General features: G+C 64.9%; 47 protein-coding genes and 3 pseudogenes (1 of these 50 running past the window's edge). 15 read left to right on the top strand and 35 right to left on the bottom strand.

Going from position 1 to position 57671, the window contains the following annotated elements; translation table 11 throughout:
• The 8 genes from ABZS43_RS28190 to ABZS43_RS28155 form a co-directional block, all read right to left on the bottom strand.
• Positions 1-896 carry the 5' portion of a CocE/NonD family hydrolase gene (locus tag ABZS43_RS28190; RefSeq protein WP_355038997.1) on the bottom strand. The gene continues 850 nt to the left of window position 1, outside the view, so 896 of the gene's 1746 nt are visible here — the first part of the coding sequence; it begins with the start codon at positions 894-896; its stop codon lies beyond the left edge, outside the window.
• Between the two features lie 84 nt (positions 897-980).
• Positions 981-1739: an SDR family oxidoreductase gene (locus ABZS43_RS28185; protein ID WP_355038996.1), complete on the bottom strand. Its 759-nt coding sequence runs from the start codon at positions 1737-1739 to the stop codon at positions 981-983.
• A gap of 1018 nt (positions 1740-2757) precedes the next feature.
• Entirely contained in the window at positions 2758-3681 is a 924-nt protein-coding gene (locus ABZS43_RS28180) for an NmrA family NAD(P)-binding protein (RefSeq protein WP_355038995.1), read from the bottom strand.
• Between the two features lie 55 nt (positions 3682-3736).
• Positions 3737-4729 (bottom strand): nitronate monooxygenase, encoded by a 993-nt coding sequence (locus ABZS43_RS28175; protein ID WP_355038994.1) that lies wholly within the window; start codon positions 4727-4729, stop codon positions 3737-3739.
• A gap of 37 nt (positions 4730-4766) precedes the next feature.
• Positions 4767-5531, bottom strand: coding sequence for an enoyl-CoA hydratase/isomerase family protein (locus ABZS43_RS28170; protein ID WP_355038993.1), 765 nt, complete (start codon positions 5529-5531; stop codon positions 4767-4769).
• 3 nt (positions 5532-5534) lie between these two features.
• Positions 5535-6818 carry a cytochrome P450 gene (locus ABZS43_RS28165; RefSeq protein ID WP_355038992.1) on the bottom strand — a complete coding sequence of 428 codons (1284 nt, stop codon included), beginning with the start codon at positions 6816-6818 and terminating at the stop codon, positions 5535-5537.
• Positions 6815-7537 carry an enoyl-CoA hydratase-related protein gene (locus ABZS43_RS28160; protein WP_355038991.1) on the bottom strand — a complete coding sequence of 241 codons (723 nt, stop codon included), beginning with the start codon at positions 7535-7537 and terminating at the stop codon, positions 6815-6817. Before ABZS43_RS28160 ends, ABZS43_RS28165 begins: the two co-directional genes overlap by 4 nt.
• Entirely contained in the window at positions 7534-8373 is an 840-nt protein-coding gene (locus ABZS43_RS28155; protein WP_355038990.1) for an SDR family oxidoreductase, read from the bottom strand. Before ABZS43_RS28155 ends, ABZS43_RS28160 begins: the two co-directional genes overlap by 4 nt.
• 80 nt (positions 8374-8453) lie before the next feature.
• Between ABZS43_RS28155 and ABZS43_RS28150 the strand changes: the two genes are divergently transcribed.
• Positions 8454-9254 (top strand): enoyl-CoA hydratase-related protein, encoded by an 801-nt coding sequence (locus ABZS43_RS28150; RefSeq protein WP_355039040.1) that lies wholly within the window; start codon positions 8454-8456, stop codon positions 9252-9254.
• A 46-nt stretch (positions 9255-9300) separates the two neighbouring features.
• On the opposite strand, the gene ABZS43_RS28145 is transcribed toward ABZS43_RS28150, so the two are convergent.
• The 3 genes from ABZS43_RS28145 to ABZS43_RS28135 all read right to left on the bottom strand — a co-directional run bounded on the left by ABZS43_RS28145 (position 9301) and on the right by ABZS43_RS28135 (position 12959).
• Positions 9301-10566: an ABC transporter substrate-binding protein gene (locus ABZS43_RS28145; protein WP_355038989.1), complete on the bottom strand. Its 1266-nt coding sequence runs from the start codon at positions 10564-10566 to the stop codon at positions 9301-9303.
• 360 nt (positions 10567-10926) lie between these two features.
• The gene (locus ABZS43_RS28140) at positions 10927-11628 is read right to left on the bottom strand and encodes a hypothetical protein (RefSeq protein ID WP_355038988.1); all 702 of its coding nucleotides are present in this window, start codon (positions 11626-11628) and stop codon (positions 10927-10929) included.
• Positions 11625-12959 carry a phenylacetate--CoA ligase family protein gene (locus ABZS43_RS28135; protein WP_355038987.1) on the bottom strand — a complete coding sequence of 445 codons (1335 nt, stop codon included), beginning with the start codon at positions 12957-12959 and terminating at the stop codon, positions 11625-11627. The genes ABZS43_RS28140 and ABZS43_RS28135 overlap by 4 nt, the downstream gene beginning before the upstream one ends.
• Positions 12960-13155: 196 nt before the next feature.
• On the opposite strand from ABZS43_RS28135, the gene ABZS43_RS28130 reads away from it, so the two are divergent.
• Positions 13156-13581 (top strand): SDR family oxidoreductase, encoded by a 426-nt coding sequence (locus tag ABZS43_RS28130; protein ID WP_355038986.1) that lies wholly within the window; start codon positions 13156-13158, stop codon positions 13579-13581.
• Between the two features lie 171 nt (positions 13582-13752).
• Here ABZS43_RS28130 and ABZS43_RS28125 read toward each other — a convergent pair whose 3' ends face one another.
• From ABZS43_RS28125 to ABZS43_RS28110, 4 genes are read right to left on the bottom strand one after another with little or no spacing between them, the layout of a single operon-like run.
• A complete protein-coding gene (locus ABZS43_RS28125; RefSeq protein ID WP_355038985.1) occupies positions 13753-14352 on the bottom strand; it encodes an ATP/GTP-binding protein in 600 nt (199 codons plus the stop codon).
• Positions 14333-14707 (bottom strand): DUF742 domain-containing protein, encoded by a 375-nt coding sequence (locus ABZS43_RS28120; RefSeq protein ID WP_355038984.1) that lies wholly within the window; start codon positions 14705-14707, stop codon positions 14333-14335. Before ABZS43_RS28120 ends, ABZS43_RS28125 begins: the two co-directional genes overlap by 20 nt.
• Positions 14704-15132, bottom strand: coding sequence for a roadblock/LC7 domain-containing protein (locus tag ABZS43_RS28115; RefSeq protein WP_355038983.1), 429 nt, complete (start codon positions 15130-15132; stop codon positions 14704-14706). Before ABZS43_RS28115 ends, ABZS43_RS28120 begins: the two co-directional genes overlap by 4 nt.
• A gap of 12 nt (positions 15133-15144) precedes the next feature.
• On the bottom strand, positions 15145-17409 hold the full coding sequence (locus tag ABZS43_RS28110) for a nitrate- and nitrite sensing domain-containing protein (RefSeq protein WP_355039039.1): 2265 nt from the start codon (positions 17407-17409) through the stop codon (positions 15145-15147).
• Between the two features lie 579 nt (positions 17410-17988).
• Between ABZS43_RS28110 and ABZS43_RS28105 the strand changes: the two genes are divergently transcribed.
• The 3 genes from ABZS43_RS28105 to ABZS43_RS28095 all read left to right on the top strand — a co-directional run bounded on the left by ABZS43_RS28105 (position 17989) and on the right by ABZS43_RS28095 (position 21196).
• The gene (locus ABZS43_RS28105; protein ID WP_355038982.1) at positions 17989-19254 is read left to right on the top strand and encodes a helix-turn-helix domain-containing protein; all 1266 of its coding nucleotides are present in this window, start codon (positions 17989-17991) and stop codon (positions 19252-19254) included.
• Between the two features lie 127 nt (positions 19255-19381).
• On the top strand, positions 19382-20458 hold the full coding sequence (locus ABZS43_RS28100; RefSeq protein WP_355038981.1) for an SDR family oxidoreductase: 1077 nt from the start codon (positions 19382-19384) through the stop codon (positions 20456-20458).
• A gap of 294 nt (positions 20459-20752) precedes the next feature.
• Positions 20753-21196: a TetR/AcrR family transcriptional regulator gene (locus tag ABZS43_RS28095; protein ID WP_355038980.1), complete on the top strand. Its 444-nt coding sequence runs from the start codon at positions 20753-20755 to the stop codon at positions 21194-21196.
• Between the two features lie 404 nt (positions 21197-21600).
• Here the strand turns inward: ABZS43_RS28095 and ABZS43_RS28090 are convergent, their stop codons facing one another.
• The 9 genes from ABZS43_RS28090 to ABZS43_RS28050 all read right to left on the bottom strand — a co-directional run bounded on the left by ABZS43_RS28090 (position 21601) and on the right by ABZS43_RS28050 (position 33285).
• Positions 21601-22626 (bottom strand): hypothetical protein, encoded by a 1026-nt coding sequence (locus tag ABZS43_RS28090; RefSeq protein WP_355038979.1) that lies wholly within the window; start codon positions 22624-22626, stop codon positions 21601-21603.
• A complete protein-coding gene (locus ABZS43_RS28085) occupies positions 22623-23579 on the bottom strand; it encodes a hypothetical protein (RefSeq protein WP_355038978.1) in 957 nt (318 codons plus the stop codon). The genes ABZS43_RS28090 and ABZS43_RS28085 overlap by 4 nt, the downstream gene beginning before the upstream one ends.
• 793 nt (positions 23580-24372) lie before the next feature.
• The gene (locus ABZS43_RS28080) at positions 24373-24699 is read right to left on the bottom strand and encodes a class I adenylate-forming enzyme family protein (protein ID WP_355038977.1); all 327 of its coding nucleotides are present in this window, start codon (positions 24697-24699) and stop codon (positions 24373-24375) included.
• 4 nt (positions 24700-24703) lie between these two features.
• Positions 24704-25357, bottom strand: coding sequence for a TetR-like C-terminal domain-containing protein (locus tag ABZS43_RS28075; RefSeq protein WP_355038976.1), 654 nt, complete (start codon positions 25355-25357; stop codon positions 24704-24706).
• Positions 25358-25422: 65 nt separating this feature from the next.
• On the bottom strand, positions 25423-26862 hold the full coding sequence (locus ABZS43_RS28070; RefSeq protein ID WP_355039038.1) for a class I adenylate-forming enzyme family protein: 1440 nt from the start codon (positions 26860-26862) through the stop codon (positions 25423-25425).
• Positions 26863-26900: 38 nt separating this feature from the next.
• Positions 26901-27935, bottom strand: coding sequence for a hypothetical protein (locus ABZS43_RS28065; protein WP_355038975.1), 1035 nt, complete (start codon positions 27933-27935; stop codon positions 26901-26903).
• A 364-nt stretch (positions 27936-28299) separates the two neighbouring features.
• A complete protein-coding gene (locus tag ABZS43_RS28060) occupies positions 28300-29571 on the bottom strand; it encodes an ABC transporter substrate-binding protein (protein WP_355038974.1) in 1272 nt (423 codons plus the stop codon).
• Between the two features lie 80 nt (positions 29572-29651).
• Entirely contained in the window at positions 29652-30338 is a 687-nt protein-coding gene (locus ABZS43_RS28055) for an ATP-binding cassette domain-containing protein (RefSeq protein ID WP_355038973.1), read from the bottom strand.
• Between the two features lie 55 nt (positions 30339-30393).
• A complete protein-coding gene (locus ABZS43_RS28050) occupies positions 30394-33285 on the bottom strand; it encodes a branched-chain amino acid ABC transporter permease/ATP-binding protein (protein ID WP_355038972.1) in 2892 nt (963 codons plus the stop codon).
• Between the two features lie 657 nt (positions 33286-33942).
• Between ABZS43_RS28050 and ABZS43_RS28045 the strand changes: the two genes are divergently transcribed.
• Positions 33943-34230: a hypothetical protein gene (locus ABZS43_RS28045; protein WP_355038971.1), complete on the top strand. Its 288-nt coding sequence runs from the start codon at positions 33943-33945 to the stop codon at positions 34228-34230.
• Between the two features lie 96 nt (positions 34231-34326).
• Here ABZS43_RS28045 and ABZS43_RS28040 read toward each other — a convergent pair whose 3' ends face one another.
• The 5 genes from ABZS43_RS28040 to ABZS43_RS28020 form a co-directional block, all read right to left on the bottom strand.
• Entirely contained in the window at positions 34327-35601 is a 1275-nt protein-coding gene (locus ABZS43_RS28040) for a sensor domain-containing diguanylate cyclase (RefSeq protein ID WP_355038970.1), read from the bottom strand.
• 454 nt (positions 35602-36055) lie between these two features.
• On the bottom strand, positions 36056-36559 hold the full coding sequence (locus ABZS43_RS28035) for a TetR family transcriptional regulator (protein WP_355038969.1): 504 nt from the start codon (positions 36557-36559) through the stop codon (positions 36056-36058).
• 225 nt (positions 36560-36784) lie between these two features.
• On the bottom strand, positions 36785-37963 hold the full coding sequence (locus ABZS43_RS28030) for an acyl-CoA dehydrogenase family protein (RefSeq protein WP_355038968.1): 1179 nt from the start codon (positions 37961-37963) through the stop codon (positions 36785-36787).
• A gap of 48 nt (positions 37964-38011) precedes the next feature.
• Positions 38012-38740 (bottom strand): TetR/AcrR family transcriptional regulator, encoded by a 729-nt coding sequence (locus ABZS43_RS28025; protein WP_355038967.1) that lies wholly within the window; start codon positions 38738-38740, stop codon positions 38012-38014.
• Between the two features lie 606 nt (positions 38741-39346).
• Positions 39347-39859, bottom strand: a complete 513-nt coding sequence (locus ABZS43_RS28020) for a transposase (protein WP_355038966.1) — start codon at positions 39857-39859, stop codon at positions 39347-39349.
• Positions 39860-40162: 303 nt separating this feature from the next.
• Here ABZS43_RS28020 and ABZS43_RS28015 point away from each other — a divergent pair, with 303 nt between their 5' ends.
• Together ABZS43_RS28015 and ABZS43_RS28010 are read left to right on the top strand one after the other, a co-directional pair.
• Positions 40163-40867 carry a hypothetical protein gene (locus ABZS43_RS28015; protein WP_355038965.1) on the top strand — a complete coding sequence of 235 codons (705 nt, stop codon included), beginning with the start codon at positions 40163-40165 and terminating at the stop codon, positions 40865-40867.
• Between the two features lie 206 nt (positions 40868-41073).
• Positions 41074-42078, top strand: a complete 1005-nt coding sequence (locus tag ABZS43_RS28010; RefSeq protein WP_355038964.1) for a hypothetical protein — start codon at positions 41074-41076, stop codon at positions 42076-42078.
• Between the two features lie 235 nt (positions 42079-42313).
• Here the strand turns inward: ABZS43_RS28010 and ABZS43_RS28005 are convergent, their stop codons facing one another.
• Complete coding sequence (locus tag ABZS43_RS28005) at positions 42314-42922, bottom strand: TetR/AcrR family transcriptional regulator (RefSeq protein ID WP_355038963.1); 609 nt, start codon at positions 42920-42922, stop codon at positions 42314-42316.
• 94 nt (positions 42923-43016) lie between these two features.
• Here ABZS43_RS28005 and ABZS43_RS28000 point away from each other — a divergent pair, with 94 nt between their 5' ends.
• Positions 43017-44228: a cytochrome P450 gene (locus tag ABZS43_RS28000; RefSeq protein WP_355038962.1), complete on the top strand. Its 1212-nt coding sequence runs from the start codon at positions 43017-43019 to the stop codon at positions 44226-44228.
• Positions 44229-44564: 336 nt separating this feature from the next.
• On the opposite strand, the pseudogene ABZS43_RS27995 reads toward ABZS43_RS28000, so the two are convergent.
• Positions 44565-45835, bottom strand: a pseudogene (locus ABZS43_RS27995) (IS256 family transposase).
• A gap of 158 nt (positions 45836-45993) precedes the next feature.
• Entirely contained in the window at positions 45994-46188 is a 195-nt protein-coding gene (locus tag ABZS43_RS27990) for a hypothetical protein (protein WP_355038961.1), read from the bottom strand.
• Between the two features lie 187 nt (positions 46189-46375).
• On the opposite strand from ABZS43_RS27990, the gene ABZS43_RS27985 reads away from it, so the two are divergent.
• Positions 46376-49672, top strand: coding sequence for a hypothetical protein (locus ABZS43_RS27985; RefSeq protein ID WP_355038960.1), 3297 nt, complete (start codon positions 46376-46378; stop codon positions 49670-49672).
• Between the two features lie 281 nt (positions 49673-49953).
• On the opposite strand, the pseudogene ABZS43_RS27980 reads toward ABZS43_RS27985, so the two are convergent.
• Positions 49954-50253 (bottom strand): annotated as a pseudogene (locus tag ABZS43_RS27980) (transposase); the annotation flags it as partial.
• Between the two features lie 627 nt (positions 50254-50880).
• Here ABZS43_RS27980 and ABZS43_RS27975 point away from each other — a divergent pair.
• On the top strand, positions 50881-51096 hold the full coding sequence (locus tag ABZS43_RS27975; RefSeq protein WP_355038959.1) for a hypothetical protein: 216 nt from the start codon (positions 50881-50883) through the stop codon (positions 51094-51096).
• A 128-nt stretch (positions 51097-51224) separates the two neighbouring features.
• On the opposite strand, the gene ABZS43_RS27970 is transcribed toward ABZS43_RS27975, so the two are convergent.
• Positions 51225-51902, bottom strand: a complete 678-nt coding sequence (locus ABZS43_RS27970) for a hemerythrin domain-containing protein (RefSeq protein WP_355038958.1) — start codon at positions 51900-51902, stop codon at positions 51225-51227.
• 105 nt (positions 51903-52007) lie between these two features.
• Here ABZS43_RS27970 and ABZS43_RS27965 point away from each other — a divergent pair, with 105 nt between their 5' ends.
• From ABZS43_RS27965 to ABZS43_RS27955, 3 genes are all read left to right on the top strand, one after another.
• Positions 52008-55295 carry a BTAD domain-containing putative transcriptional regulator gene (locus ABZS43_RS27965; RefSeq protein WP_355038957.1) on the top strand — a complete coding sequence of 1096 codons (3288 nt, stop codon included), beginning with the start codon at positions 52008-52010 and terminating at the stop codon, positions 55293-55295.
• Between the two features lie 73 nt (positions 55296-55368).
• Positions 55369-55824 (top strand): nitroreductase/quinone reductase family protein, encoded by a 456-nt coding sequence (locus ABZS43_RS27960; protein ID WP_355038956.1) that lies wholly within the window; start codon positions 55369-55371, stop codon positions 55822-55824.
• A 28-nt stretch (positions 55825-55852) separates the two neighbouring features.
• Complete coding sequence (locus ABZS43_RS27955; protein WP_355038955.1) at positions 55853-56296, top strand: hypothetical protein; 444 nt, start codon at positions 55853-55855, stop codon at positions 56294-56296.
• 133 nt (positions 56297-56429) lie between these two features.
• On the opposite strand, the gene ABZS43_RS27950 is transcribed toward ABZS43_RS27955, so the two are convergent.
• The gene (locus ABZS43_RS27950) at positions 56430-57212 is read right to left on the bottom strand and encodes an IS5 family transposase (protein WP_355038954.1); all 783 of its coding nucleotides are present in this window, start codon (positions 57210-57212) and stop codon (positions 56430-56432) included.
• A gap of 268 nt (positions 57213-57480) precedes the next feature.
• Here ABZS43_RS27950 and ABZS43_RS27945 point away from each other — a divergent pair.
• A pseudogene (locus ABZS43_RS27945) lies at positions 57481-57671 on the top strand (IS1380 family transposase); the annotation flags it as partial.

Here is a 57671-nt window from a genome sequence, read left to right as displayed (position 1 = left end):
CGGTCCGGATACACACCGCCGGTGGACAGGTGATCCCACGGACCGATGATGAGACGCTGCTCGGCGCGCGCCTGCTCCTTACCCACCTCTTTGCGCGCGGCGACGAAGCCTCGGACGGTCGCTCCTAGAAAAAGGTCGTACCAGCCGCCGATATGCAACGCAGGTACCCCCACTTTCGAGAGCTCGGGGCGAAGGTCGATGGCGTTCCAGAATTCATCATGAGCCGGGTGCGCCATGAGATCGTTCCACCATGTGCCGTAGTTCGCGAGGATCGGCACCTCCGCGGTCGGCAGCACGTCGTAGAGAGGCTCGGGATACAGCACCGCCCTGCCCAGTTCGAGTAGCTGATCGACCGTGCCGATTCCCCGCTCGAGGGCCCGCTTCGCGTCGGCGGCATCCATCATGGCGTTCCACCAGGTCACCGCACTCAGCGAGAGGGCACCACCGGTCGAATACCATGGCGTCCGGTACTTGTCGAGGGAGGCGAAGCACGGTGCGATCGCCTTGAGGGCCGCCGGTGCCCCCACAGCCGCTTCCCACTGGGCCATGCCCATGTAGGACGTCCCGGTCATGCCGACTGCGCCGTCGGACCATGGCTGCTCGGCGATCCAAGCGATGGTGTCCTCACCATCGGTTCTATCGGCCGCGTGGGGACGGAATTCCCCTTCCGAGCGAAAGGTGCCCCGGCATTCCTGGATCACGACCGCGTATCCCGCCTCGAGGACGGTCGTGAGATTGGGGATCGTGTCACCCAGCGGGGACTCCATATCCTTGCCATAAGGAATGCGGAGCAGCAGCGTGGGCGCTGTCCCCTCGGCCGGCCGCCACACATTGGCTGCCAGCAGCGCCCCGTCGCGGACCGGAATCCGGACATCGATCTCATACAGATGACTCACGAGGCTCCTCGGTGAACTTCGGTGAAAATGTGCAGTGAATGGCGATCCGTCGGTCTTTACTCGCGCCCGTGGCGCATCGACGCATCACCGGAAGTGCCCACGACCTCCGTCGGCGAACAAAGTACGTCCTGTCATGTAATCGGACAGGCTGCTGGCGAGAAAAACGACGACCCCACCGATATCGTGGATCGGATCTCCCATGCGCTTGATGAAGGAAGGTTTCAGCGCCGCCGTGACGCCCTTGGGACCGACGGACACCGCCCATTCCTCGTAAGCGGGAGTAATTCCCGTGGGACAGACGACATTCACGTTGATGTTGTGGACACCCCACTCGGCGGCAACCGCTTTCGACAAACCACGCACAGCTTCTTTCGAGGCGGCATATGTCGCCATCCGCGCCTCTCCACCGGTACCCGCGGCAGAACCGAAGTTGACGACCTTTCCGGCAGTCTCCTTCAGATGAGGAAAGCTCGCCATCATGAAGTTGTAGGTGCCGAGCACGCTCGAGCGGTAGGCGTCGTCCAAATCCTCCTCCGTAGAGAGGTCGAACGGCACGAGCCGCTGCGTCATGGCCGCGTTGACCAGGATGTCGAGCCTTCCGAACTGTTCGATCGTGGCAGCGACCGCCGCGTCCACCTGTCGGCGTTCCGCGACATCACATGGAAGAGCGATAGCCTCCCCGCCCTCGGCCACAAGAGCCGCAGCCACCTTCTCGACTCCTTCGGTATTCACGTCGATACAAGCGACGCGGGCGCCCTGGCGAATGAATGCGGTTGCACAGCCCGCACCGAGGCCCTGCGCGCTGCCGGTGATGAGAGCGACCTTGCCCTGCAGAAGTTCCACTGGTGAATTCCTCTCGATACGAGGAAGCTTTGTCACCTTCGCATCCCCATCGGTCTCGTGGTGTTCGGCCACACAGATTGGTCGAACATCCCCGCGCGGTACACAGCGATGGCGCGGAATCACGTTCCCCCGATTGCGGTCCGGTGACCGTCGTGTTGTTCGGATTGTGCTCCTCCGTACACACGGGGCTCAAGAATTTTCGCTAGAACAGTGTTCTCCAGGTCACACCGAACCCACCGGCCTAGCGTCGTGTCACAGATCTCACGGGTTGTGCGTCGCCGTCGAGTCCCAGGAGGAACCCACGACGGACTGTTCCAGATCATCCGGCAATCGAGGCTCGCCGATCGTCTGCGGTTGCGGATCGGCTATGTCGTGCCTCGGATCTGGACGAACTTCGTGACCGGTTGCGCGTCGCGGTCGGCACCCGGGTCGGCGTGGAGCCGGAGAGCGAACTGGTCACCGTGGACAGCCTGCTCGCCCGGAGCTCGAGCATCGCGAAATCTCCGAGGGTGGTGAAGCAATGAGCCGTTCGTCGATGACGGTCGCGATGGCAGGACGCCATCCATCCTCGGCGGTATCGGCCAATTCGACTGTGCAGGTGAGACATTCGGGTTCGAATTCGGGTGGGAAGATGTCGAGCGCGACACCGCCTGTGCGATCTGGCTGCTCGAGCGCTGGGGTATCGGTCGGGTCGACAGTGTGCTGGTGGACCGCGCGCGATGCGGTCGCCGAAGGCCTGCGGTCGGCGCCACCGCTGCCGTACCCGTTGACCGACGGCATCCGATTCCAGTGCGACGGAAAGGCGTTCCCGCTGTCGCCGTGTGCGCCTCCGACATCATCGTGGCCACCGCGGCCAAGAGCGGAACGCTCGGCGGATACCGGATCCTGCATCCGGACACCGCACTGTTCGTGCCGCCAGCAGGGCAACAGAGTGAGACGGCGGTTTCCTCCCCCAAGACGCCATATCGCGGCCTTGCGGGAGTAAACCGACTGTTCTGGTGTCGCGGCAGGATCGGTGTCAGTGATTGCCGATCACGAGTCGCGACCGGTGCTCAGCCGCCCATCCGGTGAACGTCTGGAGCCCGAACCCCCACTGCGCGGCGATCGAGCGATCGACCCGATAGCCTTCGACATTCAGCCACTGCTGGTTCTGGACGACTCCGGCGGGCGAACCGGCCGCCACCGCGTCCGCGGCACTCAGATGCCTCGCTTTCACTGCCGATCCCGTGATGTCGGACAGCACCGCGGCGACTTCGGTCATGGTCAGTGATTCACCGGCCAGCGGTATCTCGCGCCCATCGAAGCGTACGGGGTCAGCGAACACCTCAGCGGCGACCTTGCCGATATCGGCGGCCGCGATCAGATCCAGCCGCGTTTCCGGATCCATCGCCGTGGTGATCTCCCCGTTCGCGAGCGTGGCAAACATCATGGCGACCTTCGGTGGCATGAAGTTGTCCATCATGAACGCGGGTTTGAGGATGATCCGGTGCGGAAGCGAACTCGAGCGAACGAGATCGTTGGCCGCGGCTTTGCTGGTCCAGTACAGCGGCCACCATCGGTTCTCGTTCCATCCGGCGAACTGTTCGTGTTCGTCGGCCCGCGCAACGGAGGTGTGCACGACAGTGCGTACACCGGCGTCGACGGCGGCGGTGATCAGATGGTCTGCGGCACGCCGCTCCCGGTCAGGATCTTTCGGGTGCGGCGGCATCTGCATGGAGAACACTGCTTCGGCGCATGACACCGCCGCGCGCAGCGCGTCCTTGTCGTCGAAATCCCCCCGGTGCAGTCGAACACCGCGCTCGGCAAGCCCGAGCGCGGACTCGGATTCGGGGTCACGGACAAGCGCGTGCACCGGTCGGCCTGCCTCGAGCAGAGCATCGATAACGGCACCGCCCTGAGCCCCGGTTGCGCCCGTGACGAGTACGGCTCCGGACTGTTCCATCATTTCTCCTGATCGACGTAGTGGTCGGGTGTTCCGGATCTGCGCCCTGGCACGATCATGAGGCAGCCGGTGACATGCTGGACGTCGCCGTGACAAGTCGAGAATTGATCAATGTCTCCGCCTCCCGGACGATTTCGGAGACGACGTCCTCCACGGTCGAGATGTCGTGGATCAGGCCTTGCGCCATACCGACTGTCCAGATTCCGTAGTCCAGGTCACCGGTCTCGTAGACCTTCCTGCCCCGGGCACCGGCGACCAGGTCGCGCACGTCCTCGAATGCCGCACCGGCGCGGAGCAAACCGACGACCTGCTTGCTGATCGCGTTGCCGGCCACACGGGAGGTATTGTGGAGCTCTCGGAAGATCAGATCGGTGTCCCGGATATCGGCATCGCGGATGGCATGTTTGACGTTGTCATGGATCTGGGCCTCGACGGTGCACATGAACCTGGTGCCCATATTGATGCCCTCGGCCCCCAGTGCCAGCGCGGCGACAAGGCCACGGCCGTCGGCGAAACCTCCCGAGGCGACGACCGGGATCTCCAGGCGATCCACCGCGGCCGGGATCAGCACCAACCCCGGAGTGTCGTCCTCACCAGCGTGACCCGCGCATTCGAAACCGTCGATACTGACCGCGTCGACACCGAGGCGCTGAGCCGACAGCGCGTGGCGAACGCTCGTGCATTTGTGCACGACCTTGATGCCGGCCGCTTTGAACGCCGCCACGTGCTCGCCCGGATTCGAACCCGCGGTCTCGACGACAGTGACCCCGGAGTCGATGATCGCCTGCCGGTATTCCGCGTACGGCGGCGGCGAAATCGACGGCAGGATGGTCAGATTCACTCCGAAAGGCTCGGAGGTCAGGGCCTGGCATCGTTCGATTTCCTCTCGGAGCGCCCTCGGGTCGGGTTGGGTGAGCGCCGACAAGAAGCCGAGTGCGCCAGCGTTGGCGACCGCCGCGACGAGCGGCGCTGTCGCGACCCACTGCATGCCGCCCTGGACGATCGGGTGCCGGATGCCGAACAAGTCGGTGAGCCTGGTGGTGATCATCGTCCATCCGTTCCGCGCCGAATCGAGCGGTTCGTAGTCATCGGCCGACCTGCTGCTGCACGAATTCGTGGTGCTCGCGGGAGGCCATGCTGTAGCGCTCGGTCATCAGCGAATGCCCGACCGGTCCAGCGAGACTCGACTCCAGATACATGTTGAGCGCGCGTTTGGTGTCCTGCAGCGCGCCTGCGGGCTGGGCGGCGAGTCGCTGAGCGATGGCCATAGCTTCGTCGACGACGTCGGTGCGCGGCACAACCCGGTTGACCAGACCCATCGCCTTGGCTTCGTCCGCGCCGATCCGTCCACCCAGCAGCAGCATCTCCTTTGCACGGAGAAGGCCGACGTGCAGCGGCCACGCCACACCGCCGTCACCGCACACGAGTCCGACGGAGATGTGCGGATCAGCGATGAATGCCGAGTCCGCCATCACCACGAAGTCGCTGAAAGCCAGGAAGCTGGCACCCAAGCCGACCGCCGGACCGTTGACAGCCGCGACGATCGGCAGCGGGAAATGGACGAGTTCGACCAGCAGGCGACGCGCTTCGTCGACATTGCGCCAGCGCCCCGCCGGCTCGAGTGACAGCCGCATCATTTCGTAGTCGCCCCCGGCGCTGAATGCCTTCCCCGCCCCTGTCACCACGACGCAGCGCGCGTCGGGATCGGCAGCCAGTTGCGGCCACAGCGACAGGAAAGCGTGGTGCATGGTCACGCTGGTGGCATTGCGGCTCTCCGGCCGGTTCAGAGTAACCAGTCGCACCGGCCCATGGGACTCGACCAGGATTTCCGGTTCGGTTTCCTCACTCATGGCTCACTGTCCGTTCTCTGTGATCTGCGGATCGTCCCATCGGACCGGCAGATGTCGGCGCCCCCACAAATGGTGCTGCGGCACCCGCTCGGACGGACCATCCAGGCGGAGGTGCGGCAACCGCGTCCGCAGGAACTCCAGAGCCCGGTTCCCCTCCGCCCGCGCCAGCTGCGCTCCGAGACAGAAGTGTGCGCCCAAGCCGAAGGCGAGGTGGCGACGCAGATCCTTCTGTGGCCGTTCGAGGGAGAACTCGTCGGGGTTGTCCCATTGACGCGGGTCGCGATTGCCGGATCCGAACAGCAACATGACTTTGGAGTTCGCCGGAATGGGGCACTCCCCCACCGCGATGTCCTCGGTGGTGGTCCGGAAGAGGCCGAGCACCGGCGGATCCAGCCGAAGGCTCTCCTCGATCGCGATCTGGACGAGTTTTCCGTTGCCGACCACCCGCAGCCACAGTTCAGGCTTCTCGAGAAGCCGCTGGACCACGTTCGTGAGCATCGACGTGGTGGTGTCGTTGCCGCCGGTGAGCGCGGTCGCCAGCACATAGCCGATCTCGGCAGGGGTCAGTCGCCGGTCGCCGTGCCGAAGGGCGAGCATGTAGCTGAGAAGATCGTCCGGCAGCACGTCTCCCAGATCGGACTCGTCGGGATCGGTGATCCCCGCCTCGCGCAGCAACGCTCGCCGATGTTCGAGATGCGGCTCGAAATAGGCGTTGAGCCTCCTGACCGCGGGCCCGACACCGCGTGGGTCCGGGATATCGAAGGCGCCGAGGAATTCGTCGGTCATCTCCTTGAGCTCCGGTGCGTCCTGGGGCGGTATTCCGATGAGATGCGCGATCACGCGAATCGGCAGGAGTACGGCGAACTCGGTCGCGAAGTCACCACGGACCCGGCCTCCAGCTGTCATATCGTCGATCAACTCGTTGACAATGGAGTCGATCAACTCGGCGTTGACCGCTCCCGCAGAGGGCGAGAGCCACTTGCGGAAGAGCGTGCGGAACGCCTTGCTCTCGGAGCCGTCCGCGTTGAAACCGATCGGCTGGTTGAACTGCGGACTGCTACCGGCCTGAGCCGACCATATTTCGGCCTCGGCATCGTTGAGCGCCGAGGTGATGTCGGCGAACCGGGTCAAGCTGTAGAAGTCCGGTGAGAATCGGCTCGTGTGGTGAACCGGGCACGCTTCCCGCGCGCGTTCGAATGCCGCGAATGGGTCTTCGGCGACGTCAGCGGACAGCGGATTGAAATCATCGATTCCCGTGGGTGCTTCAGGGTCTTCTACAGTGTTCATTTTCGTGTATTCCATGCTCGCCCGTTCTTCCTGTGATTGCGAAGTGCCGCGGCTTCCAGGTCGAGCCCTTCTTCCGTGGTGGTGCGCTCTATCGCATTGCAGAGTTGTTTCGTCGCCGAGGCGAGCTCGGGGTCCATCGCCGCGATCCGGCCCGCGAGGGCCACGGCACTGTCGAGAAGTTCCGCCGCCGAGACGATCTCGGTGACGAACCCGAGGCGCAAAGCCGTCTCCGCGGACATCGGGTCACCGGCGAGAATCATCCGCCGTGCCCAACCACGTCCGACCGCGCGTGGCAGGTGAACCGTCATCCCGCTGCCGCTCATCGCACCGATCTTCAGGTGGGTGTCACGGAAGATCGCCTCCGGAGCGGCGATCAATATGTCGCAGGCCAAGGCGAGTTCCAAGCCGCCTGTGACCGCGGCACCGTTGACAGCACCGACAACCGGTTTGCCGAACTGCGACAGCTGCCTGATCGCCTCGCCCACCACACCACGCGGAGCGTCCGGCCTACTGAACTCGGCGAGGTCGAGGCCGGCGCAGAAGCCGGGGCCGGCACCGGTGAGCACAACGGCCTTGATCTCGTCCGAACGGTCGGCACGTGCGCACTCGGCACAGATCTGCCGGGCCATGTCGGCGGTCAGCGCATTGCGGGCATTCGGACGGTTCAGGGTCCAGATCTCGACACCGTCGGGACCGGCTGTGATCGACAGATCGCTCATCGGTACGCATCCCACAGCACGGAGTACCCGCCGTCGACATTGATGGTCTGGCCGTTGATGTAGCCACCGGCGTCCGAGGCGAGAAGCAGTGCCAGACCGGCGAATTCGCGGACATCCCCGACCCGCCCCGCCGGACAGCGGTCGAGGTACCGTCCCAGTCGATCACTGTCGGACATCACGGACTCGGCTTGACGGGTGTCGAACAGCGCCGGCGCGATGGCATTGGCGCGAATACCGTGCTGCCCGTACTCGCAAGCCAGGTTCCGTGCCATCTGGATCAGCGCGGCCTTGGTGATGCCGTACGGCCCGTTGTCGGCACTGCCGAACGTCGATCCGATCACCGACGAGGTGAAAATGATTCGACCCCACTGGCGTTCGACCATTCCGGGCAGAACATCACGGCATATCCAGTGTGCCGACATGATGCTGCTCTCGAAGAACTTCGCGAGTGTGCGGTCCTCGAGCGCGGTTGTCTCACCGATCCAGATGTTCATCCCGGCGTGCAGCATCAGCACGTCGATCCCGCCCAGATCACGCTGCGTTCGTTCCACAAGCTCGGCCACCGCGTCCCGATGTCCGATATTGGCCGCGATGGGATGCGCACGCCGGGCACCGACGGCGGTGTCGACCGCGGCGGCGGCTACACGAGCCTCCTCGGCATCGCGCCCGACAATCACGACATCGGCGCCGTGCCGGGCGAGTTCTTCCGCAGCGGCCAGACCCATTCCCCGTGTCGAACCGGTCACCAGCGCGACCCGCCCGGCCATATCGAAGATGTCGCGGTGTCCGACGGCGTTTGCCGCCGCCGAACCCGACCAGCCACTAATTTCGGTCACGACCGTTACTGTAATAGGATGACCTCACAAAACGCAACGATCTGTCCGTGCGCGGCACGGACCTACAGGAAGGTTCCGTGATGGATGTCGACGAGTCTTTGCTCCTGGTCTCGATACCCACCCCACGGGTAGCCCTGGTCACGTTGAATCGTCCGGTCCAGCTCAACGCACTCACCTGGCCGCTGATCGACGAACTCCTCCGCGTGCTGGCCGCACTGCACGAACGGCGCGATCTGCGGACGGTCATCATTACCGGCGCGGGCCGCGCCTTCTGCGCAGGTTCGGATGTGGCTGGCGCCCGTGAGCGCAGCGCGGTCGATATTCCCACCCGATATGAGGCCCAACAACGCACCAGCGGACTGGCAATCGCAATTCGCGAACTCCGGCATCCGGTGATCGCCGCGATCAACGGCCCCGCCGTCGGGGCCGGCCTGGGCCTTGCGCTGGCCGCGGATATTCGCGTCGCCGGAACGTCGGCATCCTTCCGGGACGGCGCGATCCGCATGGGGCTCAGCGCCTGCGAGAGTGGAATCAGCTGGCATCTGCCCAGGTTGATCGGAACATCCAACGCACTCGAACTGATGCTCACCAATCGGCTGGTATCCGCTGCGGAAGCGGAACGCCGGGGCTTGGTATCAGCGATCTATCCAGATGATGAACTACTCGCCCGGTCAGTCGAACTGGCGGCCGGAATCGCCGAGTTCTCGCCGTTCGGACTGACCACGACCAAGGAGGTCTTTTGGGCGAATCAATCCGACGGGTTCCGCGAGGCGGTCGACCGCGAGAATCGCAGTCAGATTCTCGCGGTCAACACCACGGATTCACGTGAGGCTATGGCCGCTTTTCTCGAACACCGCAAACCCGAATTTCACGGCCGGTGAGGCGAGACCGTCGCCGGCCATAACCATGTTCGATACCCGGGCGCCGTCAGCGCGACGGCGGGGTGAACAGCGCGGTGTCGGGGTGCAGGATCCGATATCCGCCGAGCGTTCCACCCTTGTCGGCCGTGGCCACGACGATGTCGGAGGCACACACATTCGGCGAAAGCGGGAAAGCGCGGCCGTTGCACTGGAACTGGATACCGTCGGTCAGCGGGGCCGGCAGCGGCGGCGCCGAGCGCAGCCCTTCTGCCACCGACTGTCTGGTCACCTCACCCTGTCCCGCGTTCAGAGCACGTGCCAGTCCGAGAACCGGCTGCCAGCCACCCGCCGAATTCGCCTCGATTCGCAGGCCGGGCTTGTACTTGTCGATTGCCGCCTGGAACAGCTTCACGTCCTCGGTGGCAGGGTCCAGGTTTACCGTAGTGCCCACTTGCACTCCCTCGAATCCCCCGGGAATGGACGAACTGATGGTCGGGTCGACGCAGCGGTCGTTCACCACGACCTTCGAAGCGCGGTCGATCGTCTTGATGGCCCGGAGCACTCCGCCGCAGAAGTTGGTGTTGCCCAACACCGTCCACAGGCCGGGGTCGTTGCGGTTGGCTGCCGAGATCTGCGAGGTCACATCCGGAGTACCGGGCGGGATCGGGACGATCTCGAGCTGGGCGCCGACGTTGGCGAAGGGTAACTTGCCCAACTGGTTGGCGACTGCGGTCAGACCGGGTATGTCCACCGTCACCATCGCGGCCTTGTCGATCCCGCCTTCTTTCGCCAGCGCTGCCGGCGTACCGAAGATCGCGGAGATGCCGTTCATCAGACTGAAGACATTCGCGGAGGTCAGCGACTTCTGCGAGGTCGAGTAGCTCAGGATGAGCGGGATTCCGGCGGGTGAGAGCACGTCGATGGTCTGATCGACCGTGCCGAGCGCGCCCTCGGCGACGGCGACCACGCCCGCGCCGACCATTTGGTTGGCGCAGTCCGTCGCGATGGCTGGATTGATCTTGGATTCACACGTTTTCAGTTCCAGTCGGTGACCGCGAACGCCACCGAGATGCTCGTTGATGTAGTCCACCGCGACCTGAGCGCCGACGAACTCGGCACTGGTATCCCCGGCGGCGCCTTTGCCTTCGCTGATGAACCCGATGGTCACGGCAGGCCCGGTGGCGGGATTCCGCGGTCCGAGCACCGCGGGGTCGGCAGCGCTCACACCCGACGACGTCTCGTCGCCGGATCCGCATGCGGCACTCGTGGCCGCCAGGACAGCTACGGCGACACCGACGACGGCGCGCCGAGTGTGGTGAAGTCCGAACTTCATATTTCTCCTTGTGATGACATGGACCGCGGAACGGCCCTGATCAAGTCGTGCACCCTCCGACAGGGAAGCCCTCTCCTCCGGATCGGCATTCACCACCCGCGGATGGACCTCGCGCAGCGTTCGGGTCCCGGTCGAGTCGCGCGAGGTTCCGTTCCACTGCGATCCTCGATCGCCACGACGGGGTCGACCAGGCGGTGACGTCGGATGACGCGAATAGTTAGTCGATTTCGATGAGAGTGGGCGCGGTAACAGCGGCTGATCCGGAACGAAAACCGTTGACAGAGAGCAATTCACCGAGCTCGGCGATCGCCATAGATGGGGGTGCCGAGGCGGGCGAAAGTTGAACTCGCCCGCCGGGAGTCATCGATCGATATTGATGCGAGGGCCGGGCAGTCCACAGGCACAGGGCGTTTCATCGACCGAGCCGATGAAACCTACCGCCAGATCTTGTCCTCGATACTCTCGTTCGCCCACCACCGACAAGCGCAACCCCGAAGGGCCCGAGGCGATACTCCATTCGGCAGGATCGAGATGCAAACCCGCCCGCTGCGGGCATTCGACAGCGAGAGCGGGTCCGAGCATCGCCATCCGCGCCGGATTCAGTCCGGCGGCGCGCAGGGGTGCGACCGCGTCGATGCGCGCCCAGATCGCCGGTACGCCGCGCAACAATTCGGTGCCGTGCTCGTCGCCGAGTAGCCCTTCGACCTGTTCCCCCTCGACGCCGATCATCGCCTGTGTCGGTAGAAACCCCAGTAGAGCCCTACTGCGTTTGGCGTCCCAGACATACGGCTCCGCATTGCTGTACACCGCCCCGATCGCTCGGAGCGCCCGCACCACCGGACCGAACCACGGCCCCTCCGAATTGCGGGCGGTCAGCAGGACGTTGTCCCCCTTGCCTATTTCCCAGAGTTCGAAGAGCCGGTGTATCCACGCGGTGTCCCGCTCTACCTCGGCCCACCCGATCTCGAAGCCGACCTTTCCGCCTTCACGGGTGAACTGTCCGATTCCAGCCAGGGAAGGATGGCGTCCCGCCATCGCGACCGCCATCGATTCTCGACTCATTGCTTTACCACCCTCGGAAACTTCGCAACGCTCGAGCTGCGCTCGAGCAAGTCATCGACCGGCACCAATTCGATCTCCGGCTCCACTCCGACCCGTGAGCCGACAGCGCCCCGCAGTCGGTCACGCAGATCATCCAGATCCGGTTCGCCGACGTAGCCGACTCGCAGTCGTAGGCGATCGGTAGCTCTCGATTCCCGGATGATCTGGAACATGCCGTCGTGGGTTTCCTCCTGGGATTCGATGGCCTGCCACACCTCGCCGAGGACAACCTGCACGCCCCGCACCACTGTCTCGTCGCCCAATCGTCCGATCACCCACTGCCGCACGTGGCTGCGACCGCATCCGCACAGATCGCGATCGAACCGGACGAGATCGCCACTTCGATACCTGATCAGCGGTGCTGCCTGATTGTCGAGGTCGGTGGCCACAAGCTCCCCGACTTCTCCGTCGGCAACCGCGCGGACAGCGTCGGGATACAAGAATTCCGCCAACACGAGGTCTTCCCAGAGGTGGTATCCGTCGTGCTGCCGGCATTCCCACGCGGTTCCGGTATCCCCCGCACTGGCGTAGATGAACAGCTCGAGACCCCAGTCCTGACGAACCTTTTCGGCCAGCGCGGCGCCGAGCGGCTGCCCGGCGAACGCCGCGCCCTTGAGCGAAGAGAACACGTCGCGCAGGTCATAGGTATTTTCGAAGCGTTCCAACTCCAGCACCGTCGGCATCATCAACTGCATATAGGCCGGCCGATAGCGTTTTATCGCCTCCAGCACTTCGGCTCCATGACCGATCCAGCTGTCGACATAGACCGGAATCAGTCCCATCTCCTGGTAGAACGTGTCGTAGAATCCCCGGAATGTGCCGGCGGGAACGATGACACGGTCGCCGGGGCGCAGTCCCAGTTCCCACAGGTCACGGGCCGAACACGCCGGTAGCGGTGGCGCGACGTCCCAGATCTCCGGAAGCAGTTCCGGCGTGCCGGTGGTTCCCGAGGTCGACATGATCGATGTCAGATTTTCCACGGGTACCTGCAACAATCCGGCGAACGGATCGCCGGTCCGGTCCCGGTAGGCGCGCAGGTCGTCCTTGGTGAAGGTCGGAATCTTCTCGATGAAATCGTCGAGCGAGCGCACCTGGCTCGGATTCACGCCGGCCGCGGTCCACAATTCTCGATAGAACGGCGATTTCTCGAAAGCGACAGGAACGAGCGCCAGCACACGCTCCTCCTGCAACTCACGCAACCGCTCGCGCGGCATCGTTTCGATGTCGGGTTGGAAGAACTTTCGGTTCGGGTCATCCCCGCTCCGATCGGTTTTGGCCTGGGTCGCTTCCACGTCGCGATTTCCTCCATCGGTGACGCACAACACTTGAGATCTGGACCACACGCTAGGACGGCGGGTATCCCGCCGCCTAGGGAACGCTGTTCCATCCCGCAGGTCGAGCACATCGTGTAAGTAGTAGAATTATCTGTTGAAATGAGGTATGCCGTGACGCCGTTGCGCACCGCGGTATATACCTGCGTCGATATGAATGCGGAAGGTCAAGAAAGTAGCCGCCGGACTGGTGAGCGATGGCGCTGATGTCATCGCTCTGAGATGTGACGTTTCGGAGCGAGGACACGTGGATGCCGCTGTCGTCGCCACTATCGAAAAGTTCGGTCGTATCGACATCCTCGTCGATGCCGCGATGACGCAGCGGCTCGTATCGTTCGAGATGTCCACGGAGCAGGACCTCGACGACGCCTACCGCTCGAGTGTGCTGGGCACCTGCAATCTCATGGCGGCTTGCTTCCCTCATCTGAAGGAAAGCGCCGGAAAAGTGATCAATTTCGGTTCGGCGGCGGGCACCGGTGGCGAACCTTGGATGGCGACCTACGCTGCCGCCGAAGAAACCGTGCGCAGTTTGTCGAAGGTGGTCGCAGCCGAGTGGGCATCCACGACATCGGTGGAGTACTAGTGTTTCTCGCCAGCAACCTCTCCGATCACATGACCGGTCGGACCATGTTCGCCGACGGGGCCGCGCCTACTTCAGGTGAAGCAACGGTTGCTCGGCGAGCGCCTCACGTCGGAATGCCGACCGGGGAGGCAGGTCCGGCGGGAACGAGGACGATGCGATGAGATCTGCGAGTCACACGGCCTGGGCCCGCGACGCCTTCTCCAGGATGTGTTCCATCAAGGTCAACAAGATCTCCTTGATCGATTCGCGGCGGCGCGCATCGCATAGTCCGATCGGGACATCGGCGTCGAGTGCGAGCGCGTCGCGGATCTCCTCGACGGAATAGACGTCGGCGCTGTCGAAACGATTGACCGCGAGGACGAACGGAATTCGTCGGCGTTCGAAGTAGTCGACGGCCGGGAACGCCGCCCCGAGACGGCGGGTATCGACCAGCACCACCGCCCCGAGGGATCCTCGCGACAATTCGTCCCACAGGAACCAGAATCGATCCTGTCCCGGCGTTCCGAACAGGTACAGCAGGAGAGTGTCACTCAAGGTGATGCGGCCGAAATCCAGCGCGACCGTAGTCGTCGTCTTCGACTCCACACCATCCAGATCGTCTGTGCCCGTGCTCAACTCGCTCAGCAGCTCTTCGGTGCGCAACGGCGCCACTTCGCTGATCTCGGAAACGAGAGTCGTCTTTCCCACACCGAATCCCCCGGCTATCAAGATCTTCACGGCAGTGGTGGGGATAGCCTTGTCCGGCCCGGAGCTATAACCTGCGAATACCATCGAGAACCGTCCGAAGTAGATTGATGTCGTTGGCCGCGGCTTCGGAAGGCCGCGGCGACCGATATGCGAGATACCCGTCGTCGATCAGGTCACCGAGCAGAATCTTCGTCACCGCCAGCGGCCGATGCAGCTCCGCGGAAACCTCCGCGACCGACTTCGGCAGGCTGCACAACTGCAAGATCTCGCGGTACTCGGGCTCCAGCCTCGTCAGACCTATCCCGGTGGACATCGCGATCACGAGCGTGATCAAATCCAACTCGTTTCGCGAGCTGCTGGTGCGGCCGCGAGTGACGGCGTAGGCGGGTACCAGCGGACCTGCGTCGTCGTCGAACCACGGAGAGCGAGGGTCGGTCACGGAACTCTTTGCCCTATGTCGTCGGCCGGCAACGGTCGAGGCGATGCGGAGAGGAACGCGCCGACACGACTGACGGTCTGATTCATCTCATAGGCCACCATGCCCATGTTCGTGTCAGAGCCCGCGAGCAGGGCCAAGCACGCGTTGCTGCCCGCCGAGGTCACGAACAGCAGGCCACGGTCGAGTTCGATGACAGTCTGTCGCACACCACCTTTGCCGAAGTGACCGCCCGCACTGCGAGCGAGCCCTTGCATCGCCGACGACATCGCGCAGAAGTGCTCGGCCTTTTCCCGGATCAGACTGCTGGACTTGCTGATCAGCATGCCGTCGGTGGACAGGACGACCGCGCACTCCGAGCCGGGTAGGCGACCGAGGAGGTCGTCGAGCAGCCAGTCGAGATTCTTCGGGGTGTCGGAACTTGTCACAATATCTCTCACTCAGTGTCGGTTGTCGTTGAAGCCGTCTCGCATCATCGCCTCACGGCCTTGACGTGTGCCGTTCTCGATGGCCGAGAACAGATTTCGTGCCTCGTCGGCGGTACGATGCTGCGCCGGATGTTCTTGTATGCCCACTTCCGGCGACTCGTCGGAGGCCAGCTGTGGAGCGAGGTGTTTCTGTCGCTCGCGACGCGGCAGCGGCGGACGGTCGTCGGGCTTTCGATGATCCGGCGGTCGACGGTGAATTCCCGTGGATTCGTGGCCGTGCACGCTCTCACGATCGAGCGGCCTGCGGCGCAGTTCCCGGTCGGGCGCGGCATAGGGCTGGTGTCTGTCCCGCGGTTCGATATCCCGCGGTCGATCCGGCGCCTCGGGGATGGAGGTGATCGAAGGGACCGAAAGCTCGTCCATCGACGACGGGCGCAGCGCGGCCATGCCATGCACAGCGCTCACAGGTCCCGGGTCGGCGGACTCGGTCAGCAGGGCCGATGGGATGAGCACAACCGCCTTGATGCCACCGTACTCGGAATTCGCCAGTCGTACGGTGACGTTGATCCTGGCCGAGAGCCTCGCGATGACGAACATGCCGAGGCGATTGTCGTCGGACAGTGCGGCGATCGCGAAATCAGGTGCTTTGGACAAGGTTTCGTTGAGCTCGGCCATGCGCTCGGGCAGCATGCCAAGGCCTTGGTCGACGATCTCGATGACCACGCCCTTTCCGACGGCATTACCCGACACCTCGACCTTGGAATCCGGGGGCGAGAACGATGTCGCGTTGTCGACGAGTTCGGCGAGCAGGTGGATCAAGTCCGCGATCACTCCACCGACCACTTTCACGGCGGGGACCCGCAGGACGCGGACTCGGTGGTAGTCCTGACTCTCGGCCACAGCGCCGCGCACCAGTTCATCGAGTTCAACCGGATTACGCCACTGACGTCGTGGCTGCTCGCCGCCCAAGATGATCAGATTCTCGGCGTTGCGTCGCTCACGGGTCGCCAGGTGGTGCAGCTGGAACAACACTTCCAGCACCTTGGGGTCCTCCTGCTCGTACTCGGCATCATTCAAGATCTTCAAGTGCCGATGCAGCATCGTCTGACTGCGATGGGCGATATTGAGGAACACCGAGTTGGCCCCGTCGCGAGTCCGCGCCTCCTTGGCGGCAGCCCGCACCGCCGCCAACTGCGCGCGATTGAACGCCTCGGCCACCTGCCCGATCTCGTCTGCACCGAAGTCGAGGCGAGTCATCTCCGCGTCCAGGTCGACCGGTTCGCCGCTTTCGAGTCGCTGGATGATCGTCGGCAACTGCTGATCGGTCAACGCGATCGTTCCCGCCCGCAGGCGAATCAAACGTCGCACCATCCGTGCCGACAAGCGCGCGGCCACCAGGAACGCGCCGACCGTGATCAACAGGATCAGCGCTCCACCGTAGAGGGAATTCCGTGCCGCGGACGCTCCGATGTCCAGTGAGTACGCGGAGGTTGTCGTCGCATGGCCGGTCCAGAGACCGAGCAGAGATTCCGACACCGCGGTGATCGAGTCCTGCCATGCCTCGTCGGACACTGGAAGCGGCATCGGAGCGGCGTTCGCCCGCCCTGCCCTGTCGCTACCGCGAGTCGAGGCCCCACTCTCGGGGATCGAGCGATCCGAACCGCCCCGTGCTACCAGCGCGTTCTCGACGTCGCTCAGGATTCTCCACTCGGTCGACTCCGAAAGCGCTTTCCAACTTGACTGCTCGGCGCCGACGAGGAGAGGCGTCACAGCTTCCAGGTGCGTGCGGTAGAAGCCGGCCTGCCGAGCGACCTCGATGAGCTGCGAGTCGGACAAACCCCCGCCGAACTCGCCCGCCGATGCCAGAACCTGGGCTCGCGACATCGCTTCCGCGATACGGAACAGGTCGTATACCGTCCTCAGCCGCAGAGCGATCTCGGTTCGGGGCGCGTCGTCGGCGAACGTCGACATCGCCTTACTCACCGTATCCAGGATCTGACCGTAGAAGGCGTACGTCTCATCGACCGATGTCCCGCCGGTATCGACCTTGGCGCGCATAATGGACAGACCTTGCGACAGGCGCTCGAATACCGCGACCGCCCCCGCAGCCGAGCCGGGGTTCAACTCCTCGAAGGTACGTGCGACTCCGGTCATCACCTTCACCGATGCGTCCACTGTCGGCCGAACTTCTTGCAAGCGTGGGGAATAAGAGTGGTCGCCGACTACTTGCATAAGGCTGAACCGACGCTCCTGTTGCACGGCTCGCGCGAAGTCCATGGCGGGCGCGGCGTTCTCAGCCGCTTCCCCGGCCCAGTTCTTCAGGTCTTGTCCCTGATCGACGAAATACACTGCTCCGCCACCGCCGATGACGAGTAGGGCGAGACTGGGAGCCAGAACGATCGCGACTACACGCGCTCGAAGTGTGCTGAGTGCCTTGAACACCGACCCAACCTAGCCCACCGTCCCGGCGAAGCGAAGGCAATACAGACAATTATTTAGTTCTTTATTCTGATAACGCCGTTCTCCGATCGCGCACTCACCGTTTCCATACCCCGGAATGTCGCACACAACGTCTCGGACCGTGCCGTGAACACCAAGGCGAACCGAAACCTTCTGCGTAAGAACAGATTTCGATTCCACCTTCACAGAATGCGGCCACCCCAACCCATCGAGCCGCGATCACCACTCCTCCGGCCCGACAACCGGGCCCGAGGAGAATATGGCCCCAAGCCCGTCCATTAGAGTTATTATTTAACTTATTAAAGGTGAAGGCCGTCGCGTCTCGAGCCGTGTGGCCGACCGGACTTGGCAGAGGTCCTGACCACGGCGCGATCCGACCGCGCAGGAGGGGACAGCGTGCGAAATACAGCTTCGCGCAAAGTGATCGACGAAGGCGAGGGTGCGAGCGCAGACCAGGGTGTCGCGACCGAATTCGCCGCCGCGGAGGCGTCCGCCGTGCGCACCCTACATCCTGGCGCGATTCGCGAACTACGCGATCGCACGATACGAGCAGTGACATCGTCCTTCGATGAGGCTGGAACTCCGGCATCGGCACGTCCGGACGGCACGAGACTGGCCCACGCTTGTTCCGATTTCGCCCTCGGACTCCTCACCGACCGAACCGAGCGCGCACCTCGAACCGAACTGGCGCGAGCCTGCACGGCTCTTGCTCGCCGCGGGGTGCTCCTCGATACTGTCCTGCGGGTGGCGAGCACCTGCGTACGAGAGGTCTACGATCTACTCCCCTCGGGAAAGATCAACCAACTCTCCAGTGACCTGAGGTCGCTCGTCGACATGCTCGAGACCATGACGACCATAGTCACCACGGCCTACGTCGAGGACGCGCGGGCGAAAGCCACCGAGGCAGCTCCCTCCTCGAGCACTGTCGCCTCGGTCCTGCTCCGAGGAGGCGTCGATTCGACGACCGAACGCATGCTCGGGCTCCGGATCGCATCCCGGTATCACGTGGTGGCGATCCATATGTTCGCCAACCGCGACGGAGCGACACATACTCGCCCCACGGGCGCCGAACGGGCGCTGCCGAGGATCAAGACAGAGATCGAACGGCTTGCGGGCGAGAATATCTCAGCTTTGCTGAGCATCGACGGCGGCACCATTCTGCTGCCGCACGACACCGTGACCGACGACGATCTGGAATGCGTCGTCTCCCGACTGGCAGAGGTGGGCGAGGTGGCGCTCGTCGCGGCGTCGACGAGCGCCCCGCCCGAGGAAGTGCCCGCGGCCGCAGATCGAAGTCACCAACTACTCGACGTGATCATCCAACTGGACTACAGGCCGGGGCTGTACCGAGTCGAGCTCATGACGAGGGAGGGGCAGTTGTCATACCCGGGTCCCGGGCGCGACGCCCTTGCCGCGATCCTGGACCCGCTCGACGATCATCCGGAACTGATGACACTGCTTCGGGCTCACCTGCGAAACAACCACAGCCGACTGCGGACCGCGCGGGAATTGGTCATCCACACCAATACGGTCGACTACCGCCTCAAGCAGATCACCAGACACACCGGTTGGGACCTGACGACAGCGGATGGCCAATGGATGCTCCAATCCGCCTTGATCGCAAGGTCTTCGGCGAACGCCCGATCGAGTAGACGCGCGTGACCGTCCGAGCTCGTGTCCACCGATCCCGATCATCGGACCGGTGGCGATGTTTCGTGATCGCTGCCGGGGGCGGTGTCCGGCGACCAACTTTGATTCGCTCAGCTGACCTTCGCGGTCGCAGTACCCGGTGACACGGCAATTCCGCCCGAATCCTCGTGACGACCTCGAAGCCCGCGGTATCGCCACTGATCGCGGTGACCGTCACCGTCGTGGTGAGTGTGTCACCGGGCCACACCTGGGCGAGGAAACGTACGCCGAACGAGAGCAGGCTCTGCTCCGGATATCCCATCTCACCGGCGTATGGAAGACCATCAAAGCCACTGTGCCGGTCGCGCGCTACAACATCCGCGTCGACACCATCCACCCCAACGGGGTCCGAACCGATATGGGCAAAGCACCCGATCCCGAGGTACTGCGCGCCAGCGGCGTCGACGACTACGAGATGTGGCTCTTCGGCCAGGTCACCGCCACCGCGCTCGCCGAGGGCACGCAAGAACCCGAAGACGTCGCCGCGACCGTGGCATATCTCGCGAGCGAGGAGGCGCGGTTCATGACCGGAACCGCACTACAGATCGGTGCGGGGAATCAACTCATGCGACCCGCTCACGGCGACTCGCGACGCAGAACACGCGACGCGACTGTAGCCGAAAGAGATTATTTATTATACTATATCGGTTCGAGGTTGGACTCAGGGCGGAGTTCGGCCTACACCGAAGGACGATTGCACATGGCCTATGCGATGAGATGCCACGAACCCGATATCGCCGAAGTCAACTCGGTACTACCCACACCGATGGAATTGTTGCGCGCAGTGCGCGGGCATTCGGTCGAGACCGAGGGCGGTCCGCTCGCCCGCGTCGTCGCCAAATGCGCACTAGAACTCGCCGAATTGCATATCGTGGAGCAGCAGAACACCACGTGTGCGGCGGTCGCCCCGATCCGCGCCGTACTCCTCGATCACATCGACGCCATAGTGGCGATCGGCCTGCCCCATGTGGCGGATATCGAACGACGCGAGATCCGCGACACAATCGAACGGATAGCACTGGCCTCGATAGAACTTCATCAGGCGCTGCGGCAGCGAGGGGGCACCGACGAACATGTCCGCGCGCTGTGTAGACGCACGGCTGTACTCGCCGATACCTACTCCGCCCTGGTGACATCCGCCGCTCGCCTGCTCCCCTGGTCGCCACCTCGGATCTGAGGCCGTACACGTTCGAACCCCACCGCCGAGCATGTGCGACTCACTCCGTCGCGGCCTGTCGCCAGGCGGAAAACAGGCTCGACACTTCGCCTCGGCGGTTCGGCGTATCGAGGCGAACAGTACAAGCGCTGCCGCCGACTTCACGCACGCGGATAACTTGTCGGCGTCGCTACGTCGCCGGGCTCGTGATCGTGCACTCTTCAGCCCGTGTCTTTTGCGCGGGGCGATACGCGTGCCTCGGCTCCGGCCTGGCGCCTCGAATTGGAATGCATCACCCCAGTGAAGGCTCGCGGTATGCCTCGGCCCAACTCCGCGCGTCGAATGCTCAACACGCCCCGCAGAAGGAAGGTCGACGAGACTCGCCGCAGCGATCTGCTGGCCAGCGTGGAGGCGATATTTCTCGACGAAGGTTTCACTCACGTGACGATGGGCGAACTGACCGAGCGTCTACACTGCTCGAAGGCGACGCTGTACAGCGTCGCTCCGACCAAGGAACAGCTCGTCATAGCGGCTACGAAGAAGTTCTTCGCCAAGTCGGCCGAGATCATCGAAGACACTGTCGCGGATCTGGACAGCCCCAGCGCGAAGGTGTCGGCTTATCTCGACGGGGTGGCCACCGCGATGCGCCGGAACTCGCGCGACTTCTACGAAGACATGGTGTCCTTTTCCCTCGACAGCCGAAATCTACGGGCGAAATACGGCGCGGGCGGCCCAGCGGGTCGAAGAGCTCATCGATGACGGCATCGCCACCGGCCAATTCCACACGCGGGACGGCAATTTCGCGGCGCAGATCATCACGCTGGCCATCGAAGGCGTTCAGTCGGGCATACTTCTCGATCGCACAGGTCTGTCGGCGGGCGACACGTTCAGCGAGCTGTCCGCGCTACTCATGCACGGCCTACTCCACCCCGGTCCCCCGCCGTCTCGGTCCACGACTCGGGCGAACGTAGGGTCGATTCCGGGCCATGTCCCCAGTGGCACCCAACCATGCCGAAGGCGGCGTCACACCTGCACGCCGCCTTCGATCTCGGACAGAGTCGATCATCGAGCGGTTCGGATATGCGCCCGGCATCACTCGGCGAGGCCCGCGCCACGGGATGTTTCGAGCCACATGGCCGTGGCGCGTCGGCCTCCGACCACGATCAAACAGATACCGAGGCGACCCCCGCGACCACAGCCTCGTCGACCTCGACTTCGGCGAACGCCGCGATGCCGGGTGTACCCGCTCTTTTCCTGGTGGCCGTCAACACGATCACGCTCGCCACGAGCCATACCGCCATGACGACCAGATCTGATCGCGTACCTTCGCTGTCGAAGTAACAGACGCTACGCAACGCCGAGAGCCCCCGCGCCGTGGGCAGCACCTCGTGCAACCAGCTGTACAACGCCGGCGCCATGTCCAACTGCACCGCCAGTCCGGACGCAGTGACTCCGGCCAGAACCAGCACCAGGAGCGACACCATCACCATGGCGGGGCCGATAAGACGCACACCGGCCAACGTCACCGATCCCGCGACCAGCGCGATGCCGGCCAATGTCGCCGCGCCAGCACCGGCATTTCCCGGAAATATGTCGAAAACTACCCATCCATAACAGGTTTCGATTCCCGCGATGACTACCGACATCGCTGCCACCGCGAAGAACTGGGTGCGAGTCCGCAGACCCGGCGCGACCATCGCGACGATCAGGCCGGACAAGAATCCTCCGACGATGGCGCCCACACCGATGTAGAGCGTGCTTGTTCCGAGACGATCGGCGTCCGGCAACGCGACCACATCCCGCACATGCAGCGTCGCTCCACTCGCCTGCGCCACGGCGGCGAACAGCGCGCGAGCGGCTTGGGTGGCCTGCGCACCGCCCGCCGACGCCACGTAGAGATCGCCTGTCGTGGGATCGTAGGCCCCGCGAACTTCGCGGTCCCGCACGGCCGTTCGACCGGAGTCCGCGTCCGAGATCGTGCGGATCTCGAACCCGTGCGCGTGCGCCGTGAGTTGATTCGCCACGGCCTGCGCCTGCGGGCCCGCACCGATGACGGCCACCATCACCTCGTGCGGTGTGGGCGAATGCAGTATGCCCAGGAAAAGTCCCGGCAATGCGATCAAGAAGAACAGCGGCAGCATCAGGACGCCGGTGAGTGTTCGGCGCCGGGCGAGGCGATCGTTTGTCATCGTGAACCTTCCTCCTCGGCGACCGCCGCGGGGGCGTTCGTCGAACGCAGAGTGGACAGCCAGATCGCGCCCGCGCCCAGGGCAATCCACAATCCGATGATCGGCAGGTCCGCGTCGATGCCGCCCCCGCCGAAGTACAACGTCCGCCGCAGTCCGTCCAGCACCGCCGAGGTCGGCAGCCAGGAGTGCAGGTGCGCGAACAGGGACGGGACCATCTCCACCGGCACCGCGATTCCCGAGGCCGGGATTCCGAGGATGACGAGCACCAGCACACCGACGACCGTCATCCCGGGTCCGATCAGTTTTACGCCCCCGGACTGCATCAGCCCAGCGCAGATCGTGCCCGAGGCCACCAGCAGTGCGACTTCGAGAAGGTGCCCGCTCAGCGCTCCGTACGCCGAATAGGCGATGAAAGTGGTGATCACCGCGGCCACGAGCGCGACCAGGCCGAGAATCGCCAGCTCCGTCCGGAGAGACAAGCCCGATACGGCGACGTTCAGCACCGTTGCGGTGACGAAGCCCGCAAGGATCGCCGCTAGGCCGACGAACAGCAAGCTGATACCCAAGCGATCGGATTCCGGCAATGGCACGACATCTCGAACCGCGAGCTCGGTTCCGAGTTGGCGCGCCACGGGTGCGAACGCGGTCCGCACCGTCGCCTCGGCCAGTGGGCTGCCCGCGCTCGCGACGTAGAGAGTGCCGGTGGCGGGATCGAATGCGCCACGACTGTGCATATCGACGAGATGCCGCCGGGCCGTGTCCGTATCGGCCACGGTGGAGACCCGGAAAGATGGCGCCATCTTCGTCGCCAAGCCCGAAGCCAACTGTGCTGATTCGTGATCCGCGCCGATGATCTCTACCGGCATGTCGTGTGGTTGTGGTTCATGGAAGGCGTAGAGATAGGCACCCGGCAACGCCAGTGCCATGAACAGCGGGAACACCAAGGCTACCAACAGTGTCTTTCCCGCCGATCGAGTTGGCGTGTGGGTGCTCCCACTCCGCGACTCGGACATCGTTGCCCCTCTCGGGCCTAGGAAGGCCGAGTCTCCGACGCCCGACTCGAATGCACCGTTCTCGACAGGCGCTATACAACCGGCGCCGCCTACCGACAGAGCACGACGAGAGTTCACGCGAATCAGATTCGTCGAATCAATAATCAGATCAATCATCTATCTGTAACATCCAGATATTGCCCGGATGTCACAATTTCCGGATGCGGCGCCTGCTGTACTCGGTGCCGTTTCGCCCGTGGGGTGACGCATGGTTTCACCAGGTCGGCCCCCTTCGAGAACGGCATACTTATGCACCGGCCCGCCGAACACCGTCGCGACAACGCCGCGGACATCGCGCCGCACCACGTCTCTCGGTCCCCGGGACATACTGGGGAGCGCCTGCGTCCGGACCCGGTACGCGCCGAAGCGCAAGGAGCGCCTCGTAGCCGGGTCGTCCGTACCGTCCGCATTCCCGCGCCACTGCCTTCGACTCGAAGTCGGGTGGTGCACACGTCCGTCCGTGAGGTCCTCGACCTGTTCGAAGCGTGCGCGCGGTGTGGCTATCCCGCCCATGCCTGGGCCATCGAACGACACCTCGTCGGTGGACAGCTCGAAACCGAGATCGTGGTGGGATGCGGGTTGCCTTGCGGCTGGGAGGGCAGATCCCGCTTCTATCTCGCCGAGCTTCACATCTGATGGCACACCCGCACCGAGCGCTCGATTCGCCGAGCACGGCGAATCCGTCTGCCCGCGATCACTGTGCCTCGCCGCCTGTCCCGCACCTCTCGGTGAGTGTGCCCTTCACGTACCATTCTCGCAGCTGATGCTTGCGGACCTTGCCGGTGCTGGTCCGGGGCAGCGAACACACGACCATCATCTCGGCGGGCCGTTTGTAGTGGCTCAACCGGTCCTTCACCAGTGCCCGTACCTCCGCCAGGTCGACCCCGGCGTCTCCGGCGGCCAGCACGACAGCGATCACCCGCTCGCCTAGCCTGGTATCGGGAACACCGAAAACCGCTGCTTCGGAAACGGATTCGTGCGCCGGTACCGCCTGCTCGACCAGCGTGGATGACTGACGCACGCAGTCACGGCCGAGCCAGCGGCTCGCGCTTCGCGACCAAGGCGCCGAACGTGTCGAGTACGGCTTCGAGATCGGTGCCGAATCCGTCGCTCGTGCTCATCGACCAGTGTTCGACGACGGTCAAAGCGCCGATGAAGGCCGCGGCGAGGGCTTTCGGATCGGTCTGCGCCGCGAAATCCCCGCGGGCGCGGGCACGTTCGAACACCGCGACCACTCGCTGATTGCCGGGCAGGATGACAGTGCGCTGCACGTGTGCGTACAACTCGGGATGGCGAGCCGCCTGGCCCGCGAAGGTGAACAGGATCTGGAGTCCGGACCAGGCACCCGGACGGTCGAAGGCATCGACCAGGACGCGCAACTCGGCACGCAGGTCACCCAGGTCGGGCACTTCCGGCCAGGTCGCGATCGAGGCGAACGCGTCGATGATGAGCTCGCGTGCGCTCGACCACCGACGGTAGAACCCGCTGTTGCCGACCTTCGCCCGGCGCAGCGTAGCCGTGAGACTGAAAGCGTCCACTCCCGCCGCGACAAGTTCGACACGTGCTTCGTGCAGCACCCGCTGCTCGACCGTGGCGTCGAGTGGACGCCCGGCACCCCTGCGGTCCGCCTCGGAGAGCGAAGAATTCTGCGAGAGCACCATTTCTCGACTGTAATGCACCGCTGCCACTTACTCGGCGCGGTGGACCGACGATCGGGACACCGCACGCGCGATGCGAGTGCGCATCAGCCGTCGTGCCGGTCCCGCAACCGTGACCTCTGTAGTTTCCCGGCCGCCGTCCGTGGCACCTCGTCGACGACCACGAACTCCGCCGGCACCTTGTAGGAGACCAGACGTTCTCTGAGCGATGCTCGTAAATCGTTCTCCGACAAGGGTTCCGACCCTACAATGTAGGCCACTACCCGCTCGCCGCGACGTTCGTCGGGACAGCCGACGACCGCGGCGTCGCTCACCCCGGGAAGCCGCAGCAGTTCCGCCTCGACTTCGGCGGGCGCGACCTGGAAGCCGGATACCTTGATCATGTCCTTGAGCCGGTCCGAGATCCACAGACGACCGTCCTCATCGACATGGCCGGCATCACCGGTGCGAAACCATCCGTCCTCGAGGAACGGATCATCCGCCACCTGCTCGCTGTAGCCCGCCGCTACGCATGGCCCGCGCACCTCGATCTCGCCTTCGTTCCCGATGCGGATCTCATTTCCGACGCATGCGTAGCCCGGGGAATCCAGACGCCATCGCTGTGCCAGCTCGACCGGGTTGAAGGCCACCGCGAACGCCTCGGTCATGCCGTAGGAACACAAGAAGCCCACGCCGGTGCGGGAGGCGATCGTCTGTGCCAGGTTCGCGGGAACCGCGCTTCCGCCCCACATGAAATAGCGAAGACCGGGGAAGTCCGCGCGGCTCAGATCCGGCAGCGTGGCCAGTCGGTGTGCCACGGCCCCGGCCAGCGGCCAGACGGTGACCGAATCTCGTTTGATCTGATCGAGGCAACGGTCGAAATCGAACCGCTCGAACAGCGTCACCTCGGCCCCGGCCGCCAGCGCCGCACCCATCATCGAGGTGCCGAAGATGTGACACAGCGGCAGCGAGATCTGCAGCCGGTCGGCACCGGTCAGGCCCATATGGACCACCAATTGATCGATACCGCCGGACAAACTCGCGACGGTGTGCACGACCCCTTTCGGCAAGCCCGTCGTCCCCGAGGAGAAAGGGATGCACAATTCCGCCTCACGGCCCACCGAAGCGGCGGGCGACGGCGCGATCGCGTCATCGCCCGCCGCTTCGGCGATATCCTCTATCGACACCGCGATCGCCAAACCACGCACGTTCGCTCGGTGTCGCGCTGAATAAATCGCGGCGGACGCACTCACGGTCGAAACCACGCGGCCGATCTCGTGATCGGTCCAGTACGGATTCGGGATCACGAACACCGCGCCGAGGCGGGCGAGGGCGAACTGCGCGAACAGATACTCCGGGCGATTCTCGACCAGCAATACGGTGCGCGCACCCGGCCGGATCCCGGCGCGGAAGAGCCGCTGCGCTACCCGCCCGACCGCTCGCTCGAATTCCCCGAAGGTCCACTGTCGTCCCTCGAACCGCAGGGCGACCCGGTCCGGACTGCGTCGGGCGGCCACGTCCGGCAGCGACGCGTAGTCCAGCGTCATACTCACGACTCCTTCCTCCTCGTCCCCACCGGATCGTGTCACCAACGGCGACGTTCCCCGTTGCCCGGGACAGTCTCACCCCACGCCATCCAGACGTCGGGCACCCTGGTGTCGGACACGCGACGCATCCGACCTTCCTGCTGCGGATTCGGGATGACGCCGAGACCGTCCATCCGACCGTTGGGATCCGGCTCGCAGATCCAGGCCTCGCCGTTGATGGTGTAGTCGATGCCGTCGTGCCAGTAGCCGTCGGCGTTACGCCGGACGACCGCGTCCATGGTGTGCGCGGAGGTCACCGTACCGTCGCTGTGGCCGATGACGCCGACGTGGAAGTCACCGTTCCCGAACAGGAAGTGCCCGACCTCCGCGCTGCCGTCGTCGTAGTGGTTGGCCCAGGAGTACCAGGTCGTGTACTCGGCGTCGTGCAACGGGTCCTTGTCGACGTACAAGCGAGCGCCTTCGCGCATCCACGCCTCCTCCCAGAACAAGAATCCGCGCGCACGCTTGCCGCGCAGCTCCCCTTCGACCAACCACGTCTGGGTGAGGTAGAGCAGCGACGAGTCCGGGCCGGGCAGGAACCATTGCAGCGGCGGAGCGATCCGGTTACCGGTCACCTCGATGACATCGGTTTCCCGGTAATGCATGGTGTCGGTGGACAGTGTGAGCGCCACCGAGCGGCCGTGCTCGTTGGCGGCTGCCGTGAACTCCACCGCTCCGGAGTCGAGCACATTTCGCGAGAGTTTGTCGCTCTCGGGCGCGTACCGCGGTTCCCGGTCCAGGCGCAACTGCTCATCGCCTCCAGCACTGGACAGGAGGATGAGTTTGCCGCCCAGCGAGCGAATGTCGCCACCGGCCTTCTTGTTGTCCCGAACAGCGGGAACCCGACGCATGATCGAGTGCAGGCCGCCGTCCTCGTCGCGCAAGGTACCCCAGATGTACCCGGCCTCCGGGATCAGTCCGTGGATGGCGGTGTCCTGGGCGAGGACCGCGGCCGGCTCGAACCGGCGTGCCGAGGAAATAGCCGCGTGGTTGAACGATCCGCTCGGCGCGAGATCAGCCAGAGTATTGGTCACTGTTGTTCCTTCTGTGAGTTGTCAACGGGGAAGTCGGATCGACCGGACCGCGACGACATGACGTGCGTTGCCCGACTCGCGGGAGACCTCCGATCGGGCATATCGAGGGCTCTCCGGTGGCGACATCCGTCGAGGCGCGCACAGCAGACCGATCATCGAGGCCGACGCCGCGAGCTCACGATCACCACCGTTTCGGTCACTATCATTACCGTAAATTGCGGTGGCGTGGAAATCAATGCCGAACTCGCTCCGACGACCAGGACAACCGGCGCGCGCTGCCCGCACCGATTTCTGAAACGCACATCCAGACGGTGTGCACCACCCCGAGGTGGTGCACACCGTCTCCACCTGCCCGGCCTGCTCGTCAGCGCGCAGGCGGAGTGAACAGCGAGGCGTCGGTGCGCAGGATCCGATAGCCGCCCAGAACGCCACCCTTGTCTGCGGTGGCGACGATGACGTCACTGGCACACACGTTTCGCGACAGCGGGAAAGCCTGTCCGTTGCACTGGAATTGGATGCCATTGGTCAGTGGATACGGTTGGGCGGGCGCGGAGCGCAACGCTTCCGGCACCGACTGTCGAGTCACTTCCTGTCCCGCGACCGCGTTCATCGCCCGAGCCAGGCCGAGAACCGGCTGCCAGCCACCCGCCGAATTCGCCTCGATTCGCAGGCCGGGCTTGTACTTGTCGACTGCCGCCTGGAACAGCTTCACGTCCTCGGTGGTCGGGTCGAGATTGGCAGTTGTGCCCACCTGGATTCCTTCGAACCCGCCGGGGATCGAAGAACTGATGGTGGTGTCGACACAACGATCGTTCACCACGATGGTCGCGCCACGATCGACCGTCTTGATGGCCTTCAGAACGCCGCCACAGAAATTGGTGTTCCCGAGCACCGTCCACAGACCGGGGTCATTGCGATTAGCGGCGGTGATCTGCGAGGTCACATCGGGAGTGCCAGGCGGGATGGTCACCACGTCCAACCCGACGCCGGCATTGCCGAAGGCCAACTTGCCCAGCTGATTGGCCGCGCCGGTCGCGGCGGGCACGTCGATGGTGACCATCGCGGCCTTGGTGACTTTCTGCTCCTCGGCCAGAGCCGCGGGTGTGCCGAAGATCGCTGAGACACCGTTCATCAGCGTGAAGACGTTCGGTACGGACAGCGAACTCTGCGAAGTCGCGTAGTTCAACACGAGCGGAACTCCCGCGGGCGAGAGCACATCGATGGTCTGGTCGACGTTTCCGAGCGCACCCTCCACGACCGCGACGGCGCCCGCGCTGATCATCTGGTTGGCGCAATCGGTGGCCCCGGCCGGACTGCTCTTCGTCTCGCAGGTCTTCAGCTGTATCCGGTGTCCGCGCAAGCCGCCGAGGTGTTCGTTGATGTAGTCCACCGCGGCTTGCGCCGCCGTGAACTCGGCGCTGGTGTCTATGGCGGCCGATTTGCCTTCGCCGATGAAACCTATGGTGACGAGGTCTCCGGTCGCGGCGTTGACCGGACCGAGCACTGCCGGGTCGGCTGTTCCCGCCCCCGACGACGTGTCGGCGTCGTCACCGCACGCGACGGTCGACGCGAGAGCGAGTGCCGCGACAGCGACGCCGATACCGGCGCGCCGGGCATTCAGGAATCCACGCTTCATTTTTCTCCTCCGAGGTAACGCGGACCTGAGCACGGTCCACGGGGTTGTGTTGTATGGATCACCGCTGGCGAGCACAGACCTCAGCCCGCTCGCGCCGCGGCGTCCGTTCCCAGATACACATCGCGCAGGCGGCGCGGGTCCGAGCGCAGGTCCTGCGCGGGGCCACGCAGACGGACCGCTCCGTGCACGAGCACCAGCGCCTCGTCGGCGATCTCCAATGCCAGCCGCACGTGCTGTTCGACCAGGACAACCACCGCGCCGGTGTCATCGGCGATCCGCCGCACGACGGGCAACAACTCCTCGACGATGACGGGCGCCAAACCCATGCTCATCTCGTCGATCAACAGGACCGTCGGCTTCTGTACCATCGCGCGGGCCACAGCGAGCATCTGCTGTTCTCCACCGGAGAGGTCGCCCGCCCGTACCTTGAAGCGCCTGCGCAGCGCGGGAAACAGGTCGAGGGTCGCCTCGTGCGCCTTGTCGTCGTTGCGGGCGACCTTCAAGTTCTCCGCCACTGTCAGATCGGTGAACAGAGCCCGGTCATCCGGAACCAACACGAGTCCGTTCTCGTTGGCGTGTCGAGGATCGCCGTTGCGCAGCGTGCCCTCGCCAACCGACACAGACCCGCTCTGCCTTTTCAGAAAACCCGCCATCGTGTTGAGCAAGGTCGTCTTGCCCGCACCGTTGGGTCCGAGCACCGCGAGCACCGTGCCGGCGCGAAGAGCTATGTCGATGTCACGCGCCACAACGGTGTTGTGGTAACCCACAGCGAGTCCCTCGCATCGGAACAAGGTGGGCGTTTCCGTCTCGGTGTTGTGAGTTTCAGGCATCGACCGCGACCTCACTTCCCAGATACGCGGCCGCGACTCGCTCGTTCGTCCGGATCTCATCGGGCCGGCCCATCGCGATAACCTTTCCGAAGTCGAGAACGTAGACCAGGTCGCTTGCCCCGAAGATCAGATCCATATCGTGGTCGACCATCAGCACGGCGATACCCGCGGCTGCGATGCGCTTCAAACGTCTTCCGAGCCAGAGACTTTCAGCACTGTCGAGACCCCCCGCCGGCTCGTCCAGCAGCAGCACCGACGGATTGCCCGCGAGGGCGCGGGCGATGGAGACCAACTGGCGCCTGCCGTGGGACAGCTCGCTGACCGGACGGTCGCCGACGTCCGCGAGGCCGACGATGTCGAGCACGCGATCCACCGAAGCGAGCTCTCCGTCCTGCTTGCCGTCGTGTCCCGTCCATACCGCGACCTTGACGTTCTCTCGCACCGAGAGGTCGTCGTACAACTCCAGGGCTTGAAAGGTCCGACCGAGTCCGTCGCGGACACGCTGATACGGGGCTCGGACGTCGATTCGCTTGCCCTGCAATTCCACTGTGCCCGTGTATTCGGAGAATCCGCACAGCGCGTCGATGAAAGTGGTCTTGCCCGCCCCGTTCGGACCGATCAGACCCACCAGCTTGCCCGTCGGAATTTCCAGCATCACATCGTCGAGCGCGACTACACCGCCGTAGTGCACCGAGATTCCGCCGGCGCGCAGAGCGATTCCCTTCGGTGCCGCGGAGATCGGTTCCTCGACTCCCCGGTCGATGTCCTCGTCCAACATCAGCGGCGCGGCGGTTCCACTCGCCCGGCGTCGCACGATCCAGCTGTGCGCGGGACCGACGATTCCCTCCGGATTGACGATCACCGTGACGATGAGCATGACGGCGGCGATACTCGGATACCACGCGCCGGCGCCGATGAACTCGTCGATAGCGATGTAGAGCAAACCACTCGCGGCGAGCAGGCCCGCGAGCACGCCGCCGGACAGCGAGGTGACGCCCGCCAGATACACGACAGCGAAGAATGCGACCGAATTCATCGCCGAGAAAGGTTCGTAGATGACCGACTGCTGCTGGTATGCCAGCAATGTCCCGCCGAGCCCCGCGATGAACGAACCGATCGCGAACGCGGTCACCTTCACCAGCACCACGTTGACACCGGCCGCGGCGGCCGATTTCTCATTGGCGCGCACCGCGAGCATCTGCGATCCCAATCGACTGCGTCGCAATACCGCAACCGCCAGACCGACCGCGGCGGCCACTACGAGGCACATGACACCGAAGGCGACACGGGGATAGTCCTCACCACCGCCGATGCCCAGATCGAGACCGAACAATGTCGGGGGCTCGGTGGTGACCCCCGCCGAACTGACGAGATCGGAGTTGCGGAACCACACGGCCTCCACCGCGTATGCCATCGCGAGCGTGACCACCGCGACCGCGAGTCCACGTATCCGGAGTGCGGGCAATCCCACCAACACGCCGACCACCGCCGCGATAAGGGCGGCGAGCAGCGGGGAGACCGGGAACGGGAGATTCCATGTTTCGGTCAGCGGACCCACGAGGAACGCCGCGACACCCGCGATCGTCAACTGCGCCAACGAGATCTGGCCTGCGTATCCGGTCACGACAACGATCGACAATCCGATCACGGTCATGATGAGCGAGACGATGAGGCCGTTACGCCAGCGATCGTCCAACACGATCAGCAGTCCCAGAGCGATAACCGTGACCGTCGCGGTGCCGAGCAGTGGCCGACTCGGTCGCGGAGCGGACCCGAGGGTCTGGACGATCACCGCGCCGCGGTTGGGCAGAGGCCGGGCACGAAGCACGAGGACAACGAGGATCAGGATCAACGGGACGAGCTCCGACATCCCGGTGGTGGGAAGCGCCGAGAACAGCGTCGCCAGATATTGCAGCCAGGATTGAACCATTCCGATTCCCAGGCCGGCCAGCACCGCGACCACCATCATCTCGAACCGAGCGACCACAGCCGCCGCCAAGGCGGGAACGATGAACAGGGTGTAGGAGACGGGCGCCAGGGACGCGATGGGCGCGATGAGGATGCCCGCGACACCGGCCACCGCCGAACTCAGCATCCAGTTGTACGCAGCTATCCGATCAGGAGACATCCCGCTCAGATAGGCGCCACGCTCGGAGGACGCGACCGCTCGCGTGGTGAGCCCGAAACGGCTCAGTCGCAGCCAGATCACCAGTGCGGCAGCGAGCACGACGAGAGTGAGGGCCAGATAGAGCCGGTCGTGCGGCAGAACGAAGTCGTCGAACTCCCAGACACTGTCGGGAAATATCGGATCCACCGCGATCGTCGCGGTGCCGAGACGTTGCGCGAGCAGCGCCGGGACCAGTAACGCGATCCCGAGTGCGGCCACAGCCTTGGCGACCGCGGGCGCGGTGCGCAGCGGACGGAATACCGCGAAATACAGCAGCGCACCCAACGCGGCGGCGATCACCGTCGCGATCGCCATCGCGGGCCACTGTCCCAGGGGCGCGCCGATATCCACGGTCTCGGGAAGTCCCGGGAGCGGAACCATCAGCTCCCCTTGCCTCAAGAAGGCGTAGAAGTATGCCGTGAGCAGCGCAATCGCACCGGCCCCGAAGTTGACTACTCCCGAGCTTCGATAGGTCAGCACGACCGCGAGCGCCAGCGATCCGAAGACCGCGCCGCTTCCCAAACCCAGGAGCAGAAAAGTCAGATGCTCCATCCCACTCCGATCCTCGATTGCGCTACCCACTGTGTCGCAATCAGTTATTTGATTTAAATGAATGTACGTGATCCATGACACATGCACAAGCGCGTCGAGCCGAGTCAGGCCTATGCGCAAGTTTTCGGCGAATACGCCCGAATCGCAGCACCACTCGAGGCCCACCGAGCTTTCGGGACAGTCCGTGAAACCCGTTCGCGCACCTCCCGAGTCAGCGGCGCCGACTGCGACCTATTCCCGATTCGAATAGCCGCCGTCCCCGATCGGGAAGAATGCGGGATCGTCGCACGACGCGACAACACCGAGATCCGACGCATGATCGATTCCCGCCTGATGCGCGGTTCCGGTCCGGCGGGTGCGCAGCGAGGCGCCGGTGACACCGCCGGCGAAGACCGTGCACACCACGCGCCCCCGAGGAATGTCGGCGGTCGCGGCGAGATGATCAGCGGTCGAATCCGCTCCCGCATTTCACGGCGCTGATATCCGAATAAGTTGAGCAAGTGTGGATTTCGACTCCGATCGACGCTCCGACACACCCGCTCCAAGTCGCTCGCGCCGCAAGACAGCGAGTGCCGTGGCGCACATCTCATTAATTATCTAACCGTATCAATCAAGCATGGTCGAAGGCGTTTCACGGATGAACCCAGCTCACACCCTAAGCGGCACAGATGCCCGAACCCAGGGAACAGTGTTCCGACCACCGATGCCGCCCCGCCTTCGATGTAGTAGAATTATCTGTAGCATTAGCCCGAGTTTGCCGACCCCGTCGGCCGAGCAGAGGTACAGCAATCCTTCACCGCTTACGAGGACAACGGTTTTCGCGTGTCCGCCTACCGACCGCCGGTCAGGGATGCCGAGACCGAGAAGATCTTCACCGCGGCCTGGCAGGTGCTGGAACGAGTCGTAGAGGACCGACTGCGGGAAAAGCTCGATCCCGGCGCTCCGGTCGATGACCAACTTGCTGGGCGCAAGGCGGGGACGAGACTGGCCAAGCTGCTTCGCGACAACGATGTCCCGGCCGCCCAGAAATACTGGCGCCGACATCTGGAAAGTGTCGCCAAGTACATGGTCGGCAATTCCACGGCCACGCTCGTCGACGTCCTGTCCTGACGCTGGCCGAACTCGATCGACTGTGCGCTCAGTACCTGGTCGCGAGATAGGCGGCGCGGCCGGTCCGGGCTTCGCACCCTCCGTCGTTCGCGCTCGTCAGGATTCCGAGTCCGCAAGGGAGTCGGCGACGGCGAGTGCTCGGGCATCGAGTACGCACATCGCCCACCGATCCTTCCCTGCCTTCTTCGCTCGGTATAGTTCGCGGTCCGCGGCGTCGAGCAAGGTTTCCGGCCGAGCCCCACATATCTCGGCGACGACCACGCCCATACTTGCCGAAATCCGAATCTCGCGGTGAGCGACGGACAACGGAGCCGAAAGCGCGTCGAGCACGCCGTCCGCTACCACCGCGATCTCCACATCATCGACCGGCGGGGCCACCAGGACGACGAATTCGTCGCCGCCGATACGAGCGGTGAGATGTCCGGGACTGTCACTGTGCTCACGCAGTCGACGCGCTACCACGCTCAGAACCTTGTCGCCGACGCCGTGTCCGTATCGATCATTGATCTCCTTGAACCCATCGATGTCGACGAAGCACAGCCCCACGCGGTCAGACACGGCGGCGTCCACGCACAACTCTTCGATGCGTTCGAGCAGGCAACGACGGTTGGGCAGTCTGGTCAAGGGGTCGTGTCGAGACTGCCAATGCAGTTCCTCCTGCAACCGGTGGCGGGCGGTGATGTCCTCACCGACAGCCAGCAGATAGTCCGCACGTCCTCCCGTGCGCCGCACATAAGTGATCGAGAAGGCGACCCAGCGCGCTCGCCCGTCGGTGGAGACCATGCGACTCTCCGTCCTGACGGTGCCCGCGCCGGCGTCGATGAGTTCATCGAAGATCAACCGACGAATAGCGGCCGCCTCCTCCGGATGCGCGAAATCGAAGATCGACATCCCTCGGATATCACTGATCGGCCGACCGGCCGACTCGGCCAGACAGCGGTTGACCTCTAGAAGTCTGCCCTCGAGATCGACGATCGCGATCGCTACCGCCACATTGTCGAACGCCGACTGGAACAGTCCGGCGTCGTAAGCCTCCTCGGCCTCCTCGATCGACCTCGGCGGCGGGTTGTTCTCTGCCCACGGCAGGACGTGTCCGCCCCCGACCAGACCACAGTGTCCCTGACCGATCGCGGTCGCCAGCAGCGCCATGCGAATCCCCCGATCGTTCCGCGCACCCTCCGCGACCATCTCCTCATGGAGAACCCTGATCGTCAGGCCCGGCACCGAATCCGCGACGAATCCGAGCGAAGCCAACGTGGCGCCGACGCGAATTCCTGTCTCGGGATCGAAAGCATCCGCCACGAGGGCGCGCTCCACCGAGTCGACCAGTACAGCCAGTACTTCCTCCAGATGAGACGTCGGGTAAGCCACGGCGGAAGTCTCGGTGAGCGCGCCGCGCCATCGCGACAGCAATCTCGAACGCGCGACTCCATCCATGCGATCCTCGGGCACTTTCTCGGGTGATCCGCTCCGGTCGCCCGTTCGCTCACCATAGCGCCATGCACGTGCCGTCGGATGTCGTTCGACAGCGTTATCGAACCGAGCGAGGTGCAGGTCACAGGCAGTCACGACGTCGGACTGACCGCCGCGGCCGCTTCCGGGCGGACTCGACTCCGCGGCCGTATTCTCGCCATCGCAGCGCTATGCCTATCGGGCCGTGCGGCTATTCGATACGGAGGACGGCCCGGTTCGACAGCTGACCAGCATGTCGACAGTTAACCAGCAACCCGCGGAAACCACGCGGAGTGGGCTTCAAACGGACAGGCGTCGAATCAGCTCCCAGAGTCGCTCCGCCGCCTCACGCACCGACTCCGACGACTCCGCTTCATCCGACCTCAGCCAATAGGCGAGAAATCCGAGGATCCCCGCCCGCGAGGAATTGAGCGAACTCCTCCGCGCCGGTAGTCGCTCGACCGCGCGATCGCAGGACGCGTTCGGCCAAACTGTCGGCCACCATTTCACGAGCGATGCCCGCGACGCTGCGAGCCCCGAGCAAGCGGCGATACATCGCACGGTCGGCATTGGCCTCGTTCAGGAAGTTCACCAGCCAGTCCGGCACCCCCCGCGCCTCGGCCATGACATCGCGACCCTGCCCTGTCGATTTCCGCATGCGTTCGATCAGCGCGTCCGCGGCCAGTTCATCCAACGAGGCGTAATGCTGATAGAAGGTCGGCCGACTCACCCGCGCTCGGCGCGTGAGATCGGTGATCGAAATCTCCGACCAATCCCGTTCCGCCGCGAGTGCGAGGACCGCGGCTCGCAGACTCTCGCGGGTACGCAGGATACGGATGTCCACTCGCTCGATGACTGGCTCCGATGCTTCACCCAACGGTTCTCCTCGATGCGACGACCCTCGGCGACGTTGTGTCCGCCCATGACCGTAGCGCGTGGACTCGGCGTCACCGGAGGTCACCGGGAGCCTCGGCACCTCGAGAGGGTGGCCACCCTCTCGACCGGCGGAAGGACATGAAAGTCGCCACCGCGGGAGATTTCCGCCGTGCGTGCTATGACAGTAACGTCGACGTCGAGCGCGGTTGTCCGGCACCGAATGATCTCAACGGGCAGGGAGACCGAGTACGTGTTCGGCCAGATAGTTGAGCGCGAATTCGTTACTGACAGGTCCTGATCGCGACAGGCGAGCATCGAGATAGAGGTCGAGCCAGCCCTCGCGTTCGTCCCACGCTTCCGCGCCGAAGACTTGCATAGCGTGGTCGGCAGCGTCGAAGGCGAGTTCGGAGGCAAGCAACTTGACCGCGTTGGCATCGGCGGCCGCGGTCTGCGCGGAATCGGCACGGTCGAAACCCAAGGCGGCGCGGCGCAGCAGCAGGCGAACGGCGGCGTGCCGCGCATGCAGGTGGGCAAGCGGATGCGCCACCGCCTGGTGAACGCCGATCGGCTCACGACCGGCGATGACGCGATGTTTGGCGCGCGCGACAGCGTTATCGAGACAGTGAGCCGCACTGCCGCTGCAGATCGCGGCTGTGAGCACTCGCTCGACATCGGTGAACGGCCACAGCGAGAGCAACCCCCCGCCGACGGAGCCGACCAGCGCGTCGCCGGGCAGCACGACATGGTCGAGTTCGAGTTGGAATTGTCGGACGCCTTCTCGATAGCGCATCGGGATCTCGGTGACGGTAACGCCTGCCGCACCGGGATCGACCAGCACGGTCGTATAGCCGGACGTCCCGTCCTCGGCAACGGTGCGCCCGAATACGAGCACCCGGTCGACGAGGTCCAGACCAGAGGTGACTCGCTTCACTCCGGTGACGACGAAATGTGTCCCTGTGTACTGAATTTCGGTCTCGACTCCGAAAAGGTTGTGACCTGACGCTGGTTCGGTCACGGCAATACCGAGTTGCGCCGTGCCTGCGGCGATCCGAGGTAGCCAACGCTCGCGCGCGGAGTCCGGACCGACACGATCGATCGCGTGGGCGATGGCATTCGACAGGACCGGCATCCACAGAACGATGCCGCGCGCGGCGAAGGCCTCGAGTATCAAAGCGGCACCGAGCAGCCCGATAGCGCTTCCGCCACGGTCGGCCGAGATCATCGCTCCCGCCCAACCTTGTTCACAGAATCTCCGCCACAGCTTCGGATGCAGCTCGCCGTGCTCGATTACGTGGCGACGGATCTCGATCGCCTCCGGCGCGAACTCTGCCGCGACCGCCCGGGCAGCGTTCTCGAGAGTTCGATACTCGACGGGAAGGTCGAAGGCGGCTGTCGCGGTGCTCATGATCACTCCAAGTCTCCAGCGTCGATGGACGCGGTGATCGACAGAGTATCACTCCGGAGTGTTGCTCGGTAAACGATCGCGATCCAGGCCGACGAGCGCCGTCTCCGAGACTCCCTGAGCCACTACGCCGCCAGCCTCATCGAGCAACTGCACATGGATACGACCGGTGAAGGATTGAGGAGACCGCGCCACGCGAGGTCCAGGATCGATCGAGACCGCCGCGACCGCAGCATCGACCAAGTGCTCGATGTATTCCATCGGCGAGCCCGCGATCTGACCGGCCAGCCACTGCTGGGCGATGGCATGCGCTGGTCCGGTCATGACGGCCACGAGTACGGCCATCGGGAGTCGGCGAACCTCACCGCGGGCGATGAACGGCGCCAACCAGTCCTTGTAGAGCGCACCGGTGTCGAGGTTCATCGCTTCCACCTGCTTGCCCGCCTCGGTGGACCAGTCGAGTCGACCTCGCGTGTAGAGAAAGCGGGCGCGAAGCGGATTTCGCTCCACCCACGACAGATGCTGCCCGATGACACCACCGACAGCCTCACGCGGCGAGGCGGGCAATCGCTTCAACACTTGCCGGTAGCCGTCCTGCACCGAACGGATCGACTCGACGTACAAGGCGTCCGCGATCGCCTCTTTCGAGGGGAAATGATGAAACAGAGCACCGTTGGACACGCCGCTCCGCTCCCGGATCCGCGTTATCGTCGTCCGCTCGTAGCCATCGACGGCGAAACACTCCAATGCCGCGTGCAAGACGTCGTCACGAACTCCCATACCGCAACAGAGTAACGCTCCGAACCGCGGGGGCGGCCTACCGCGCCACTGATGTCAGATTCGCAGCCACATGTACGTTTGCAGCCTGGCGATATCGCGATCAGCGCACGCGATCGAACAATATCTGCCAGGCGTGAGCCCTTCGATAGCGAACAAGGACTTGCCACAGAACCGACAGAACAATTTCCGCATCTCGCTCCGAGATTTGGCGGCCCAAGCGAGTTGCCACGTCCAACGGCGCAACCGAAGCATTGATTCAGCCCGGATCGGGCGCGCTCCTACTCGAGTTCGACGAGTCGTGGCCGGCACCGCTGGCGCGGCGTATCCCGACTTCGCCGCGCTGCCGCTCCACCTTCTCCACGTCATCGCACGGATCACTCCCTCACGAACCGACACGGTACACAAACAGATAGATTATTTGCCTGAATGATGGGCCCAATATGGCTCGGACCGCAACTCGGGCACGCCCGTCGTGGGAAACGTCACGGGCGGCGCCATCCGACAAGCCACCCGCTTCCGCTCCCCCGTCGGGCTGCTGCACGAATAGGTGACATCGATCTGACTTGCCGTGAGGTGGGCCTGGAAGACATCTCATGGGGTTATCTGTCAAGCTGGCGCGGTGGTCGGCGGGGGAAATGCCCGGTGTTCGTCGTAGCGGGTGCGAGATTGCAGGCAATGGTGGAGTTGACCAAGGAATTTGTTGAACAGGTGCCGTTGGGCTTGATGGTTCCAGTCTCCGGCGGCGCGGCGGGTGTCGAAGTGCCGTCGTGCGCCGGGTGAGGCGGTCAGTGATGACAGTGCCCAAATCGGGCCGACGGCGGCCAGGCGGTTGTTCTTGACATTCCGGTGCAGGACAACGGTTTTCCTTCCGCTGGCGCGTGTGATCGGCGCCGATCCGGCGTATGCCTCGAGGTGGCGTGCCTCGGTGAAGCGTGTGCGGTCGTCGCCGGTCTCGGCGAGGATCCGGGCACCGCTCAACGCCGCGAGGCCGGGAAAGCTGGTGATGATCGAGGCGTCGGGGTGGCGCTGGAATTGTTCGGTGACCGCGTCGGCGAGTTCGTCGACGGCGGCGCAGGCGGCGTCGAATTGGGGCAGCACCGCCGTGAGTTGCCTGCCCATTGCGTCTTCGACCTGAGGTGGCTGCCTCAGTTGTGTGGTGGCGCGGAAGATTTCTTGCAGTCGGGCGACGTCGCGGTCTATGAAACGTTGACGCCCTGATTTGGTCAGCAGTCTGCTCAATTGGGTGCGGGTGAGCGAGCTTGGCGGCTCGCGCCGGTGTCGGTGCTGCGGCCAGCACCGTGCGGGCATCGCGCGGGACAGTCCGCCGGCGAGGCGGGCGAAGGCGTCCAACGCGGCGGGTAGAAATTACTCCCCGGGCTCCGGCCGGGTGACTGCGCCGCAATGTGGCGCGAACTCGATGTCGTGTCGAAACGACTGCACCGCAAATCTATTCGCTGGGGCCGCGTCGCCGAGGCCGCGGTTGTCGGGTTGGGAGCCGGTGTCGTGACCGGCGGCATGGCCGCGCCCGCGGTCGGCGCGGCTATCGGTAGCACCCTGTTGGGGTTCAGTGGTGCTGCCGCGACCTCAGCAGGTCTGGCAGCGCTGGGTGGCGGCTCGCTGGCAGTCGGTGGTTTCGGCATGTTCGGAGGCACCATCCTCGTCAGTAGTGTCGGCGGTCTGGCCGGTGCGGGTGTCGCCGGAATCGGTACCCGCTACAGCGGACTCGCCAGTACGACCATCGCCGCAGAAGCGGTCAAACTCGGACTCATCGCCCGAATCCTGCTCGAGGACGAGCAAGACCGAGACCAGAAGATGCGCCGGGTAGTGGAGAGCTTGCATCAGGTCCAAAACGACCTGGCCCGCAAGGTGACCGCATTGCCCGAGCGGATCGTGGAGTTGAAGAAGAACAACCGCGAACTCGACGAGAACAACAAACTCCTGCAAATGGTGGTCGGTCGCCTGCGTGCCGAACTCGTCGACGCCCGCGCCGAGTTGAAAGCCCTGCGGACCGAACTCGCCGACACCGAACAGGCCGCCACAACGATCGAAGTCGTCCTGGATCGACTGCCCGAACCCGACACCGATTCAGAGCCGGACCCGGATTCCGATCTGGACCTCGCCCGCTGATGACCGACTCTGTCGAACGCAACCTCGACTCGATCACCCGCCGACTCGCCGAAGCACACCGAGCAGCCGACGCCGCACTGAACGACACACCGCAGACCACGAGCCTGTCGGTATCGGCACCTGGCTAGTCCTACACGCAGCTCACCACGTTCAACGACGAACTTCGCGACCTAGCGGGCTGGACCGAGATCGACCTCAACGCGGCATTGACCGATGAGGACCGGCACGCGCTGGACAACTGGCGCAGCCGCGCGAAAATCCACTGGTCTGCTCGTGATCTCGCGATGGTCGGCGTAGCCGGGTTGGTCGGAGCGACCGCAGTGTGGTTCGACAGCGCGATCGACCAGCAGATCACCGACGGTTTCAAGGGTCTCGCCGAGTCGAAGCGGGTCCGCCGGTGGGAGTCCGGGGGCAAACGGTTGCCGATCGACTTCATGGGCAAGGGCTTCGGTGGCAGAGCACACCGGGTGAAATCCAGCGGCCACGACCTGCTCCGGCTGTTCACCACCCTGCGCCAAGTCATGGATAGCCAGTTCGAAGGCGCGCGGTGGGAATCCGGGCAGCGGATCCCGGTACAGGAGTCCGGGCAATTCGCCGATGTGGAGGGCGTGGTCGACGCCGCGATGCGCATCATGCAGCACCTGGCCGCGGATTCCTCACACCATGAGCCTGCCGATACCAGGAATGTCATGGCTCTACAACAGCCACAACGAAGCAATCAAAGACTTCGCACTCCACGCCTACTCCGGCCTACACCCCGGACACGGCTGGGATCTCCGCAACGCCACCCTCGTCCCAGGACTGACCACAATCCTGACCGACGTGATATCCGTACCCACACCGCCACCGAAACATACCGATCCGACAGCGCGCCAGACCAGACGCGCCCACAGCTGGAACGAAAACGAACCGAGCTTCTCCTGGCGGCCCACGCGCTCGTCGGCGCAATCTCGACCCGCAAAGCGGTAGCGCAGCTTCTGGCCGTCAAAAACGAGCGAGGCGCCTTCCACCCGGCAGCCATCCGGCACGTACAGGTTCCGTCGCTGCTCCGCGCAGGCCAACTCGCAATCGACGTCGTCGACCAGGCCAGGCGCGCCAGCGGATACGAAGCACGCACCTGGGACGAACTGGTCATCGACACAACTTTCGCCCAGAACCTCGACCTTTCCGCACAGCTGGAAAGGCACGCGGAGATGGACGCAGCGGACTGATACCTCGGCGTCGAGAACCGGCCACAACAGCGCGCCGAGATCGCCGATGACTCGAACCAGCTCACGCTGACTTCCACCGCTGCACCCGCTCGCAAGCAGAAAGCAGTGACCATCCCTCTAACTACTTCCTCGTACTGATCACCTCGGGCCGTCGACGCCAGGCGACAGCGCTCGGCGGAATGCCGTCATCATGCGAATACTGTTCTTTACCAACATGATCCGAACGCGGAGGGGTCTACGAGCTGCCAGGAGGTTTCGGCACGGACCACTGCCGTATCTCCGCCACCAGTTCCGCCAGATCACGGGCGGTCGGAGCCGCTCGCCCCGCTCTCTGGAATGTGCGGGACAGCAACGCGCCGACGAACGCTCGCACCAACCACGAGACCGAACCTTCACGCACTTGGCCGGTTTCCTGCGCGGCGCGGAACGCCGCGACCAGGGCGTCCGACATGGGTGCGAGTACATGCTTCTGCAATCGGGCGTAGACCTCAGGATATTGCGAGGAGTCGGCGGTGACTCGCAACTGCAGGTCGAGTGCGCCTGACGAGAGACTGGCGATGAACAGCTCGCCGAGCGCGGTGAGGTCTTTCTCGAGGTCCCCGGTGGGCTCGAAACGCAAGGCGTCGATGGCGCCCATCGCCTCCAGGAGTAACTCGTCGGCGGAGGACCAGCGCCCCGCGACGGCCTTACGTGTCACTCCCGCCCTGAGCGCGACCTGCCGGATGCTGAAACCCTCGACACCGGAGGCGGCGAGCTCTTTTCGCGCGGCATCGAGGATGCGAGGTGTCAGCGACTCGTCGCGCGGGCGGCCCGCCCGGCCGGGCGGCTTCTTCTCGGCGGTCACATTCGAAGCATGACACCCCATTGACAGCCAGACCAAACCAAAGCACCATTAGGGAGCCAACCCGGCACCCTAATTATGTGAGGATGGTGGTCCCGTGGGCGAATGCCCTGCATACAACCCGTTCGGCGCCGATGTGCTCGACGATCCGTTCGCCGCGTACGCCGAGGCCCGCGGTCAGTGCCCCGTGCACTATTTCGCCGACTACGAGCCGGGCTTCTACACCGCGTTCACCCATGCCGACGTCGTCAAGATCACGATGAAGCGCGAGGACTGGACCGCTCGTTACGGCCTCTCGCCGCGCTTTCAGCGGGGCGTCGGTTTCAACACCGACGGGTCCGAGCATCTGAAATTCCGCAAGGCCGTCGTCGCCGGTCTCGGCCCACGTAACGTCGACGCGCTGGAGCCTGTGATCAAGGCGATTGTCGACGATCTGCTCGACAAGATGATCGAGCACGGCCCCGGCGATTTCCACGATCTGTTCGCCGGACCCCTGCCCCTCATAGTCATCGCCCGGCTACTCGGCCTCGAGGGCGACCTCGGCCGATTCAAAGAGTTGTCCGACGCGTTGATGGCCGAGGGGATGAACAGCACTGATCCCCGTGGGTTCAACCAGGTGCTCGCCGAACTCGATCGGTATTGGGACGAACAACTTGCTCCACGCAAGGCCGCGTTGGCGACCGTGGATCAGCCCGGTCCCGAGCACCTCGGAACACTTGTGCCGGACGACATGATGTCGAACCTGCTGATCGTTCGGACCGCGGAGGGTGAGCCGCTCACCGACTTCGAGATTTCGAACACCTTGATGAACCTGCTCCTTGCGGGCAACGAGACGACGATCTCCTTGCTCACCAATATGGTGTGGCGCCTGCTGGAAGAACCGACCCGATGGGCAGCGTTGCTGGAGGATCGCATGCTCGTCGAGACGGCGATCGAGGAGAGCCTGCGCTTCGACGCGCCGGTGCTCGGCATGTTCCGCACCAGCGAGCGCGATGTCGAGTTGAGCGGTACCGCGATCCCGGCCAAATCGAAGATCATGGCTGCCTACGGCGCCGCCAACCGCGACCCACAGGTCTTCGCCGACCCCGACGAGTTCCTCCTCGACCGCCCCAAAGCGGAACTGCGCGCGCACCTGGCGTTCGGTCGCGGACCTCACGCCTGCCCAGGAGCCGCGCTCTCGCGTCTCGAAGCCAGGATCGCGATCAACGCTCTCCTCGACCGGCTGCCGACGCTGCGGCTCGACGGGCCTGGCACCCGGATCGAGCCGTTCAACTTCTGGGGTCGCAGGACATTGCCGGTCGCCTGGTGAGTGGCCGCACCGTATACCGGCAGGGGCAGCGCCTGCCCCGTACGTTCACTACTCCATCGAGGTAGACAGCGGCACCGGCCGCTGGCACCACAGCAGGCGACCAGGCCACTGGCCACCGTTTCAACCTCCCCGCACCGTCGTACGCACGACGATTCCAGGAGCTGGAATCCGCTGCGCTGCTGTCGCATTCCGCACCTACCACCAGGCGGTGGCCTTTCTCGTCGAGCTGATCGGCGAACTGGGCGACATAGGCGGCGACCTCGGCCTTCAACGCGGCGGCGAGCATCTGCCGGGCAGGGAGTGTCGGATTAACGGCGGATCTGACCCCGGTGGGGGTTAGTTTCCGGTCGGGGTGATCCGGCCTTCGAAGGTGATCGCGAACGCGTTCAGTGCGGGCTTCCACCTCGATGCCCATCGTGCCCGACCGCGGCCGGTCGGGTCCAGTGAACGCGTCACCAGATACAGGCACTTCAACGCGGCTCGCTCGGTTGGGAAGTGCCCACGCGCCCGCACAGCCCTGCGATAAGCGTGCGTTCAATGACTCAATTGCATTGGTAGAACAGATAACTCGTCGTATCTCGACGTCGTAGTCGAGGAACGGCACGAACTCGCTCCACGCGTTCTCCCACAACCTGACGATCGCTGGATACCGCGGTCCCCATTTTCCGGCGAACTCGCCGAAGCGTTCCTTGGCAGCGGCTTCGGTCGGTGCGGTGTAGACCGGTTTGAGGTCGCGGCTCATCTGATCCCAGTACTGGCGGGCTGCGTATCGGAATGTGTTGCGCAGCAAGTGAATAACGCATGTCTGGACGATGGTCTGCTGCCAGACGGTGGTGATCGCCTCGGGCAGGCCTTTGAGCCCGTCGCAGACCGCGATACACACATCGGCCACCCCACGATTCTCGAGCTCGGTCAACACGGCCAACCAGTACTTGGCGCCTTCGCCGCCCTCGCCGGCCCATAGGCCGAGGATGTCGCGTTCGCCGTGAACGGTGACGCCGATGACGACGTAGATCGGGCGGTTGGTGACCTGACCGTCCCTGATCTTCACGTGGATGGCGTCGATGAACACCGACCAGGTAGACGCGGTCGAGGGGCCGGTTGCACCATTCGGTCATCTCCGCGACCACCTTGTCGGTAATCGCCGAGACCGTGTCCTTCGACACCGAGGCGCCGTAGATCTCGGCGAAATGCGCCGAGACCTCCCCGGTGGTCAGGCCTTTCGCCGTCAGTGACAACACGATCTCGTCCACACCGGTCAGGCGCCGCTGCCGCTTCTTGACGATTTTCAGCTCGACTGTCGAGCCGGTGTCGCGTGGCACGTCGATCTGGACCGGGCCGATCTCGGTGACCACCGTTTTCGACCGAGTTCCGTTGCGGGAGTTGGGTGTTCCGCGTCCCGCAGGATCATGTTTCTCATAACCGACGTGCTCGGTCATCTCCGCTTCCAGAGCGGTTTCGAGCACGGTCTTGGTCAACTGGTTGAGCAGCCCGCCCGGGCCGACCAGATCGATGCCCTGTTCCTTTGCCTGGGCCAGCAACTGCTGCGCCAGCTTCTTCGTGTCCGCCGCGTCCTTGTTCGCCACGGCGGCCAGTGTCTCCGACATCAGTCGGTCCTTCCTGCCGAACCGTCAGGTTCAGCTCATCGGACCGAGATCAGATCAACCGTTGCTCCGACACTCCCCGGTGGGTCGGTGTGGCTGTCGGTCCCATCCGCCAGTGTGGGTGGCTGGGCGGGACGGACGAATGAACGCCCCGGCGGGGTTCACAGGGCGCCGAGGTAGGCCATGACCAGCAGGACGAAGCTGGCTGCGGTAGCGAAACCGATGCCGCCGTCGCGGATCACCGCGGTGATGTGTCCGCCTCCGAAGTGGGTCAGCAGTGCGGCGATGATGCCGATGACGAGACCGATCAGGGCGGCGATGGTGGCCAGCAGTGCTTTGTGCGGTGTCTGGTTCATGGGTCCTCCAGGGGTGAGGTTCAGGCGGGGCTGTCGAGATCCAGAAGACCGTGACGGATACCGCCGCAGCGAACCGCTCCGCTGGCTAGAGTGCGTGAATGGGCATGTCAGGCAGGGGTTCTCGTGGATCGAGAAACTTTCGAGTCGAATCGAGTCGTACCGATTTGTGCCCGCGCCAAGGCCAGCGGTGACCGGGTCGGACGCGCGGACGGCGTTTTTCACCGAGCTCGACCAGTTGCGATCGGCTGCGAACAAGGGGCGTCGGCCGCTGCCGGTCAAGGAGATCGCCGAGGGCACCGGTATCGCTGTTACGACGCTCTACGGCTGGTTTCCTGCCGACGCGTCGAAGAAGCGGACCGTCACACGCAAAGACGATCAGCTCATGGCGGTGATCGTCTTTCTCATGCGCAAGGCCGGGATCCTGGCCGCACAGCAGGGATTGGATCGCAGGGCCTGGCAGGACTGGCGGGATCGTCGCGACGCCGCCGTCGCGGCGGATGCTCCTGTCGGTGTCCGGTCGTTCTACAAGGCGAAGGTGCGCGAAGGTCTCGCGCCTTTGAGCGGGTTGCGCCAGCGTGAGACCGAGTTGGCGATGTTGGCCGATTTCTGCGCCGGGACGGCTCGGTATCTGTGGATTCGGGCGGATCCGTGGGCAGGGAAATCAGCGCTGTTGTCGACGTTCCTGCTCGACCCGCCCCCGGAGGTGACAACGATCGGGTTCTTCGTCACCGCCCGCGCGAACGAGAACACCCATCAGGTTTTCACCGACACCGTCCTGGACCAGCTGAGGGTTCTGCTGCCCGATGAGCTGGACACGATCGTGTCGGAGAGGGTCAGCCGGGACGGGTTACGCGCCGAAATGCTTTCGACCGCCGCCGAACGGGAAGCCGCGGCCGGGCGACGTCTGGTGTTGGTGGTCGACGGCCTCGACGAGTACACCGACACCGACCGAATCCCGATCACGGACCTGCTCCCGGCCCGCCCGCACGACAACCTGCAAGTCATCGTCGCCAGCCGATACGGACCCGAGATCCTCGTACCGGCCCACCATCCCCTGGCCGGGGCAATCCGGTACGAACTCACCAAATCGCAGTTCGCCGCCGGCCTCGAACAGCTCGCCCACACCGAACTCAAAGCACTGCTCGAGGAAAACCCGGCACATCGGGACCTGGTCGCGTTGATCACCGTCGCGAAAGGATTGACCGGTCACGAGATCGGCGAACTCACCGGGCTGGCACCCTTCGAGATCGACCCACTGCTGCGTGAGCGCGCCAGCCGAAGCTTCCGCACCACCCTCGTCCCCGCCAGCCTCGACGGCACCGAGGAACTGGCCTACGTGCTGGCCCACGACACCCTGCAAGACATCGCCGAACACCAACTCGGCCACCAACTCGACACCGCCCTGCAACGACTGCACGTTTGGGCCGACCGTTACCGACACCAGGGCTGGCCCGCCCACACCCCCGACTTCCTGCTACGCCGGTACTTCCCCGTGCTGGACCAACACGAAGATCTCACCCGCACCACAGCTTTGGCCATGGACACGATCCGTCACGACCGGATCCGTGCCCGGACCGGCGGCGATCTGATCGCACTGGACGAGATCCGTACCGTGCAGCAACGGATCTGTGCCCAACCCGTCCCCGACCTGCTCACCACCGCACGCCTGGCCCGCTACCGCGCCCGGCTCCACCAAGCCAACAACAAGATCCCCACAACACTGCCCGCCGTCTGGGCCGAACTCGGCCGACCCGAGCGTGCCGAGGCCCTCGCCCGCACCCTCCCCGACCCAGTGCATCAGGCCCAAGCGCTCCGCGGCGTCGCGGTCGCGGTCGCGGCGACCGACCCCGACCGTGCCGAAGCCCTCGCCATCACCATCACCTACCCACGGGATCAGGCCGAGGCGCTCCGCGGCGTCGCGGTCGCGGTCGCGCAGTCCGACCCCGACCGTGCCGAAGCCCTCGCCCGCACCCTCACCAGCCCACGGCAGCAGGCCCAGGCGCTCAGCGGAATCGCGTCCGCGATCGCGAAGACCGACCCCGACCGTGCGGGTCGTCTCGCCGACCGTGCCGAGGCCCTCGCCCGCGCCATCACCGACACATGGGTGCACGACCGGGTGCTCAGCGGAGTTGTGGCCGCGGTCGCGCAGACCGATCCCGACCGTGCCGAGGCCCTCGCCATCACCATCACCGATCCGGATCGGCACGCCGAGGCGCTCGGTGGAGTCGCGGTCGCGGTCGCGCAGACCGACCCCGACCGCGTGGGTCGTCTCGCCGACCGTGTCGAGGCCCTCGCCCGCACCCTCACCACCTGGCCTCAGCAGGCCCAGGCGCTTCGTGGAATCGTGGCCGCGGTCGCGGCGACCGACCCCGGCCGTGCCGAAGCCCTCGCCCGCACCATCACCATCACCGATCCGGATCGGCACGCCGAGGCGCTCGGTGCAGTCGTGGCCGCGATCGCGCAGACCGACCCCGACCGTGCGGGTCGTCTCGCCGACCGTGTCGAAGCCTTCGCCGTCACCCTCACCTACCCAGAGCATCGGGCCCAAGCGCTCGCTGGAATCGCGACCGCGGTCGCGCAGACCGACGCGCACCGCGCGGGTCGTCTCGCCGACCGGGCCGAGGCCCTCGCCCGCACCATCACCGACACATGGGAGTACGACCGGGCGCTCAATAAAGTCGTGGCCGCGGTCGCGGCGACCGACCCCGACCGCGCCGAAGCCCTCACCCAGACCATCACCGACAAATGGCAGCAGGACTGGGCACTCCGTGCGGTCGCGGTCGCAATCGCGGAAACCGACCCCGACCGCGCCGAAGCTCTCACCCGAACCATCACCGACCGGTCTCGGCAGGCCGAGGCGCTCCGTGCGGTCGCGGTCGCAATCGCGGAAACCGACCCCGACCGCGCCGAAGCCCTTGCCCGCACCTTCGCCGACCCACGGCAGCAAGCCTGGGCGCTCGAGCAAGTCATGGCAGCGGTCGCGCAGACCGCCCCCGACCCCGGCCGTGCCGAAGCCCTCTCCTGCAACACCGACCCACAGCAGCACGACCGAGCGCTCGATGAAGTCGTGGCCGCGATCGCGGAGACCGACCCCGACCGCGCCGAAGCCCTCGCTCGCACCATCACCGACCCATGGCAGCACGACCGAGCGATCAGTCGAATCGCGGCCGCGGTCGCGAAGATCGACCCCGACCGCGCCGAAGCCCTCGCTCGCACCATCACCGACCCACGGCAGCAAGCCGAGGTGCTCGGTGAAGCTATAGCCGTGATCGCGCAGACCGATCCCGACCAGGTGCAGTCATCCGATCCCGCTGCTCACAACCTGACACGCCGACCCGCCGCAAACTCCCTGCACAGCCGAGGTAGAGGTCTTCTGGCACTCGCCTGGTCCGTCCTCAGCTGGGAGATTCCGGTGCAGGCTCTACCCGCTGTCGATCCGACTGTCTTGCAGGCATTGGTCGACGACTTGCTGATCGAGTCCTGATATCGGAATCAGCCTATCTGAGGTAGAGCCCAACCTGACATTGCGGACCGGGAATGAATTGCGTCAGAATAGAGTCCGGCTATTTATGCTTGAACCTCGTCTGCTGGATACTCAGTGTCCAACCTGGCATCTCCTGTGCAGGAGGAATTTTCGCCCGATTTGCGTCGGCTATCAGGGTCTCCGCCATTGACCAGAACGCCGTCCGTCAACTCGGCGGCATCGGCTGTGATGGCCGGACCTGCTGCTCGGCAGTCGGGTTTTAGTGCCTGTGAACAAACTGCTCATTTTCGAGTTCGGGCCAGTCGCCGGGACATGAGCATGATCATCGACCAGGTGACCATGGCTTCGTGGTGTTCGGGTAGGCGTTCGTAGTCGCGGACGCATCGGCGGCGTCTGGTGATCCAGGCCAGGGTGCGTTCGACGACCCAACGTCGTGGTAGGACAACGAATCCGGTCGTGTCGTCGCCGCGTTTGACGATCTCGAGGGTGAGGGCGAGGTGCTGGCGGGCCCAGTCGAGGAGTTTGCCGGCATAGGCGCCGTCGGCCCAGACCAAGGCCAGGCTGGTGAACAGTTCCCGCAACTGTTCGTCGGACCACGCGGCGGCCGAATCCAAACCGGAGTACTCCAGAAAGCTTCATGGTCAGGGTGTGGAGAGGTTGACTTTGGGCCGAAGGGTGTCGAGGACGTCCGCGAGTTCGGTGAGGAAATGGAGGGTTCCGTCGTGGAGATGCCGGGACGCCCGGTGAGTTCCGGCGCGCGGATCGGTTACCGGTACAGAACGAACGGCGTACCCCCGCATGATCGGCGCGACGGTCGCCCCGGGTCGGGATCGTGAACCTACAGCGCGACGGGAAGACACTCGAACTGCCGCATGACACTTGGGTGGACCCCTTCCTTGGTCGCGGCCCGGCACGAACACGTACACGGAAACCCACTGAGATCGAGCGGGAAACCGCAGATCGCTGACGCCGCCACTGCTCACCGGTGGCGGTGAAACCGAAGCCCCGGACGCGACGGACCGAATCCGCGAGACGGCGGCAGGGTGAGCGGGCGTCCTGTCGAATCCGGACTGCCGACCCGCCATCTGCCGGTGCTGAGGAGTGGTCGACCAGGTTGTGGTCTCGGGCATTGCCGGATCGGCTGTGCCCGGTCGTCACACTCCCCCTGGCTCGGTTACTGATATGTTGCCTGCTCGTCCGGCGTGATCGTGGCGGTCATCGGTGCGGCGTTCGTGGCTTTCACCGCCTACATGGTGTGGGGCACGTTCACCGCTCCCGAGGATCAACGGCCACCGGAATACCTGTGGTTGGTCGGCTACGCGCCGCTGGGCATCGCGTTGTTGTTCGTGATGTCGAGATTCGGGACAGCCGACGGGGTGGTGCTCATCGAACGGGAGAACCACGAACTACGGAATGCCGACTGACATGCAAGAGTTCGGGCACGAGGGCTTGCGTATCGGCTCCGACCAGCAGGTTTCGAGAGCCTTCGGTAGTGGGTTGGGGTATTCGATCCGGCTTGTGTGATCCTGACCGTCCAGAGCGCGTTGTCGGGCTACCACTGGGGGTCGGCGTGGTAGATCTCGCGGTATTCCTTGGCGAAGGCGCGGCGGCCGAGCACACGCCAGGCGAGTCGGGCGGGCAGTGGCATCTCGGCCAGCAGGTTCCGGCGGATGGTGTCGGGGACGCCTTGCAGGATGAAGCCGAGGAAGACCAACTGGCGGTCCTTGGGCATGTGCTCGCGGCCGCGTTCGCCGAGCGCTTGCCATTCGGGTGCGGTCATGTGGTTTTCGACTACAGGCAGGATGTGCCGCTCTTCCTCGGCCATGTGCTTGTCGAGGGCATCGGCGAGCGTTCGCAGCGTGGCTGCGAGCCGATCCCGGATCGACGGGTCGGCGGTGGCGGCGAACTCGGCTCCCTCGCGGTGGGCGCGTTGGGTGAGTTCGGTGATCCGTGTGTGCTGTTCCTCCATGCGCAGCACCAAGGCGGCGTCGGCGGGAGCGCGTTCGAGCAAGATCGGCCACATGAGTTCGTCCTCGCCGGTGTGGTGGTGGTGCAGGCCGGTGCCGAGTTCGTCGAGGAAGTCGATCAGACGGCGGGCGCGGGCGAGGTCTCCGGGAGTAACCGCCGTAACGAGGTCGGGTAGGGCGCTGAAGTGTCGGCGGAAGGCGTTGTGCACAGCGATCATGTCGTAGGTGTCGGGGCGTCCGGGTGCGGTGCCGGTGATGCTCATGCGGTGCTCCTGTTGCTGTCGGGGGGACCACGGCAACTGTGCGGCCCGCCGCTTGCAGTCCACTTGCAAGGCACTGCACGAGAGTCGTCCTAGACTTGGCGCGTCATGGTTCGGATCCGGGTACTGGGCGCGCTGACCGCGGCGGATGAGCGGGGCGAACTCGATCTCGGCGGTCCGCGGCAACGCGGCGTGCTCGCGCGACTGTTGGTCGCGCGCGGTGAAGTGGTGCCGGTCGATCGCCTGATCGATGACCTGTGGCGGGGTGAACCGCCACCACGTGCGCTCGGCGCGCTGCAGGCCTACGTCTCGAACCTGCGACGGCTGCTGGAGCCGCGGCGGCCGCCGCGTGCACCCGCCACCATTCTGATCAGCCGGGCACCCGGCTACGCGCTACGCCTCGCCACCGAAGACGTGGACGCGTGGCATTTCGACGCGGATCTGGAAGCTGTTGGGCGGCAGGATGATTTGCGCGATCGAGTGCGGACGCTGGAAGCTGCGCTCACCCTGTGGCGCGGCCCCGCCTATGCCGCGTTCGCGGAGGAGCCGTGGGCGACCGCCGAGGCGGCGCGGCTGGAGCAGTTGCGGCTGGGCGCGCGTGAGCGACTCGCGGCTGTCCTGCTCGAATTGGGCGAGGCGGGGCGCGCCGCGGTCGAGGCCGAGATGTTGTGCAGGGAGCACCCGCTGCGGGAGGAGGCGTGGCGGCTGACCGCGCTGGCTCGCTATCGCGCGGGACGCCAGGCCGACGCGCTCAGCGCCCTGCGGCAGGCGCGCGACGTTCTCGCGAGCGAACTCGGCATCGATCCGGGCCCAGCTCTGGCCCGCTTGGAGGCGGATATTCTCGCGCAACGAATCCCGTTGGCCGAGAATATGATTTCATCCGGCGAAGCACCGGCTGTCGCGGTAGAGAGCGTCCGGAGGTCCGGGGCGGATCCAGGATTGTTCGGCCGAACCGTGGAACTCGCCGCACTGCACGAAGCAGCCGCGGGTACCGGCGCTCGCACGGCGACGGTGGCCGGCGAGGCAGGCAGCGGGAAATCGACTCTGCTGCGACACTTCGGTGACACCTTGCGCGCGTCAGGGTATCGGGTGGTACTCGGACGTTGCCCGGAGGACGGCACCGCTCCCTCGGCGTGGGCCTGGGTCGAGGTCCTGCGCGCCCTGGCCCGCGAGCACGGTCCCGGTGAATTCGCGCCCGCTTTGGCGCCGCTGCTCACCGACGGTGGCAGCGGACAGGACGCCGACAGCGCCCACGGCCGCTTCCTTCTGCATAGGGCGGTCTGTGGCTACCTCACTGCCGTCGCTGTGGCCGCCCCTTCGGTGATCCTGCTCGATGATCTACATCGGGCCGATGCCGAGACAGCGGCGCTGCTCACCGCGGTGGCGACCCAGGTACCGGGGCTCATCGTGATCGGCTACCGCCCCGACGAGGTGCCGCCCGCCTTGGCCGACGCGCTCGCGGGCTTGGCCACGACCGTCCGTGCCCGAGTTCGGTTGAGCGGCCTCAGCGTCGAGGACAGTGGTCGACTGATCACCGCCATGACCGGAAGCGCACCGGCCGATGCTGTGGTCGCGACCTTGCATGAGCGCACCGGCGGAAATCCGTTCTATCTCATCGAGGTCGCCCGGCTGCTTCAGAGCGAGGGCGAGGTGGTCGCCGCGTCCGACATTCCGGAGGGCGTGCGGGACGTGCTGCGCCGCAGGCTTTCCCGGCTGCCCGCTACCGGGGTGGCGCTGTTGCGCCTGGCCGCGGTGATCGGCAGGGAATTCGACGTCGCGGTGCTGGTGCACGCCGCCGAGGTGGCCGAGGACGACGTGCTGGACGCGGTGGAAGCAGGGGTTCTGGCCGGGTTCCTGGACGAACCTGCCAGCGGCCGAGCGCGTTTCACACACGTGCTGGTGCGGGACACGCTGCTCGCAGACCTGCCCCGGGTCCGCCGCGACCGATGGCATCGGCGGATCGCCGCCGCCATCGAGGAACTCGACCCCGGCGATGTCGTGGCCTTGGCCCACCACTACAGCGAGTCGGTGAACCCGCAGACGGCACGACGGGCCGCCGACTACGCCGTGGCGGCAGCCGAACGGGCCGAACGGCGCTACGCCCACGACATCGCCGCGGCCGGATACGAACGCGCGGTCGCCGCGCTCGAGCGCCACACCGTCGTCGATACCGTCGAGGAACGGGTCACGATACTGTGCCGGGCCAGTCGTAGCCATCTCGCCGCAGGCGCTGGACTCGCTGCTCGAACCGCTCGATATCGGGCTGCTGAACTGGCGGAGGAGGCACGCCGGACCGATCTGGTGGTGCGGGTATTCACGGCATGGGACACACCTACCCCGTGGATGAATCGGCTCTACGGCGTGGTCGAACACCGGGTCGTCGGTTGGATCGAGGACGGACTTCGTTCCGCCGATCTGCCTCCCGGCGACCGTTGCCGACTGCTGGTAGCCCTCGTCGACGAGCTCGCTGGCGAGGCGAACGAACGCGCGGCCGAGGCCGCCGCCGAAGCCGAAGCCCTGGCACGCGAACTCTGTGACGACACCCTGCTCGCTCCCGCGTTGCAGGCCACGGCCTCGCTCTACAACTCACCGGACCGCGGCCCGCTCGGGGCCGAGCTGATCGAAGTCGGGCGACGCACCGACCACAGCGGCTATTTGCTCCTCGGCCACACGGTCGCGATCCAGGCCGCCGCGTCCGTGGCCGACATGGCCGCTGTCCGCGAGCACCTGCGGGAGGCCACGACGCTGGCCGATCGCTATCAGTGGCGCCAAGCCCAAGTGGCGAACACGATGACGCGCGGGCTGCTCGCCCTCGCGACCGGTGATCCCGACACAGCCGAGCAGCACTATCTGCAAGCGAACGAACTACTCACGCGCGCGGGCATTCTCAACGCAGGGGGAATTCTCGGCATGGCGCTGTTCGTGGTGCGGCTACACCAGGGCCGCGTCGGTGAACTCGCGGGGATGATCAGAGCCTTCGCCGACAGCGCCGTCCCCGCGACCGCCGCCGACTCGGTGGACTTCCTGGTGCTGGCCCTGCTCGCGGCCGAGGACCGGACCGAAGCGGCACGGGCCCGGCGCCGCGTACAGCCGATCCGCGACGACCTGTTCCGATCGTTCTTCCTCACACTGCGCGGCATGGGGGTCGCGGCACTGGGCACGCCCGACGAGGCCAGCGCGCTCTACCGCGAGCTGTATCCCTTCCACGACCGGATCGGTGGCGCCGACACCGGTTCCTATACGGTCGGTCCGGTCGATACCGTCCTCGGTGACCTGGCGACTCGGCGAGGCGATGCCGAACTCGCCGCCGAACATTACAAGGCCGCGCTCCGCGTCGCCGAACGCTGCGGCAACCGGACCTGGATCGCGGCCGCGGTCGACCGCCTCGAACGCTAGCGATTCACTGGTCGCTCACAAGTCGGACCCGGACCATCACTCTCGACGATTCCGACCGATCCAGGAGTACCCCGTGCCCAATTCCCGCCGCTCGCGCGTAGCCACCGACCTCTACCTGAAGACCGTGACCATCACACATCGCAAACTGCTCGACCTCAGCGGCGGCCGCGTTGGCACCCGATTCAAGAAGATGCCGACCCTGGCGCTCACCACCAAAGGACGGCGAACAGGGTTGCCACGCATCGTGATCCTCACTGTCCCCATCGTAGAGAACGGCAGTTACCTGATCGTCGCTTCGCGGGGCGGCGACGACATCTCCCCGGACTGGTTCCACAACCTGTGTGCCGATCCAGAGGTCGAGGTATCTTTCCAACACGGCGCGACACAACCCATGACCGCCCATGTCCTCACCCCTCACGAACGCGACCGCAAGTGGCCGCAGGTCCTCGCGGCCTACCCCGGATACGGGACCTACCAGAAACGGACCACGCGCCAGATCCCCCTGGTCCTACTCGACCCACACGGGTGAACAGCATCGCCACACGGAGCCGACGTGGTTGGGGAATCAGATCGCGGCGTTGACCGAGCAGTTGGAGGCTGCCGAACAGCGGTTGTCGAGGCTGGTCACTCGGGAGATGATGAGCGAGGTCTGTGCCGAGATCGAGGAACCACAACCGACACCGGGTGAAGTGTCCACCGGCGACACCGAACCGGTTGCGTCGGAGCCTGTTTCGGTCGGGTTGTCGCAGATCGGGTTGATGTTGGTGCCGCAGCGGACACCGGCGATGGCGGTGGCGGTGCTGCCCGAGGATTACGGCGAGATCATGGCCGTGCTCGCCGAGTCCGGTGACGGGATGCGGGCCGGGCAGGTCGCCGTCGAGTTGGGCATCGATCGGGTCGATCGGTCGAAGGTCGAGTCGTTGCGTTCGAAGTTGAAACGCCTGGTGGCGCGGGGCTGGCTGGACCAGCAGCCCTCGGGACAGTTCACGATCGCCGAATAACAGCGGCGAGGTGTTCGGTGTGGTTGGGTGCGGGCCAGGCTCCGGGACATGAGCATGATCATCGACCAGAGCACGAGGGCTTCGTGATGAGAGGGTAGTCGTTCGTAGTCGCGCACCAAGCGGCGGCGCCGCGTCAGCCACGACAGAGTGCGCTCGACCACCCACCGCCGGGGCAGGACCACGAATCCTGGTGTGTCGCTGCGTTTGATAACCGCGATCGTGAGTGCGAGTTCGGCGTGCGCCCACGTGACGAGCTTGCCGGCGTAGGCGCCGTCGGCCACACCAACACGATCGTGGCGAACAATTCGCGCAGCCGCTCGAGCGCCGGGCGGGCTCCGTCGCGGTCCTGGGTACCGGCTGCGGTCACGCACACCACCAGTAGCAACCCGATCGTGTCCACCACGATGTGGCGTTTGCGGCCGTTGATCTTCTTGCCCGCATCGAACCCGCGGCTGGCCGCGGCGACGGTTTCGGCAGCCCGCACCGATTGCGAATCGATCACCGCCGCGGTCGGATCCGGGGCCCGGCCCTGGGCTCGGCGGACCAGATCACGTAGGTCGTTGTGCACCGCGGCGACTTCCCCGGATACCCACCAGCGAGAAAACGCCGCGTGCACGGTGCGCCTCGGCGGGAAATCCGCAGGCAGGTTGCGCCACTTGCAGCCGTTGTCGGCCAGATAGAAGATCGCGTCGATCACCTCACGGCGGCAGTACTTCTCGGGTCGGCCGCCACCACCCTCGAGCCATACCGGCCACGGCAACACCGGTGCGAGCACCGCCCACTGGGCATCGGTGCTGTCGCAGGTGTAGCGGCGCGGGCGAACAGACGCGAGGTGCCGTGGCCGAACCGGCATGCCACACGCACAGCCGCCCTCGGCGATATCGCTGCCAGCGGCGGCGTAGGAGTACAACGACATGGCGGGACCTTCTGGGGCAGACGGCGAATCAGCAATCCCGTTGATACCAGGAGGTCCTGCCCCATCCGGCCCGACACGCAGGCCACCCAACCATCCTCGCGCATAGCCCCCTACGGGTCAGCGATCAGTTTGTACACAGGCACTTAGCCTCGATCCACCGACGTAATCTGTGGGTGAAGGCGTGTTGGAATGGAGAAAGTGCCTTCTGAGCTGGGATGATTGATGTTCTTCAGGCAACAATCAAGACCAGATCGGGAAGACACTTTCAGTGCGATTGTTTCACAGGTTCGCCGAGGGTTCGGCGCGGTTCGATGACGATAACCTCGTGTCGGTGGCCGGGCTGGTGCCGGTGATGACATTGGCCGAGCAAACCGGCCTGACCAGCATGTTGGCCGATAGAGTGGCGATTGCGGTGCCGCGGATCGAGTCCGGATCGGCCAATCCGGCCCCGAAGCTGGC

Origin of the sequence: Nocardia sp. NPDC005366, assembly GCF_040606855.1 — a bacterium.
GTDB lineage: Bacteria > Actinomycetota > Actinomycetes > Mycobacteriales > Mycobacteriaceae > Nocardia.
Note: the sequence above shows the minus strand (reverse complement) of the source record. Positions and strands in the feature narration are given on the sequence as shown.

What these genes read in the sequence shown, in the direction of transcription:
- ABZS43_RS28160 (WP_355038991.1), bottom strand. Translation starts at nt 7,537, where the DNA reads ATGAGCGATCTGTCGATCACAGCCGGTCCCGACGGTGTCGAGATCTGG.
- ABZS43_RS28150 (WP_355039040.1), top strand. Translation starts at nt 8,454, where the DNA reads ATGGATGTCGACGAGTCTTTGCTCCTGGTCTCGATACCCACCCCACGG.
- ABZS43_RS28060 (WP_355038974.1), bottom strand. Translation starts at nt 29,571, where the DNA reads ATGAAGCGTGGATTCCTGAATGCCCGGCGCGCCGGTATCGGCGTCGCT.
- ABZS43_RS28125 (WP_355038985.1), bottom strand. Translation starts at nt 14,352, where the DNA reads ATGGTATTCGCAGGTTATAGCTCCGGGCCGGACAAGGCTATCCCCACC.
- ABZS43_RS28175 (WP_355038994.1), bottom strand. Translation starts at nt 4,729, where the DNA reads ATGATCACCACCAGGCTCACCGACTTGTTCGGCATCCGGCACCCGATC.
- ABZS43_RS28145 (WP_355038989.1), bottom strand. Translation starts at nt 10,566, where the DNA reads ATGAAGTTCGGACTTCACCACACTCGGCGCGCCGTCGTCGGTGTCGCC.
- ABZS43_RS28130 (WP_355038986.1), top strand. Translation starts at nt 13,156, where the DNA reads ATGCGGAAGGTCAAGAAAGTAGCCGCCGGACTGGTGAGCGATGGCGCT.
- ABZS43_RS28180 (WP_355038995.1), bottom strand. Translation starts at nt 3,681, where the DNA reads ATGGAACAGTCCGGAGCCGTACTCGTCACGGGCGCAACCGGGGCTCAG.
- ABZS43_RS28020 (WP_355038966.1), bottom strand. Translation starts at nt 39,859, where the DNA reads ATGGGCAGGCAACTCACGGCGGTGCTGCCCCAATTCGACGCCGCCTGC.
- ABZS43_RS28090 (WP_355038979.1), bottom strand. Translation starts at nt 22,626, where the DNA reads ATGACAAACGATCGCCTCGCCCGGCGCCGAACACTCACCGGCGTCCTG.
- ABZS43_RS27990 (WP_355038961.1), bottom strand. Translation starts at nt 46,188, where the DNA reads ATGAACCAGACACCGCACAAAGCACTGCTGGCCACCATCGCCGCCCTG.
- ABZS43_RS28170 (WP_355038993.1), bottom strand. Translation starts at nt 5,531, where the DNA reads ATGAGTGAGGAAACCGAACCGGAAATCCTGGTCGAGTCCCATGGGCCG.
- ABZS43_RS28030 (WP_355038968.1), bottom strand. Translation starts at nt 37,963, where the DNA reads ATGAGCACCGCGACAGCCGCCTTCGACCTTCCCGTCGAGTATCGAACT.
- ABZS43_RS28110 (WP_355039039.1), bottom strand. Translation starts at nt 17,409, where the DNA reads ATGGACTTCGCGCGAGCCGTGCAACAGGAGCGTCGGTTCAGCCTTATG.
- ABZS43_RS28070 (WP_355039038.1), bottom strand. Translation starts at nt 26,862, where the DNA reads ATGACGCTGGACTACGCGTCGCTGCCGGACGTGGCCGCCCGACGCAGT.
- ABZS43_RS27965 (WP_355038957.1), top strand. Translation starts at nt 52,008, where the DNA reads ATGGTTCGGATCCGGGTACTGGGCGCGCTGACCGCGGCGGATGAGCGG.
- ABZS43_RS27950 (WP_355038954.1), bottom strand. Translation starts at nt 57,212, where the DNA reads ATGTCGTTGTACTCCTACGCCGCCGCTGGCAGCGATATCGCCGAGGGC.
- ABZS43_RS28095 (WP_355038980.1), top strand. Translation starts at nt 20,753, where the DNA reads ATGCCTCGGCCCAACTCCGCGCGTCGAATGCTCAACACGCCCCGCAGA.
- ABZS43_RS28025 (WP_355038967.1), bottom strand. Translation starts at nt 38,740, where the DNA reads ATGGGAGTTCGTGACGACGTCTTGCACGCGGCATTGGAGTGTTTCGCC.
- ABZS43_RS27970 (WP_355038958.1), bottom strand. Translation starts at nt 51,902, where the DNA reads ATGAGCATCACCGGCACCGCACCCGGACGCCCCGACACCTACGACATG.
- ABZS43_RS28140 (WP_355038988.1), bottom strand. Translation starts at nt 11,628, where the DNA reads ATGAGTCGAGAATCGATGGCGGTCGCGATGGCGGGACGCCATCCTTCC.
- ABZS43_RS28165 (WP_355038992.1), bottom strand. Translation starts at nt 6,818, where the DNA reads ATGAACACTGTAGAAGACCCTGAAGCACCCACGGGAATCGATGATTTC.